Source organism: Jeotgalicoccus nanhaiensis (genome assembly GCF_015235105.1).
GTDB classification, from domain to species: domain Bacteria; phylum Bacillota; class Bacilli; order Staphylococcales; family Salinicoccaceae; genus Jeotgalicoccus; species Jeotgalicoccus nanhaiensis.
This window is the reverse complement of the sequence record NZ_JADGLW010000010.1, coordinates 1-56,955: the sequence shown is the minus strand read 5'-3', so window position 1 is coordinate 56,955 and position 56,955 is coordinate 1. Positions and strand designations below refer to the sequence as shown.

General features: G+C 41.5%; 62 protein-coding genes and 1 pseudogene (1 of these 63 only partly in view). 15 read left to right on the top strand and 48 right to left on the bottom strand.

All coding sequences use genetic code 11. The features are described from left to right. Window positions 1-14, top strand: partial view of a hypothetical protein gene (locus IR135_RS10810; RefSeq protein WP_135099294.1) — the 3' portion only. It extends 271 nt beyond the left edge of the window; only the last 14 of its 285 coding nucleotides appear in the window; its start codon lies beyond the left edge, outside the window; it ends in the stop codon at window positions 12-14. Between the two features lie 120 nt (window positions 15-134). Here IR135_RS10810 and map read toward each other — a convergent pair whose 3' ends face one another. The 3 genes from map to IR135_RS10795 are packed head-to-tail and all read right to left on the bottom strand — an operon-like array spanning window position 135 to window position 2,627. Beyond that, window positions 135-890 (bottom strand): type I methionyl aminopeptidase, encoded by a 756-nt coding sequence (gene map, locus IR135_RS10805; protein ID WP_135099292.1) that lies wholly within the window; start codon window positions 888-890, stop codon window positions 135-137. Window positions 891-939: 49 nt separating this feature from the next. Beyond that, window positions 940-2,013, bottom strand: coding sequence for a DNA polymerase IV (dinB, locus tag IR135_RS10800; protein ID WP_115885483.1), 1,074 nt, complete (start codon window positions 2,011-2,013; stop codon window positions 940-942). A 47-nt stretch (window positions 2,014-2,060) separates the two neighbouring features. Beyond that, on the bottom strand, window positions 2,061-2,627 hold the full coding sequence (locus IR135_RS10795) for a DUF3267 domain-containing protein (RefSeq protein WP_135099290.1): 567 nt from the start codon (window positions 2,625-2,627) through the stop codon (window positions 2,061-2,063). Window positions 2,628-2,700: 73 nt separating this feature from the next. Here IR135_RS10795 and IR135_RS10790 point away from each other — a divergent pair, with 73 nt between their 5' ends. Next, window positions 2,701-3,747: an NAD(P)/FAD-dependent oxidoreductase gene (locus IR135_RS10790; protein ID WP_135099288.1), complete on the top strand. Its 1,047-nt coding sequence runs from the start codon at window positions 2,701-2,703 to the stop codon at window positions 3,745-3,747. Between the two features lie 310 nt (window positions 3,748-4,057). Here IR135_RS10790 and IR135_RS10785 read toward each other — a convergent pair whose 3' ends face one another. From IR135_RS10785 to IR135_RS10755, 7 genes are all read right to left on the bottom strand, one after another. Next, window positions 4,058-4,567 (bottom strand): hypothetical protein, encoded by a 510-nt coding sequence (locus tag IR135_RS10785; protein ID WP_135099286.1) that lies wholly within the window; start codon window positions 4,565-4,567, stop codon window positions 4,058-4,060. Between the two features lie 112 nt (window positions 4,568-4,679). Continuing rightward, window positions 4,680-5,702: a lipoate--protein ligase gene (locus IR135_RS10780; protein ID WP_135099284.1), complete on the bottom strand. Its 1,023-nt coding sequence runs from the start codon at window positions 5,700-5,702 to the stop codon at window positions 4,680-4,682. An 18-nt stretch (window positions 5,703-5,720) separates the two neighbouring features. Beyond that, window positions 5,721-6,587: an SIR2 family NAD-dependent protein deacylase gene (locus tag IR135_RS10775; RefSeq protein WP_135099282.1), complete on the bottom strand. Its 867-nt coding sequence runs from the start codon at window positions 6,585-6,587 to the stop codon at window positions 5,721-5,723. Between the two features lie 16 nt (window positions 6,588-6,603). Then, entirely contained in the window at window positions 6,604-7,371 is a 768-nt protein-coding gene (locus IR135_RS10770) for a protein-ADP-ribose hydrolase (RefSeq protein WP_135099331.1), read from the bottom strand. Between the two features lie 89 nt (window positions 7,372-7,460). Beyond that, window positions 7,461-7,793, bottom strand: coding sequence for a glycine cleavage system protein H (locus IR135_RS10765; protein WP_115885476.1), 333 nt, complete (start codon window positions 7,791-7,793; stop codon window positions 7,461-7,463). Further along, window positions 7,777-8,823: an LLM class flavin-dependent oxidoreductase gene (locus tag IR135_RS10760; RefSeq protein ID WP_194194262.1), complete on the bottom strand. Its 1,047-nt coding sequence runs from the start codon at window positions 8,821-8,823 to the stop codon at window positions 7,777-7,779. Before IR135_RS10760 ends, IR135_RS10765 begins: the two co-directional genes overlap by 17 nt. Window positions 8,824-9,005: 182 nt before the next feature. Further along, window positions 9,006-9,428, bottom strand: coding sequence for a hypothetical protein (locus IR135_RS10755; protein WP_135099280.1), 423 nt, complete (start codon window positions 9,426-9,428; stop codon window positions 9,006-9,008). Window positions 9,429-9,620: 192 nt separating this feature from the next. On the opposite strand from IR135_RS10755, the gene IR135_RS10750 reads away from it, so the two are divergent. Further along, on the top strand, window positions 9,621-10,808 hold the full coding sequence (locus IR135_RS10750; protein ID WP_135099278.1) for an NADH-dependent flavin oxidoreductase: 1,188 nt from the start codon (window positions 9,621-9,623) through the stop codon (window positions 10,806-10,808). A 438-nt stretch (window positions 10,809-11,246) separates the two neighbouring features. Beyond that, window positions 11,247-12,254: an NADP-dependent oxidoreductase gene (locus IR135_RS10745; RefSeq protein ID WP_135099275.1), complete on the top strand. Its 1,008-nt coding sequence runs from the start codon at window positions 11,247-11,249 to the stop codon at window positions 12,252-12,254. Window positions 12,255-12,309: 55 nt separating this feature from the next. On the opposite strand, the gene rlmD (IR135_RS10740) is transcribed toward IR135_RS10745, so the two are convergent. From rlmD (IR135_RS10740) to IR135_RS10725, 4 genes and pseudogenes are all read right to left on the bottom strand, one after another. Continuing rightward, entirely contained in the window at window positions 12,310-13,704 is a 1,395-nt protein-coding gene (gene rlmD, locus IR135_RS10740) for a 23S rRNA (uracil(1939)-C(5))-methyltransferase RlmD (protein ID WP_318272361.1), read from the bottom strand. 88 nt (window positions 13,705-13,792) lie between these two features. Then, window positions 13,793-13,864, bottom strand: a pseudogene (locus tag IR135_RS11790) (hypothetical protein); the annotation flags it as partial. A gap of 235 nt (window positions 13,865-14,099) precedes the next feature. Then, a complete protein-coding gene (locus IR135_RS10730) occupies window positions 14,100-15,128 on the bottom strand; it encodes an NAD(P)/FAD-dependent oxidoreductase (protein ID WP_135099271.1) in 1,029 nt (342 codons plus the stop codon). A 14-nt stretch (window positions 15,129-15,142) separates the two neighbouring features. Next, a complete protein-coding gene (locus tag IR135_RS10725; protein ID WP_135099269.1) occupies window positions 15,143-16,093 on the bottom strand; it encodes an ABC transporter substrate-binding protein in 951 nt (316 codons plus the stop codon). 207 nt (window positions 16,094-16,300) lie between these two features. On the opposite strand from IR135_RS10725, the gene IR135_RS10720 reads away from it, so the two are divergent. Continuing rightward, entirely contained in the window at window positions 16,301-16,507 is a 207-nt protein-coding gene (locus tag IR135_RS10720) for a hypothetical protein (protein ID WP_135099267.1), read from the top strand. 13 nt (window positions 16,508-16,520) lie between these two features. On the opposite strand, the gene IR135_RS10715 is transcribed toward IR135_RS10720, so the two are convergent. Continuing rightward, window positions 16,521-17,741: an iron-containing alcohol dehydrogenase gene (locus tag IR135_RS10715; RefSeq protein ID WP_228063499.1), complete on the bottom strand. Its 1,221-nt coding sequence runs from the start codon at window positions 17,739-17,741 to the stop codon at window positions 16,521-16,523. 198 nt (window positions 17,742-17,939) lie between these two features. Between IR135_RS10715 and IR135_RS10710 the strand changes: the two genes are divergently transcribed. From IR135_RS10710 to IR135_RS10695, 4 genes are read left to right on the top strand one after another with little or no spacing between them, the layout of a single operon-like run. Continuing rightward, window positions 17,940-18,257 carry a PadR family transcriptional regulator gene (locus IR135_RS10710; protein ID WP_135099265.1) on the top strand — a complete coding sequence of 106 codons (318 nt, stop codon included), beginning with the start codon at window positions 17,940-17,942 and terminating at the stop codon, window positions 18,255-18,257. After that, window positions 18,250-18,843, top strand: coding sequence for a DUF2812 domain-containing protein (locus IR135_RS10705; protein WP_228063498.1), 594 nt, complete (start codon window positions 18,250-18,252; stop codon window positions 18,841-18,843). Before IR135_RS10710 ends, IR135_RS10705 begins: the two co-directional genes overlap by 8 nt. A 27-nt stretch (window positions 18,844-18,870) precedes the next feature. Continuing rightward, window positions 18,871-19,746 (top strand): ABC transporter ATP-binding protein, encoded by an 876-nt coding sequence (locus tag IR135_RS10700; protein ID WP_135099261.1) that lies wholly within the window; start codon window positions 18,871-18,873, stop codon window positions 19,744-19,746. Then, on the top strand, window positions 19,733-20,455 hold the full coding sequence (locus IR135_RS10695; protein ID WP_135099259.1) for a hypothetical protein: 723 nt from the start codon (window positions 19,733-19,735) through the stop codon (window positions 20,453-20,455). Before IR135_RS10700 ends, IR135_RS10695 begins: the two co-directional genes overlap by 14 nt. 122 nt (window positions 20,456-20,577) lie before the next feature. Here IR135_RS10695 and IR135_RS10690 read toward each other — a convergent pair whose 3' ends face one another. From IR135_RS10690 to IR135_RS10680, 3 genes are read right to left on the bottom strand one after another with little or no spacing between them, the layout of a single operon-like run. Further along, window positions 20,578-20,877, bottom strand: coding sequence for a TIGR04104 family putative zinc finger protein (locus IR135_RS10690; protein ID WP_167753412.1), 300 nt, complete (start codon window positions 20,875-20,877; stop codon window positions 20,578-20,580). Window positions 20,878-20,891: 14 nt separating this feature from the next. Then, window positions 20,892-21,908, bottom strand: coding sequence for a DUF4097 family beta strand repeat-containing protein (locus IR135_RS10685; RefSeq protein WP_135099255.1), 1,017 nt, complete (start codon window positions 21,906-21,908; stop codon window positions 20,892-20,894). Between the two features lie 37 nt (window positions 21,909-21,945). Beyond that, window positions 21,946-22,647 (bottom strand): GTP pyrophosphokinase, encoded by a 702-nt coding sequence (locus IR135_RS10680; protein ID WP_135099253.1) that lies wholly within the window; start codon window positions 22,645-22,647, stop codon window positions 21,946-21,948. A 132-nt stretch (window positions 22,648-22,779) separates the two neighbouring features. On the opposite strand from IR135_RS10680, the gene IR135_RS10675 reads away from it, so the two are divergent. Continuing rightward, window positions 22,780-23,739, top strand: a complete 960-nt coding sequence (locus tag IR135_RS10675; protein WP_135099251.1) for a threonine ammonia-lyase — start codon at window positions 22,780-22,782, stop codon at window positions 23,737-23,739. A gap of 52 nt (window positions 23,740-23,791) precedes the next feature. Here the strand turns inward: IR135_RS10675 and IR135_RS10670 are convergent, their stop codons facing one another. The 6 genes from IR135_RS10670 to IR135_RS10645 form a co-directional block, all read right to left on the bottom strand. Further along, on the bottom strand, window positions 23,792-25,009 hold the full coding sequence (locus IR135_RS10670; protein ID WP_135099249.1) for a DUF819 domain-containing protein: 1,218 nt from the start codon (window positions 25,007-25,009) through the stop codon (window positions 23,792-23,794). Between the two features lie 133 nt (window positions 25,010-25,142). Further along, complete coding sequence (locus IR135_RS10665) at window positions 25,143-25,970, bottom strand: exodeoxyribonuclease III (protein WP_135099247.1); 828 nt, start codon at window positions 25,968-25,970, stop codon at window positions 25,143-25,145. Window positions 25,971-25,981: 11 nt separating this feature from the next. Beyond that, window positions 25,982-27,349, bottom strand: a complete 1,368-nt coding sequence (rlmD, locus tag IR135_RS10660; protein WP_135099245.1) for a 23S rRNA (uracil(1939)-C(5))-methyltransferase RlmD — start codon at window positions 27,347-27,349, stop codon at window positions 25,982-25,984. A gap of 25 nt (window positions 27,350-27,374) precedes the next feature. Beyond that, window positions 27,375-29,141, bottom strand: coding sequence for a 5'-nucleotidase C-terminal domain-containing protein (locus IR135_RS10655; protein ID WP_135099243.1), 1,767 nt, complete (start codon window positions 29,139-29,141; stop codon window positions 27,375-27,377). Window positions 29,142-29,176: 35 nt separating this feature from the next. After that, entirely contained in the window at window positions 29,177-30,124 is a 948-nt protein-coding gene (locus tag IR135_RS10650) for a diacylglycerol kinase (RefSeq protein ID WP_135099241.1), read from the bottom strand. 23 nt (window positions 30,125-30,147) lie between these two features. Next, window positions 30,148-30,654 carry a GrpB family protein gene (locus tag IR135_RS10645; RefSeq protein ID WP_135099239.1) on the bottom strand — a complete coding sequence of 169 codons (507 nt, stop codon included), beginning with the start codon at window positions 30,652-30,654 and terminating at the stop codon, window positions 30,148-30,150. Between the two features lie 121 nt (window positions 30,655-30,775). Here IR135_RS10645 and IR135_RS10640 point away from each other — a divergent pair, with 121 nt between their 5' ends. After that, window positions 30,776-31,528, top strand: a complete 753-nt coding sequence (locus IR135_RS10640; RefSeq protein ID WP_135099237.1) for a hypothetical protein — start codon at window positions 30,776-30,778, stop codon at window positions 31,526-31,528. Window positions 31,529-31,677: 149 nt separating this feature from the next. Here IR135_RS10640 and gatB read toward each other — a convergent pair whose 3' ends face one another. The 13 genes from gatB to IR135_RS10575 form a co-directional block, all read right to left on the bottom strand. Continuing rightward, window positions 31,678-33,108, bottom strand: a complete 1,431-nt coding sequence (gene gatB / locus IR135_RS10635) for an Asp-tRNA(Asn)/Glu-tRNA(Gln) amidotransferase subunit GatB (protein ID WP_135099235.1) — start codon at window positions 33,106-33,108, stop codon at window positions 31,678-31,680. A gap of 1 nt (window position 33,109) precedes the next feature. Next, on the bottom strand, window positions 33,110-34,588 hold the full coding sequence (gatA, locus tag IR135_RS10630) for an Asp-tRNA(Asn)/Glu-tRNA(Gln) amidotransferase subunit GatA (RefSeq protein ID WP_115885454.1): 1,479 nt from the start codon (window positions 34,586-34,588) through the stop codon (window positions 33,110-33,112). A gap of 15 nt (window positions 34,589-34,603) precedes the next feature. Beyond that, on the bottom strand, window positions 34,604-34,906 hold the full coding sequence (gatC, locus tag IR135_RS10625; protein ID WP_135099233.1) for an Asp-tRNA(Asn)/Glu-tRNA(Gln) amidotransferase subunit GatC: 303 nt from the start codon (window positions 34,904-34,906) through the stop codon (window positions 34,604-34,606). A gap of 71 nt (window positions 34,907-34,977) precedes the next feature. Further along, on the bottom strand, window positions 34,978-36,186 hold the full coding sequence (locus IR135_RS10620; RefSeq protein ID WP_135099227.1) for a CamS family sex pheromone protein: 1,209 nt from the start codon (window positions 36,184-36,186) through the stop codon (window positions 34,978-34,980). A gap of 3 nt (window positions 36,187-36,189) precedes the next feature. Continuing rightward, window positions 36,190-38,160, bottom strand: coding sequence for an NAD-dependent DNA ligase LigA (gene ligA / locus IR135_RS10615; RefSeq protein WP_135099225.1), 1,971 nt, complete (start codon window positions 38,158-38,160; stop codon window positions 36,190-36,192). Between the two features lie 5 nt (window positions 38,161-38,165). After that, window positions 38,166-40,340: a DNA helicase PcrA gene (gene pcrA, locus IR135_RS10610; protein ID WP_115885450.1), complete on the bottom strand. Its 2,175-nt coding sequence runs from the start codon at window positions 40,338-40,340 to the stop codon at window positions 38,166-38,168. An 18-nt stretch (window positions 40,341-40,358) separates the two neighbouring features. Continuing rightward, window positions 40,359-41,024, bottom strand: a complete 666-nt coding sequence (locus IR135_RS10605; RefSeq protein WP_135099223.1) for a heptaprenylglyceryl phosphate synthase — start codon at window positions 41,022-41,024, stop codon at window positions 40,359-40,361. 173 nt (window positions 41,025-41,197) lie between these two features. After that, on the bottom strand, window positions 41,198-41,875 hold the full coding sequence (locus IR135_RS10600) for a M15 family metallopeptidase (protein ID WP_135099221.1): 678 nt from the start codon (window positions 41,873-41,875) through the stop codon (window positions 41,198-41,200). A gap of 1 nt (window position 41,876) precedes the next feature. Beyond that, window positions 41,877-43,172 (bottom strand): adenylosuccinate lyase, encoded by a 1,296-nt coding sequence (gene purB / locus IR135_RS10595; RefSeq protein ID WP_135099220.1) that lies wholly within the window; start codon window positions 43,170-43,172, stop codon window positions 41,877-41,879. Then, window positions 43,169-43,381, bottom strand: coding sequence for an NETI motif-containing protein (locus IR135_RS10590; protein ID WP_135099218.1), 213 nt, complete (start codon window positions 43,379-43,381; stop codon window positions 43,169-43,171). Before IR135_RS10590 ends, purB begins: the two co-directional genes overlap by 4 nt. Then, window positions 43,344-44,000 carry a DUF2179 domain-containing protein gene (locus IR135_RS10585; RefSeq protein WP_115885445.1) on the bottom strand — a complete coding sequence of 219 codons (657 nt, stop codon included), beginning with the start codon at window positions 43,998-44,000 and terminating at the stop codon, window positions 43,344-43,346. The genes IR135_RS10590 and IR135_RS10585 overlap by 38 nt, the downstream gene beginning before the upstream one ends. A 25-nt stretch (window positions 44,001-44,025) precedes the next feature. After that, the gene (gene nadE / locus IR135_RS10580; RefSeq protein ID WP_135099216.1) at window positions 44,026-44,844 is read right to left on the bottom strand and encodes an ammonia-dependent NAD(+) synthetase; all 819 of its coding nucleotides are present in this window, start codon (window positions 44,842-44,844) and stop codon (window positions 44,026-44,028) included. 6 nt (window positions 44,845-44,850) lie between these two features. Next, the gene (locus tag IR135_RS10575) at window positions 44,851-46,302 is read right to left on the bottom strand and encodes a nicotinate phosphoribosyltransferase (RefSeq protein WP_135099214.1); all 1,452 of its coding nucleotides are present in this window, start codon (window positions 46,300-46,302) and stop codon (window positions 44,851-44,853) included. 187 nt (window positions 46,303-46,489) lie between these two features. On the opposite strand from IR135_RS10575, the gene IR135_RS10570 reads away from it, so the two are divergent. Then, entirely contained in the window at window positions 46,490-47,416 is a 927-nt protein-coding gene (locus IR135_RS10570; protein WP_135099212.1) for a manganese-dependent inorganic pyrophosphatase, read from the top strand. A gap of 205 nt (window positions 47,417-47,621) precedes the next feature. Here IR135_RS10570 and IR135_RS10565 read toward each other — a convergent pair whose 3' ends face one another. Beyond that, window positions 47,622-48,596, bottom strand: coding sequence for a nuclease-related domain-containing protein (locus IR135_RS10565; protein WP_135099210.1), 975 nt, complete (start codon window positions 48,594-48,596; stop codon window positions 47,622-47,624). A 236-nt stretch (window positions 48,597-48,832) separates the two neighbouring features. Continuing rightward, a complete protein-coding gene (locus tag IR135_RS10560) occupies window positions 48,833-49,117 on the bottom strand; it encodes an alpha-amylase (RefSeq protein ID WP_135099208.1) in 285 nt (94 codons plus the stop codon). Between the two features lie 116 nt (window positions 49,118-49,233). On the opposite strand from IR135_RS10560, the gene IR135_RS10555 reads away from it, so the two are divergent. Beyond that, the gene (locus IR135_RS10555; protein WP_135099206.1) at window positions 49,234-49,620 is read left to right on the top strand and encodes a YolD-like family protein; all 387 of its coding nucleotides are present in this window, start codon (window positions 49,234-49,236) and stop codon (window positions 49,618-49,620) included. 2 nt (window positions 49,621-49,622) lie between these two features. Here IR135_RS10555 and IR135_RS10550 read toward each other — a convergent pair whose 3' ends face one another. Together IR135_RS10550 and rpmG are read right to left on the bottom strand one after the other, a co-directional pair. Beyond that, entirely contained in the window at window positions 49,623-50,495 is an 873-nt protein-coding gene (locus tag IR135_RS10550) for a bifunctional 5,10-methylenetetrahydrofolate dehydrogenase/5,10-methenyltetrahydrofolate cyclohydrolase (protein WP_135099204.1), read from the bottom strand. A 108-nt stretch (window positions 50,496-50,603) separates the two neighbouring features. After that, on the bottom strand, window positions 50,604-50,753 hold the full coding sequence (gene rpmG / locus IR135_RS10545) for a 50S ribosomal protein L33 (protein WP_035811226.1): 150 nt from the start codon (window positions 50,751-50,753) through the stop codon (window positions 50,604-50,606). Between the two features lie 242 nt (window positions 50,754-50,995). Here rpmG and IR135_RS10540 point away from each other — a divergent pair, with 242 nt between their 5' ends. Beyond that, a complete protein-coding gene (locus IR135_RS10540; protein WP_135099202.1) occupies window positions 50,996-51,931 on the top strand; it encodes a metal ABC transporter solute-binding protein, Zn/Mn family in 936 nt (311 codons plus the stop codon). A gap of 42 nt (window positions 51,932-51,973) precedes the next feature. On the opposite strand, the gene IR135_RS10535 is transcribed toward IR135_RS10540, so the two are convergent. From IR135_RS10535 to IR135_RS10515, 5 genes are all read right to left on the bottom strand, one after another. Continuing rightward, a complete protein-coding gene (locus IR135_RS10535; RefSeq protein WP_162842321.1) occupies window positions 51,974-52,144 on the bottom strand; it encodes a hypothetical protein in 171 nt (56 codons plus the stop codon). A gap of 16 nt (window positions 52,145-52,160) precedes the next feature. Further along, a complete protein-coding gene (locus IR135_RS10530; protein WP_135099200.1) occupies window positions 52,161-52,580 on the bottom strand; it encodes a (deoxy)nucleoside triphosphate pyrophosphohydrolase in 420 nt (139 codons plus the stop codon). Window positions 52,581-52,598: 18 nt separating this feature from the next. Continuing rightward, window positions 52,599-53,705 carry an iron-containing alcohol dehydrogenase gene (locus IR135_RS10525; protein WP_135099198.1) on the bottom strand — a complete coding sequence of 369 codons (1,107 nt, stop codon included), beginning with the start codon at window positions 53,703-53,705 and terminating at the stop codon, window positions 52,599-52,601. A gap of 1 nt (window position 53,706) precedes the next feature. Further along, window positions 53,707-54,033 carry a TIGR04104 family putative zinc finger protein gene (locus tag IR135_RS10520; protein WP_135099196.1) on the bottom strand — a complete coding sequence of 109 codons (327 nt, stop codon included), beginning with the start codon at window positions 54,031-54,033 and terminating at the stop codon, window positions 53,707-53,709. A 66-nt stretch (window positions 54,034-54,099) separates the two neighbouring features. Beyond that, window positions 54,100-54,405 (bottom strand): thiamine-binding protein, encoded by a 306-nt coding sequence (locus tag IR135_RS10515; protein WP_135099194.1) that lies wholly within the window; start codon window positions 54,403-54,405, stop codon window positions 54,100-54,102. Window positions 54,406-54,485: 80 nt separating this feature from the next. On the opposite strand from IR135_RS10515, the gene IR135_RS10510 reads away from it, so the two are divergent. Beyond that, window positions 54,486-54,665, top strand: coding sequence for a hypothetical protein (locus tag IR135_RS10510; protein ID WP_115885431.1), 180 nt, complete (start codon window positions 54,486-54,488; stop codon window positions 54,663-54,665). On the opposite strand, the gene IR135_RS10505 is transcribed toward IR135_RS10510, so the two are convergent. Together IR135_RS10505 and IR135_RS10500 are read right to left on the bottom strand one after the other, a co-directional pair. Then, a complete protein-coding gene (locus IR135_RS10505) occupies window positions 54,662-55,780 on the bottom strand; it encodes a CapA family protein (protein WP_135099192.1) in 1,119 nt (372 codons plus the stop codon). The two genes, IR135_RS10510 and IR135_RS10505, sit on opposite strands and share 4 nt — an antisense overlap. A gap of 55 nt (window positions 55,781-55,835) precedes the next feature. Then, window positions 55,836-56,771, bottom strand: a complete 936-nt coding sequence (locus IR135_RS10500; protein ID WP_135099190.1) for an ABC transporter substrate-binding protein — start codon at window positions 56,769-56,771, stop codon at window positions 55,836-55,838. Between the last annotated feature and the right edge of the window lie 184 nt (window positions 56,772-56,955).

Below are 56,955 nucleotides of genomic sequence, written 5' to 3'. Positions count from 1 at the left end.
TTCTTTATGTTTAATAGTTGATAAATTTTACCTAATCAATGAGCGTCGCTCATTGTTACGCATCACACAAAAAATCCACACGCACACCAAAAACCCTGTACATCCAATGGATGCACAGGGTTTTTCATTTAAAATCAGTCTTCTATTTTAGTCAGCAGTTTCGGGCCGTCGCTCGTTACCATAATTGTGTGTTCTTTTTGTGCAACGTAGCTGCCGTCTTTTGTTTCAAAGGCCCAGTCATTCTTACCGTCTGTCACAATCGTTGCTTTTGAAGAAATAAACGGCTCTACCGCAATAACCATTCCTTCTTTTAAGATTGTTCTGTCCGTCGGATCGTAATAATTCATAATATGCTGCGGCTGGTCGTGCAGACTTTTGCCTACTCCGTGACCTGTTAAATTTTTAATAACAGTCAGTCCGTTCTGGCGTGCTGTGTTAAATACTGCACGGCCAATTTGACTCACTTTTGCACCCGGTTTAATTTTCTTCAGTGCTTCTTCGAATGCCATTTCAGTCACATCGATGACTTTCTGTTTTAACGGATCTTCATTTTCTCCAGCGATAAATGAAATTCCTGTATCTGAATAATAACCGTCTTTTACTGCTGATACGTCGACGTTAACAATGTCTCCGTCTTTAATTTTTCGCGGGCCGGGAATTCCGTGAGCAACTTCTTCGTTGACACTGATACATGTGTACCCGGGGAAGTCATACTCGCTGATCGGCGCACTTTTTGCACCGTATTCTTCAAGCAGTTTTCCTGCATAGTCATCGAGCTCTTTAGTCGACATGCCGACTTCAGCATATTCTACAGTCGCTTTTAAGACACGGCCGCATATTTGCCCGATTTCTTCTAATTTTTCTAATTCTTCCTGTGTTTTTACTATCATTTTTTATACCTTCTTACTTTTAGTCTTATTTAACAGTATAACAAAGTTGCTACATTATAAAATCATATATGGTCATATTTCTGTACAGCCGTTCTTCAATTCCTGAAACGGTCACTCCGATTAAACGTATCGGAACATCCTGCTCTTTCACTTCGTGGTACAGGCTATAGGCATAATGATATATATCTTCACTTTTAAATATAGGATCCATCGTCATCATTTGTCTTGAGTGCGCTTCAAAGCCGCCGGTTTTTATTTTTACCGTCACTACTCTGCCTGCAAGCTGTCTGTCGTCGAGTCTTGTACTCACTTTTTTAGACAGTTCTTCCAGTACAGCTAATATTTCAGCATCGTCGTTTCTATCGTAATTAAATGTTGTTTCTTTGCCGACAGATTTTCTTTCACGCTGCACTGTCAATTCGTTTGTGCCGATTCCACGTGCCTTATTATATAAACTTTCACCGCGTTTCCCAAATTTCAGTATTAAGTCATTTTTAGATAAATCATATAAATCTTTTCCTGTTTTGATTCCCATGCCGAGCATTTTCTCTTCGGTCACTTTGCCAACGCCGGGAAATTTCCCTATGGGGAGTACATGCAGAATCTCGAGCACGTTATTATAATCTATAACGGTGGTTGCCTTCGGTTTATTCATGCCGGAAGCAATTTTAGCAAGGTACTTATTATAAGAAATTCCGCTGCTTGAAGTCAGTCCCGTCTTTTCAAAAATATCGCTTTGAATAGATAATGCAATTTCTCTTGAAGATGTTTCTCTATTGACGAGTTCTGTAATATCTAAATATGCTTCATCCAGACTCAGCGGCTCTATTAATTCTGTATAACTTAAAAATATTTCCCTGATCTGAGCTGAAATCTCTTTATACCGTTCAAAACGCGGATGGACAAATATACCGTCCGGGCACAATTTATGAGCAGTTTTGGTCGGCATGGCTGAATGCACACCGAATTTTCGCGCCTCATAACTTGCTGTCGCGACAACACCTCTATTAAACGAACGCCCGCCGACTATGACAGGCTTCCCTCTCAGTTCAGGATTGTCATGCTGTTCCACTTGGGCATAAAACGCGTCCATATCTATATGAATGATTCGTTTTTCCATCATCTTCACCCAAATTCATTATAGCAAATAACGAACACACGTTCTACCACTTAAATTGTCTGTTTCTCAGTTTCGTACAGGCTCATGCCTACTTCGGTATCGACAGCATAAGACAGATGCTTATGTTTTAAAATTAAATATAGATAGTAGAAATCCCCTGCACAGGCGCCTGTATGAAGAGCAATATAGTATTTATACGCCGGGTTCGGCAGCAGAAACATCATCGTCATCATAACCGCCGTCAGAATTACAAAAGGCATAACGATAATGATAAAAAACTGCCCTCTTGTATACACAGTACCCGGTGAAGTCGCATAAGCCATTCCTGCTTTAAAGCCGAATTTTACTTTTCCTGACGGATTAAAAATTTTAAAAAACAGGCCGTGGATTGCTTCGTGAACAATGATAATAATAAAAAATAGTGCGATAATAAAAAATACTGCACCGGCAATGCCAAATTGTTCTCTGCCGACAAGGGCGCTGCCCGTCGGTTTAATAACGAGTCCTTCAAGTAAATACAACAATATAAAGGTGCCGATCATTGCCAGAATTTGAATCCATGATATGCTTTTTAAGGCAGATTTATTTTCAAAAATATTCAGTTCTAACTTATCCATGTACATGCCTCTCTCTAATTCATCTGTAAATAACATATCATAATTTTAACAGCCATAACACAGGAGTGATTTAATGAATATAACAATTATCGGCGGAGGTCTTGCCGGAGCATCAATCGGCTATCATCTCGTCAAAATGGGAAACAGCGTAAAGATATACGACCGCAAAGATAAAGGCCAGGCTACCTTCGCATCAGCAGGTATTGTCTGTCCCTGGATCAGCCAGCGCCGCAATAAAAAATGGTACCGGCTTGTGACAAAAAGCGCTCATTACTATCCGGATTTTATCAGCACGCTTGAAAAAGAATCCGGTATGTCGACAGGATATAAGAACAGCGGTGCTATATGTCTGTTCAAAGAAAATATTTTTGACAAGGCAACGAAAAGAATCAGCGATAAGGCGGTTGATAATCCGGATGTCGGGCAAGTAAGGCAGCTTACCAAAGAAGAACTGTCTGCTTTGCATCCGGCGCTCACGACTGAGTATCCCGCTCTAATAGTAGAAGGCGGCGGCCAGGTCAGAGGACAAAAACTGCTTGCTGCTATTAAAGAAGCTTTTATCGGACTTGGAGGCAGATGGGAAGAGAAGTCTTATGAAAACAGCATTGATGATGATACTTTTAAAATTTATACAACCGGTGCCTGGGGGAAAGAGCAGAAATATAAACCTGAAATTGCCCATCAGCGTGCAGAGATTATGCATTTTAAATTGTTAAAGCAGCAAGTGCAGCAGTCTCCTGTCGTGATGGCACTCGGACCAACCTATATTGTGCATCTGGAAAATGATAAGTACGTTATCGGAACGACCCATATCGATACTGATTCTTTCGATACTGAACCCTCCGAAGAAAGCTATAACTATTTACGCGATGAATTATATAAATATTTTAAACCGGAAGACGTCGAGATTACTGAAATGGGGGTCGGTTTAAAACCTTACACCCGGGATTTTCTGCCTTTCATCGGCTACGTCGATAATAATACTTTTGTCGTGAACGGTATGGGTTCTACAGGCTTAACTGCAAGTCCTTTTGTCGGCAAGGAAGTCGCGCTTCTTCTGAACGGTATGCCGACTGAACTGGATTTAAATGACTACAGCTATACCGAACCGCAAAATTAAAAAGACTTCCAAAAGGAAGTCTTTTTTTATACGAAGAAATTTATCATTGCATAGATGTAATACAAGAATAAAATCACGTTGAATATTAATACGAAAAGCCACAGTTTTTCTTTTCTATACCTGTAGTTAACAGACCCGAATAGTGTTCCAAGTGATGTCAGAAGTATATTTAAAATCCATACGACGGATGCATCCATAAAGAGAGGCAGCAGTAACACCAGGACTGGAATTGCCACACAAAATATTCTTAACATATACTGCCTCCTCAGCTAAATAATTAATTTCATTATACAAAATTTATAACTATCTGCTACCAGTTGCGGTGCAGAATACGGGCAATATGATAATCTTCCCGTTTATATAATTTAAACATAAAATACATCAGTATCAAGAGACCCGCTTCAATGTCCGAGATGTCATCAACATATATTTTATGGTCGTTCATCGAGCCGATTAAGTTATCTTCACGGTGCATTGTTAATGTGACCTCTTTATCATCTTTAAATACGTAAGGTGTCTCGAGTACAGTGCCGTCCGCTCTGAAATTCATAAAGTTATGAAGTTTACGTTCTTTAAAGGTAAATCGTTTGCCCATATATTCAACTGTATATTTTGCTACATTTAAGTCTTTAAATCTTCTTCTTTGAAGACCGAGCAAAATCTCAGTACCGCTGACATGCTGAAAACCGTAAGTATTCTTCTCATCACAGCCTAATATCGTTGTAGCAAACACATCTCCGACAACGTTATTATGACTATCTAAAATCGTTACACCCTGATGTTGTTCTTCGTCGATAACTTTGGCATATAACTGCTGCACTGAACACCCTCCTGTCACACATACTCCATTTCTATCAGTTTACCATAATTCATAATGAAAAGAGTATCCTCACAAATGAAGATACCCTGAATCAGTACAATTTATTCTTACTTTAACTTAAAATTAAATCCGTCAGTTCCGATGCTTCCAATTTGCCGAAATAATGATTTAGATCAAGTGAGTTCAGTTTTTCATTCAGGTCTTCTCTGACCACCCTTGTTCCTTTCAGAGCTTCTTCGACATCTGCAATGTCACCCTGTCCGAAAAAGTCGCCGAAAATTGAGCATTGATCAATTCTGCCTCCCTCAATTTCGAGAGAAATGTCTACTGTTCCTGCCGATAAACGGCTGTCTCTATTATATGAATAACGCGGAGATTTACCATAATTCCAGTCCCAGTTTTTATACTTTTCTTCAACAAGTTTATCGATTTGATGCCAGTCTTCAGCAGTAAGTTCATAACGTTTTGCATCTTTGACATCATCGATTGACAGGAATTCTTTAATAATTAAATCTTTAAATTCATCTGTCGTCACATTTTTGTATTCAGGCGCCAAATGTTCACGCAGAGTTGTCACTCTGCTCTGTACTGATTTGATTCCTTTAGACTCGATTTTCTTGCGGTTAGGGTTCAGTACAGCAACCATTGCTTCAACGTTAATGTCGAGCAGGAGTGAAAATCCGCCGTACACCCGGCCGTTTGACATTGTCATCGCTCCGCCGGATACTTTTTTGCCGTCTATAACAAGATCATTTCTGCCGCTCTGTTCTACATTTTTTACACCGAGATTATTCAAAGCTTTTATTACAGGTTCATACATCTTTTTGTAATTTCCGTAAACACCTGTGTCTTCCGGCACTAAGAAACAAACGTTAACTGCACCGTCATCTACTAAAATTGCGCCGCCGCCGGTATCTCTTCTGACGAGAAGAATATCATTTTCTTCCAGGTAATCCTGATTTACTTCAGATACAGCATTCTGGAAGCGTCCGATTTCTACTTTCGGGGCACAGTGATAAGGGAATATAATTCCTTCGTCCAAAAAGATATTGTTTTGAACGTAAACCTGCATCGCAAGTGCGTAAGCACCGTCTGTAATATATTCTCCATTGCGGAATGGTTCGATTAAATACATTATAGTCACCCTTACCTCTTAATTTTTATGGGCATTTAAAATCGTCTTTTGAATATCGTCTGTTAAAAAAACTGTCTGTGCTTTAATAGCTTCCGGAATTCTGTAAGATTTCTGATTCATTGTCACGAACAGTGCATCTTCATTTTGACGCGTCTGACGCCAGAATGGATGTTTTATAAATTGAGGCGTTGTATGACCAACACCTATTTCAAGATACATAACTTTACCTTTTTGATGGTCTTTTAAAAATGCATTATAAGTATCGCGCTCTGCATTAAATTTTTCATCTTCCACCATCCCTTTTTCTGCGGTGCGCTTATTCTTCTCAAGCGGTGCACTGCACTTTGGACAGTGCGGAACAAGTTCTGATGGTATTTTCATATCCTGCTGCTCTTCAGCCATTCTCCGTATCAGTTCATCATCCCGGTAGGTTTTATCATGACAGAAACGCGAACATTGCATTAAGGCATATTCACCCTGATAATAAAGTACTTTATCCATGTTATAGCCGGCAGCATAAAAAGCATTATCGGCATTCGTCGTAATGACATGATAAGGTTTTGTCTCAATCATTTTCTTGAGCGCAGTATAAGCTTCGCCTCTCGGCTGATCTAAATAATTTAATACTATAAAACGGCTTTGAAACGCCCAGTATTCTTCCCAGGTCGGAAACTTATACAGACTTGCCTGCAGCATATCAAACCAGTTATATTTTTCGATAAAATCCGGGAAATTATTTTTAAAGCGCTCCCCGATATATGTAAAACCGTCAGCTGCTGACATTCCGGCACCGATACCGACGACTACCGCATCAGCTTCACCGATTAGTCCGGCGAGCAGTTCACTTTCTGTTTTTTTCTCTTTCAGTGTCATCCAAGCGTCCATCCAAATACAACCTCTCTCAAGTCAAAAGATTCTTATAGATTTTTAAATCGTCCTTACTAAATACATTAAATACAACCTTAATTTCAGACCCCGTCTCCTCTAAATATTCTTGTACAGTATTTACTGCAATTTCTGCAGCTTTTTCTTTCGGGTAACCAAAGACCCCGGTAGATATACTGCAGAAGGCAATTGTTTTGATTTCTTTTTGCCTGGCAAGTTCAAGACAGCTTCTGTAACATTTAGCAAGCAGGTCCTGTTTCATCTGAGATACTCTCTCGTCCTGAACTACCGGCCCTACTGTATGAATAACATAGTCAGCAGGCAGATTATAAGCGGACGTGATTTTCGCCCTGCCTACCGCTTCTTTTCTGCCCTGTTTTCTCATTAGTTCCGCACATTCAAGACGTAATTCCGCTCCTGCTTTCGTATGAATAATATTATCGATGCAGTTATGATTAGGAATCAGGCAGCCGAGCATTTCAGTATTGGCTGCATTGACGATTGCTTCAATTCTCAGCGCCGTGATGTCTCCCTGCCATATGTAAAGCTGCTTTTTCACGGGTTTCAGCGATTCAAATTCCGTCACATTTCCAGCATTATATTCTGATAAAAACGCATCCTGCACATCGAGAAATTCCCTGCTGATTTTAACTGCGGGACGTTCGTTGGCAAGTCCCCGGAATACTTCAAAACGTTCGTTAAAACTGTCCGGCACCGACTGTTCAATATTTTTTTCCTGCTGCATATAAGATATTAAAAAATGGAGTCTGTCTGTCTGAGTCATCATATAATTTCACCCAATTCTAAAAAAAGACTTACACCCTATGTAAGCACATATGAATGCAAGCCTTAAAATATATATTCCGCTTTTATTTAAGCATCAGCAAGCGCATTAAATTCAGCTTCGTCAACACCGGTAAGTTTAACAACCCAGCTTTCATCTGCTTTAGCCGAGTTTAACAGTGTAGGCTCGTCTGTTGCCTTCTCATTAACTGCAACAATTTTACCAGCAAGCGGTGATGCCAGGTCAAGAACTGTTTTAGATGCTTCAAGCTCAAGCAGCGAATCGTTTTTAGCTACCTCTTCAGCTTTTGTAAATTCTACAAATCCTACAGTACCGATATCGTCCTGGAGTTCCGGAGTCATGATAAGCGTGTACTCCTCGCCGTTTTTTTCAACCCATAAATAGTTAGCAACCTTTTTCATTGTTATCCTTCTTTCTATTTTTTAAATTGAATTCTGATGATATTAATTCCAGTGCACGCTGTCTGTTTTCAGCACCCGGCATCAGCGGAATCAGCAGAAGTTCGTCGGCGCCGAATGTTTCTGCAAGTGTCTCCAGCTGCTGTTTTACACTCTTTCCATCTCCCACCACCATACGCGAGCGGTTTGCCGACAGCTTTTTCAGTTCTTCTACAGTATAAGTGTATTTCTCTGCAGTTTCAACCGATGGAAAACGTTCAAATTCACTGAAATTCATTTTGCCGAGAAGCCATAGATCTAAAGCCTTTGCGAATCTAGACGCTTGTTCATTTGTCTCTGCAATGACTACAAAAGGTGAGATCATAACATTCGGCTTCTCCATGACCGGAGACGGCACGAAATGTTCCCTGTATACACGCGCTGCTTCTTTACCGACCTCAGTTTTATCTTTTGAAGTATGAGGAAACAGGCCGAACGTATACCCAATACCCTGGCGGGCAGCAAGTTCCGCCGTGCGGACACTCGTGCTGAGCACCCACATTTCCGGATTCGTTTCTCCTTTTGGATTTGCAGCAACCTCATTAAAACGGTGATTCTCATCATCGGTATTCGTAACGTATTTCTTTATATCACTGATGTTTTCTTCATAACGCTGCTTTCGCGGACGCATTTCGTTCATCGATTTGTTAACCGCAGGGGTCCCAAGCGTGTTTCCAACACCAAGGTCTACTCTGCCCGGATATAAACTCTCCATTACCCTGAAATTCTCAGCAACTTTCAGAGGGCTGTAATGCGGAATCATTACCCCTCCGGAGCCGAGCCGGATAGTTGATGTCTGGCCGAGTATGTGCATCATTAACAGCTCAGGGCTGCTGCTCGCAAATGCATTCACATCGTGATGTTCCGCCATCCAGAACCGTTGAAAGCCTAAACTCTCAGCAGCTTGGGCAAGCTTAACAGTTTCTTTCAGTGCAGTTTCCGGCATTTGCCCCTCATCTATAACAGCATAATCCAATACGCTAAATTTAATCATTTGAACAAATCCTTTAAGGCACATTTGTATTCCAAATTATACTTATTATATCGGTGTTAAATTTTATCGTCAATGTAATTGTAATGCTCAACATCCGTGCCTGTTAAACCATTATGTATTCAGCGTTTTCCTAAGTAAAAAGGATGGAACAGCTAATAAAGCCGCTTCATCCTTTTTATCCATCATTTAGAGTACACTTTTAGAAGCAGCTCTCCATTATGCACTTCACTCTTCATGGCGACCAGGTTTTCATCTGAAGTATCGATGACGTATTCTCCGGAAAGGTTATCAGCGTTCCGATAGAATAATTTGATGCGGTCAATGCTGAAAAAATCATGCTCAAGCATAGCAAGCATACTGTTCATATGGTCGAATTCTGCATAATTCTCGCGCTCAAGAAGTGCCTTATTCCGCTCATCCTGGTAATCGGCCAGGGATTTACGGTTAATAACTAATTCAGCCTCATTTTCTTTTAGTTCCAGACGGTTAAAATGTTTCACATCAATTGTGATTCTTTTCTCACCGAGGCCAACAATATCATCGACAAAAGACACGCCGGTAATTTTTATATTTTCAATATCGGAGACATCCAGTAATTGCTTCATTTATTTACCCTCACACTATTTTTTATACTGACATGATTGTATCATAGTAACTGAACGGACTCAGCACGGCTGCTCATAATCAATATCAGGATGATACTGATGCGATTTTCCAACCAGCTGATTGACATTAATTTTATACCTTGCTACTTTGAAAGTAATAAGAAAAGAACGTACATATTAAGGAGAAGCATGATGAATAAAAAATACTCGCCTTTATTTAAACCTTTACTTTTACCGAACGGGATTGAACTGTCAAACCGTTTCGTCCTCTCGCCGATGATTACAAACTCATCGACTGTCGACGGCTATGTTACCGCTGAAGATGAGCTATATCATGCACGAAGAGCAGCATCAGCACCGATTCAAGTAACAGGAGCTGCTTATATCGAACCTTACGGCCAGCTGTTTGAATACGGCTTCAGCGTTAGTGATGACCGGACAGTGCCGGGGTTGAAAAAACTCGCTGCAGCGATGAAAAAAGACGGTGCTAAAGCGATATTGCAGTTAACCCACGCCGGGCGGTTTTCCAATCAGGCTATACTGGATCTTGGAGTGGTTTACGGCCCGAGCTTTATGGAATTAAACACACCAATTAAACACCAGGTGCTGCCGATGACAAAACGTAAAATCGATACAGTTATTCAGCAGTATGCAGATGCTGCAAGACGGGCAATCGATGCCGGATTTGACGGTGTGGAAGTATCAGCAGCCCAGCGTCTGTTAATCCAGACATTTTTCTCTAAATTTTCGAATGAACGTGAGGACGAGTACGGCGCAGCTTCACTCGAAAACCGTTCCCGTTTCGGCCTCGAAGTGATTAAAGCAGTCAGTGACGTAATTAAAGAACATGCGCCTGCAGATTTTATCTTCGGTTTCAGAGGCACGCCTGAGGAAACCCGCGGCGATGACGTCGGCTACAGCGTAGATGAATTTTTACAGTTCGTCGATTGGGCCCGGGAAATTACAGATATCCATTACCTCGCTATCGCAAGCTGGGGACGCAATATTTATCAGAATGAAGTCCGTGCAGCCGGTCCGCACCAGGGTGAACCTGTTAATAAAGTCGTTTACGAACATGTAAAAGGAGAAATTCCGATGATGGCAACAGGCGGTGTAAATTCACCGGACAAAGCACTGGAAGCATTGGAATATGCAGACATGGTCGGTGCCTCCAGCCCGTTCATTACAGAGCCGGATTTTGTCACGAAACTGCGCGACGGCCGTGAAGATGAAATAGATCTGCAATTTACTATTGATGACTTGGATGATTTGAAAATACCGAAAGCAGCATTTAAAGATATTGTCCGCATGATGGATTACGGTGAAGGACTGCCAAAAGAAACGCGGGATGAACTGCGCAGGCTGGCAGATGAAGACTAGTGTATTCTGTGCTTGAGAGACGTTGTTGATTTAACAAAGTCCATGCAGACTAGGCTACGTACTTTGTTGATTTGATAAAGTTCATGCAAATCAGTCTATGGACGTTGTTGATTTGACAGAGTACATGCAAATCAGGCTATGGACGTTGTTAATTTGACAGAGTACATGCAAATCAGGCTATGGACGTTGTTAATTTGACAGAGTACATGCAAATCAGGCTATGAACGTTGTTGATTTGACAAAGTTCATGCAAATCAGGCTATGAACGTTGTTGATTTAACAAAGTACATGCAGATGGTTTCACGAACTCTGTATCTTCCACAAAGTCCATGGGTTTTTATCCTTTTAAATAAAATTCTCTATACAGTAATTTAGCCCATCCTTTTCCGGGTATTATATTTAAGTATGTTCTTAAACAATATTTTGAGGAGGATTATTTTGAAAAATGAACAGATAGTTTTAGCAAAACGCCCGGAAGGAATGCCTGGTGACGATATTTTCAGATTCGAAGATATTGATATTAACACGCCCGGAGACAATGAACTTTTAATTGAAAGTGTTTATATTTCAGTCGATCCTTATATGCGCGGCCGCATGAATGATACGAAATCCTATGCGAAACCTTTTGATATAGATGAACCACTAAATGGTCACGTGCTCGGCAGAGTTGTAGAGTCGAATGCTGACGGTTTCAAGGAAAATGATGTCGTAACAGGTCATCTGTCATGGAAAAAGTATAATACGGTATCAGCTGACAGTGTAAGTAAAGTAGCGTCAACGGAAGTTCCGCTTCATTTATATTTAAGCACACTCGGTATGACCGGCCACACTGCTTACGGCGGCTTATTAAATATCGGTAAACCGCAGGCAGGGGAAACTGTCGTTGTCTCTGCTGCTTCCGGTGCGGTCGGTTCTGTCGTCGGCCAGATTGCTAAAATTAAAGGTGCAAAAGTTGTCGGCATCGCCGGGGGCCGGGAAAAGGTCACTTATCTTACTGAAGAATTAGGTTTTGATGCCGGTGTCGATTATAAAGCAGATGATTTTAAAGAGCAGTTTGCAGCTGCAGTGCCCGATGGTGTTGATGTATATTTTGAAAACGTCGGCGGCACTGTTTCAGACGAAGTGTTTAAACACTTGAACCGTTTTGCACGAATTCCTGTCTGCGGAGCGATTTCTTCTTACAACAGTAAAGAAGATAACGGTCCCCGCGTCCAACAGCAGCTGATTAAATCTCAAGCCCTGATGCAGGGATTTCTCGTCGCTCAATTCGAAGATGAAGCTGAAGAAGCAAGTAAGCAGCTTGCCCAGTGGGTTCAGGAAGGTAAAATTAAATCCGAAGTATCGATTGCCGAAGGATTCGATAAAATTCCGGAAGCCTTCAGAAACCTCTTTACCGGAGACAACTTCGGAAAACAGATTGTTAAAGTATCGGATTCATTAGATTAATATACTAAAAAGCCGTTTGAAGATTTTTATCATTCTTCAAACGGCTTCTTTATCTTTAAATGGTTTTAACCAATAGGCTCACTACTTCAACATGCACCGTGTGCGGGAATAAATCCACAGGCTGCACAGTTTTTAATTCATAGCCGAATTCTCTCAGCCATGTAATATCTTCTGCAAATGTTTCCGGGTTGCAAGAAACATAGACTACTCTGTCTGTTCCAAGCCTTGCAATACGGCGCATTACTTTGCCGCCTGCACCTGAACGAGGCGGATCCAGCATCAGGAGATCAGGAATCCCCCACGTTTCGAGTATTTCATCCATGCCCCGGCGCGCATCTTTCGCAAGGAAGTAAGTATTATCAATACCGTTATCTGCGGCATTGCGTTTCGCCGATTCAATAGATGATTCAACAATCTCAATACCTGCAAGTTCTTTTACTCTTTTAGCAAACGGCAGCGAGAATGTCCCAACACCGCAGAACAGATCAATCATACGTTCATGGTCTTTCGCATCTGCCATTTCAAGTGCCAGTTCAACCAGTTTTTCCGCCTGAGTCGGATTCGTCTGGAAGAAGGTATCGAACCAGGTGCGGTATTTATATCCGTACATCACGTCATGGATATAATCCCTGCCAAAAAGTAAATGCGTATCTTCAGATTGTGTACGGTCCGCAATGTCTGTATTGACCATCCACATTAAACTTTTAAGATTAGCAAATTTCGCCGTCAGTTCTTCAACGAGTTCATCGATTAAAGGTTTTAGTTCACCATCCGGCTTATCAGTCGCAAATACCGCTAACATCATTTCTTCAGTTTCCTGAGAGCGTCTGACCATTAAGTGTCGGAGCAGACCGCTGTGGTCTTCTTTATCATACCCTGGAAGCTCGTGTTTTCCCGCCCATTTAGACACAAGCAGCATTGCTTCAACCATTTCATTGTTAGCAATTAAACATGTATTAAGATCGATAATTTTACGGAAATTGCCAAGTTCGTGCATGCCGAGCTCACCATTTTTACCGAATGTAAACTCCATTTTATTGCGGTATTCAAAAGGATGTTCTTCCATTCCTATCGCATCTTTCACCACAGAAGCGTCAAAATTATTCTTCTCCAGTTCCCGCTTAACTAAGTCGGTTTTCTCTTTCAGCTGAGCTTCGTAGCTCCAATGCTGCCATACGCAGCCGCCGCATAATTCAAAATGCGGACACGGGGGTGTCACCCGATCAGGGTGCGCTGTGACTATTTCTTTCGGTAGTACATTTGCGCGTTTTCGGGTCGGATTTGGCACATCAACTGTGACTGTTTCCCCTCTCAGTGTCTGCGGCACAGCAAGGTTCAGCTTACGGGGTTTATGGCCGCCGTGATCACGCAAGGCATATCCCCGGCCAGACCCCTTTTTATCCAAATCATCTATAGTTATTGTAAATGTTTCAATATGTTCATTGTTAATTTTAGCCACTTTTATCTCCTCACACATCTCTTCATTTATATAATTTTACTTATAGACACGAATTGTTGCAAGCAAAATTGATAAAAGTCTAAACCGCTGGCTGGGGTACATATGAACCCCTATCATGCCAACCCCAGCACCCGCGGATCCACATGAAACCCGATCATACCAGCCCCAGAGTCCGCGGATACACATGAGTCACGATCATGCCAACCCCAGCACTCGCGGATACACATGAAACCCGATCATGCCAACCCCAGCACTCGCGGGTACACACTAGCCCCAATCATACCAACCCCAGCACCCGCGGGTACACACGAAACCCGATCATACCAACCCCCGAAGCAAAAACGGCCTGAAAATCTCAAAATACAGATTCTCAAGCCGTCTAAACTTTAATACATTATTTTTTTGTTTTTATTTTTAAAACGCTGGTTGTGAGACGACACCATCGCAAACTGATCAGCTTTCGGATCGATGTAAGTTTTCGCATTGTTAACAGCATTGACAGCATCTGCATAAGCTCCCGCAATCAAGTTTACTTTGCCCATGTATCTGATGCAGTCTCCGGCAGCAAAGATTCCCTCGACATTAGTCAGCCCCGTCGGTTCTGCTTTAACAAAAAAGTCATTTTCAAGATTAAGACCAAGATTATTTTCTCTGAACAGGAGATTTTCCTGATCGTAGCCGTGATTCACAATCAGCTCATCATAGGCATCGCTGGTAGTTTCACCAGTGTGATTATTAGTAATCTCGACATATTCCATCAAATCTCCGCCGCTGATTCCAGTGACTTCAGACTTTGTCATGACTTTCACACCATTTTTCTGCAGCCGGCTGACATCCGCCTCATGTGCTGTCAAATCATCGCCCCGGTAGATAATATGAATTTCACGCGCTATCGGCGACAGATCATTTGCCCAGTCTACTGCTGAATAGCTGCCGCCGGTAATGAGTATTTTTTTATCGGTAAACCGTTTAATATCGGGTACTGCGTAGTGAAGATTTTTATTCTCAAACAGATGGGCATTCTCAAGATTAAGTTTGACAGGCTTAATCATGCCTCCGCCGCCGATTGTAATAATCACACTTTTGGAGTAATGCTTATCTCCTTCAGACGTCTCAACCGTAAAGTACTCATCATTGTCTTTGTGAATATTAGTCACTATCGTATTCAATACCACTTCCGGTTCAAACGTTAACCCTTGCGCAATCGATTTCTCTATCAATTTCCCAGCTGCCAGCGGCTCAGTTCCGCCGATATCCCAAATCATTTTTTGAGGATAAAGATGCACCTTGCCGCCGAGTTTATCCTGCCCGTCAATTATTTTAGTCTTCATTTCACGAAGGCCCGCATAAAATGCACTGAACAGGCCAGCAGGTCCGCCGCCGATTACTGTGACATCATATATATTGTCCGTCATTAAAAATACACTCCTTAGTTAGAACCTAATGCTTCCTCGACGTCCTGAACGATTAAACTGTTTGCAATATAGCCGCTGTACAGCCAGCTGTCTTCCCGAGTATATTCATAAACATTTCCGTTTTCTACAGCCGGAATATTTTTAAATACATCATCTGAAAATGCTGTTTCACTGTCTCCTTCACTATTGCCGATAAAGAAAATATGATCAGCTTCCATTTCAGCCAGGCTTTCAAGCGAGGCTTCAATCCACGGCGTTTCATTACCCTCTGAAAGTTCTTCGACCAGGGCAGGTGCACTTAAACCTAAATCGTTATATAATACTTCACCGCTCGACTTATCTTTATTTGAGATAAAGTAAGAATCACCAGTCCACCAGATTGCGGCTGCAGTTTCACCGCCGATTTCGCTTTCCAGATCAGCTGCTGTTTCCTCACTGAGTGTATCGTATTCAGCCACTTTCTCTGCGGCTAAATCTTCTTTGCCGAACACTTCAGAAACACGTGTCAGACGGTCTCTCCAATCATCGTAATTGCCGCTTTCAACGATGAATGTCGGCGCAATTTTAGAGTAGCTTTCGTATTTCTCACCTTCTGCAAGGTCCGCTGAACTGAGCAGTATTAAATCTGGTTCTTCCTGGATAACTGTTTCAAACGGTAAATCGAAAGGCATTAAAGGCAATCCATCAAGACCTTCAGACTGAAGGTATTCCTGAACGCTGTCTTCACCTATTGTCCATTGTACTGCCGGTGTTTCTTCCAGTGTAAGTAAATCATCTTCAAGATACGTTCCTATAATACGTTCCGGATTTTCAGGAATTGCCACTTCATTTCCTGCATCGTCTGTAAGTACCTGCTCTTCAGCTGCACTCTCTTCAGATGCCTGCTCACTTGTATTACTTTCATCATTTGAACAGCCTGCAGCAAAAATTGATATTCCGAGCATTAAAACCGCTAATTTTTTCATCTATTTTCTCCGTTCGAATTTTTATAAGATATTGACACTGATAATCATTATCAATAAAATTTTATGCTTTATGACACACAAAGTCAACTGTTCTTAATAAAAAATATACATTACGATTCTGTAGTAATATTCACTTATCGTTTCGTTTTTCACTATCGTGGTATATAAATAAAAAGAGAAAATTTTTGCCGTTAAGGGGATGATAGTATGACTGCATACAGACATCGCGATTTTAATTCCGTTAACCGGTTCATGGCTATAGGCGCCGCAATCGGTATTATCCTCGGAATTATTACAGGTTTAATTTTCGGATACACTGCTTTTTGGATTGCTGCCGGAATCGCACTCGGCATCAGCGGCGGCGCTGCAATTGAAGCATCGATACACACGCCGCCCCGTAAAAAAGAAGGATAGCTCCCTGGAGGAACTATCCTTCTTTTGATTCTGCAGTCATTAATTTTTTATACATTTGACTAAAATCAGCTTTACTGAACATGACCGGTACAGGGTAGAGAGGATTTGCTTCTTTATAAGCTGCTGCAGACAATTTCTTTAAATCTTCGGTTTTCAATTCCGGGAAAGATGTCCCGATATTCATTTTCTCATTTAAATCTTTAATACTCGCTATAAATTTCTCTGCTTTAACCGCGTCACTGTCCTCTGTCCCGGTCACTTTTGCAATATCACCAAGGTGTGCGAGCTTGCCGTGAACCGCTTCGCCGTACTCTTCTAATATGTACGGGAGAATCACAGCTACAGTCCGGCCGTGCTGGACATTATATTCAGCACCTAAGGCATGCGCCATGGCATGAACATTTCCCACATAAGCCCGGGTAAATGCCTTGCCTGCAAAATAAGAAGCCCGCTGCATATTCGTCCGCAGCTGAATATCCTGACCATTTTTATACGACGGGTATAAGTTGTCATAGATCAGCTCAACTGCTTCCTCGCTCAGCATTTTCGTCTGCTTCGTATTGCTCCGGTTAAGATAAGCTTCGACAGCATGTGCTAAAGCATCCATGCCTGAATATGCCGTCATATCCTGCGGCAGTCCGAGGAGCAGCTCCGGGTCTAATACCGCCGCATCCGGCATCAGTTTTGTATCTATAATTGCATATTTCTCCCTGGTTTCACTGTCGGTAATCACTGCGGCGATGGTTGCTTCGCTGCCGGTGCCCGCCGTTGTCGGAACCGCAACGAGGTAAGGCAGTTTACTTCTCACTTTTAAGACGCCTTTAAATCGTTTAAAATCCGTCGTATTTTTAGCTGCAGCGATACCGGTGCCTTTGGCACAGTCAATTGCCGAACCACCTCCAAATCCGATTACAGCTTCACAATTCTGCTCGTTAAAAACCTTTAATGCTTCTTCTATATTTTTCGTTGTCGGGTTCGCTTTTGTACCTTTATAGATAAAATAAATAATATTTTCTTCGCTCAGACTGTCGAGCATTTTATCGAGCAGACCTGCTTTAACAATGCCTTCATCAGTTACAATCAGTACTTTTTTTATAGACTCTTCCGTTAATTTAGGTGCCAGTTTTTCAATACACCCTACGCAGTTGATTACTGCCGGCGGCTGCCAGTTCAATAAAGGTGCAGTATTTTTCATTATCCATTGATATGCCCGGCTGTACATTTTAAATAACATAGATATCTTTCCTTCCACACGTTCAAAATAATCCGTTGCATATATTCTATATATCTTTTCCTAAATTTAAGTGAGAGTAAAATGATAAAAAGATTAAATTATTAGCTGATTTTCATAAATAATATACAGTTGACTTTTATACAGTCAGACTATATATTTGAACTATACAGTTAGACGATATAGTTAGAGGTGAATAATATGAGACCGAAGCTTTTACCTTTGTCAGAAACAATGCATCTGATAATGCTGGCCTTAAGAAAGCCGCTGCACGGCTACGCGATTATGCAGCTCGTAAACGAAATGTCGGACGGAGAAGTTAATATTGCTGCGGGCACGCTTTACGGGGCCCTGGATAATCTGAAAAAACATCACTATATAGAACTGATTTCTAATCCTGGAGAACGCAGGAAAGTTTATCAGGTTACAGAACTAGGAGAAGAAATACTCGCAATCGAAAATATGCGTTTAAAGAAATTTATTTCCCTTTATGAAAATGGAGATGGTCCAAATGAATAAGTGCAAATTTTTTCTTGACCCGTTGAAGGCAGAACAGTGGATTAACGAAATGCAAAATAAAGGTTATCGTTTAACAGATATTTCAATGGATTTCATTTATAAGTTCGAAGAAACTTCTGAAGATTATATTACCCGAGTAGATTATCAGGAGATGATGAGCATACCGAAATACGAAGAATACCTCAGTATTCATGAAGAATTCGGTTGGGAACATATTAGAGGCGGACGTTTCGGCGCGATGACACAAGTCTGGTCAAAAAAACCGGACGGCAACGATGAATTGTTTTCGGATCGCGAGTCAAAAATTAATTATTATAAAAGGTATATGAAAATGACAGGCGGGCTGGCAATTCTCTTTTTATTCTACTCGATGCTTTTTCTGCCGGACAGACCCGGAATGATATTTTTAACTCCCGGTTTATGGGATTTAGAAGGCATGGAATTCTGGAGAGCATTTCTGTTTGAACTGCCCTTCGCTCTGATGAGAATTCTGCCGGCAGTACTCTTCCCGGTAACGGTGATTATACTTTTCATTGCTTATTACAGAATGGACAAAGCCAAAAAAGAACTTGAACAAGAAAATTAACAATTTCGTATCAAGGAGGATGTTTAAATGAAGTTAAGCAACATTTCCAAGAAATACCGCAGTAATACTGTGCTCGATAATATTAACTTTACCCTCGACTCCAGCGTCACAGGTTTAATCGGTAAAAACGGCGCCGGTAAAACGACGATGATGAAAATTATGTGCAGCGTTATTCAGAACTATTCCGGCACAGTCGCTAAAGACAATAATGCCGAGATTGGTTACTTAATCGAAGAACCGAAGTACTATAAAAACAAATCAGGTAAATACAACATCGAATATTTCACAAAAATATACACGGGTAATTACGATAAAGAATTTATTAATTCGCTGCTCGCACAGTTAGGTATGACAAAATATGTAAATAAAAAGATGAAAACATATTCGATGGGAATGAAGCAGAAACTCGGTCTTGTTATTGCGCTTGCACGAAAACCGGAATATTTAATTCTCGATGAACCGACAAACGGCATGGATCCCGACGGCTCAATCGAAGTGCTCAGTATTATCCGGAAACTGGCTCAGGATTACGGTATGAAAGTGCTGATTTCGAGTCACAAACTTGAAGACATTGAAGCAGTCAGTGATGACATTGTATTTATCGACCAGGGAAAACTCAGCAATAAAGAAAATGTTGAGAGATTGAGTACAACTGTGACCATGTCGTTTGTTTTTGATGAAGATGATATTGAGTATGCTCTTGGCGTGATTAAAAAGTTTGATGAATCAGCAAAACAGACGGAAAATATTATATCTACCACTTCTGTACACTTACTTCAGGATATGTTAAAAGCTTTAAGTGTCGAAAGTGTTTACCCTGCAGATATTAACAAACACCAGGGATCGGTTAAAGATTACTACTTCAATCAGATGAAAGGCGGCGGTCAGAATGAGAATCAGTAAACTTGTCTTCTATGATTTTAAAAATATAATGACGAGCTGGATTACTTATTTCTCACTCGTCCTATGTATTCTTCCGGCATTTGGAATCGCTTATTCAGTCGCAAATTTAAACGGTCCATTTGAAGTCATTCAGCTGACATACTTCTTTGCGTTTTTCGGTACACTGCTTGTTGTAATTAACGCGATGTTGCCATTCACAAAAGATATCAGCCAGAATACAATCACTCTTATGATGAATACAAAAACAAACCGAATGAAATATTATATTGCCAAAGTCATCACTATTGGTATTGTCGGATTAATTTTCGGCATTGCCGGCAGCTTATCAACTTATTTTTTGGCAGCCTATGCTGGGCTTGAAATGCCAGGAGAATTGATGTGGCAAATCATTTTGCATTTTGTACTTTATACTCTATTTTACGGCACTTTATTTTTAACAATCAGTACATTTTACAGTAATGTGCTTGCTTTATTTATCATTGTCCTGCTGTCAATCATGCTCTTCCCTTCCCTCTTAGACGGAATCTTGATGTGGGACGGTTTATCTGAATGGGTGAATACATTTATTAGAGAATACCTGCCCCTCTACTTCCTTCCGGAAGTCACCGGTTCTCATAATTGGTTGTCCGCACACTATGTATCTTCAGCGGCCGGGATTATACTGATTGCAGTAATCGGATTGATAAAAATTCAAAAAAGAGACTATTAATATAAAAAAATCCGGGGAAGTAAATTCCGCGGATCTTTTTCGTGTATCTGTTCTGCTTTTGATAATTTCATAAATATAACAGCCGCTTATATCTATAACGGCTCGTTACATATACCTTCTTTTCAGATTATATATTCCTTTTTTCCGCTTAATTTTACCAGTGTGATATTCAATATAACTACTGTAATTATTCCGAGCACAATCAGTGTTATATGAAGCGGTAAAGGTAGACCGAAAGGAAGCGGCAGCAGCATGGTTACAGGAATAATCATGTTTACGAGGCCTGTCTGTTTTTGCGCTTTTAAACTAAGAAATTGTTCTGCCCTGCAGTAAGGACACTTTACAGAACCCGACAGGCTTTTAAATACTCCAGCCTTATCTTTAAACGTCCATTCCGTCTGACATTTCGTACAGCGCGCCAAATTAATCTCCCCTTTTAAGATAATGTTATTTTAACAGATCCCATTTCGCTCATATATTCCGCTCTGTAAAGCTGCTTTTCTATTTTTTTATCTGCCAATGCATTTTTTACTTTACCGACATTTGCCCGCGCCACTATTTTTGTATATTTCGGTTGTTTGCGATAATTTACACTGACTGATCCCATCTTGCTGAGCGCTTTTAGATCGCTGTCCGGTGTCAAGTTATTCAATGCTATTTTCCCGAGTTCCGTAAGTAAATCGTACCTTTCCGATTTTACTCCTGCAACGGTCAATTTACCCATTTCTGTATTCATGTACAGATTGCTGAAGTCACTCGATTCTATTTTCAAGGCGCCCATCTCCGACTGAAATTCTCCGTAGTTCCCCGTCAGACCTGCAGCTTCTACTGCGCCTTCCTTTGTTTTTATTTTAAACTCCTCTGCTTCGATATCACTAATAGTTACTTTGCCGATCTGATTATTCACTGTCAGCATATCGAGAGTTTCCGGCCAGGTAATTATTAATTCATCTTTTTTCAGCTGTTTTCTTTTTTTCATAAAATCAATAATTGTATTAAATTTCACTTCGCCTGCTGAGCCTGTATGATATATTGTCAGCTGATTATTGTCAGTTTCATATTCCAGTTTCCCTTTATGGGTATAGCTTAAAAATTTAATACTGAGCTTCTTTCCTTTTTCAATTTTGATATCGGCGCTCTCTCCGCTGATTGCCAGCTGATTGATGCTGAAGTTTTTCAAGTCTGAGGCAAAACTTCCTGTGACAGGCTGCAAACCGGTTTTTCGAGTCTCCTGTTCAGGTTCCGCTTCTTCTTCAGCAATTTCTTCTGCGATAAATTTCTCAGCTACCTTACGGGGTTCTCCTAGTATTTTTAAAAGATATTCTTCAGTATCCCCGAGCTCTATCGCTTTTTGTATCTGCATTTCAAAATCTTTTACAAGCTCCTCACGCCGATTATCCGGCAATGCATCAAGTTCTTTTTCCAGTTCTGTTATAAACTCGTTTAGCGACATTTAATTCCCCTGCTTTTCAAATTTACCGTATCGGTTATTAATCTTTAATATCATTATGCATGTCCTGCATCTTGTTCTCAACATTTGATATTTCAAATGCACATTCCTTGAGAAGTGTCATATACTCTTCAGTATCTTTTTTAGTGTTTTTATAACGCATTTTATGTTCGAAACTTGCCCACATGTCCATGCCGATTGTACGGATTTGAATTTCCACCGGTGTGTGTTCTACACTTTCCGATAAAAACACAGGCACAGAAATAACAATATGCAGACTGCGGTAACCATTTTCTTTCGGTTTCTCGATGTAATCTTTGCGTTTTAATAATTTAATATCTTCCTGTTTCAACAGCAGCTTTTCCAGTACGTAAATATCTTCTATGTAATTGCAGATTACGCGCATACCCGCGATGTCGAATATATTATCCTTGGCACTTTCAACTGTCACAGGCAGACTTTTACGCTCCAGTTTGGACAGTAAACTGCGTGTTCCTTTAACTCTCCGTTCCATATGATGAATGGGATTATGTTTATGAATGACCTGGAATTCATCGTCCAGTATTTTAAGTTTAGTTGATATTTCTTCCAAAGCTGAAGAGTATATATGATTTAATTCTACGAAATTCAGCATTTCATCAAAATATTCAAGTGAATTGAAATTTTGATTCGTCTGAAATTTCTTAGTCATTGCTTCTTTTAACTCTTCTAAATCCATCGATGGTTTACGGTCCACGTACATATAAACACTCCTAAAACTTTATCTACTAGTATCATTATAAGTGGAGTCAGATAATATTACCAAACATCATATATTTATATTTTCTTCTAATAGAGTTATTATTAAGATAATCAAACAAAGGGAGATGTACATATGACTTTATCATTATCAGATATCAAAGCAGCGCGTGAACGAATTGCGCCTTATGTTATTAAAACTCCGCTTCTCAGACTTCGTAATCTTGAAGAAATCCTCGGCTGTGAAGTGTATGTAAAACTAGAGAATATGCAGCGCACAAACGCTTTTAAGCTTCGCGGTGTAATGAATACAATACTTCAGCTGACAGATGAAGAACTGGAACGCGGTGTAGTTACCTCATCTTCAGGAAATCATGGTCACGCGGTTTCTTACGCTTCAAAATTATTGGGCATTAAAGCAACAGTCGCTGTTCCAGATACTGCCCCGCCATTCAAACTTGAAAAAATTAAAGAGCATGGTGCTGAAATTATTCCGACAACTGTAGAAGAACGCTTTAAGTTACAGGAAAAATTGGTAGAAGAACACGGCTATACGCTGATTCCTCCTTTTAATGACTACCGTGTAATGGCGGGTCAAGGCACTGTCGGTCTTGAGATTTTAGAACAACTCCCGGATATAAATCACATATTCGTTCCGACAAGCGGCGGCGGTTTAGTCGGCGGTATCGCAACAGCTGTCAAAGAATCAGCTGATAATGTTAAAGTACACGGCGTCGAACCTGCCAATCTGCCTAAATTCGCTGCAAGTTTAGAAAATAATGAGATTACACAGGTAGAGAATAAAGGTACAATCGCAGACGGCCTGGTCAGTATTATTCCAGGTGAGAAGAACTTCCCTATCGTGCAAAAATACGTGGATACATTCTATACAGTCAGTGAAGAAGCTATGAAAAAAGGACAGAAATTGCTGCTGATGGAAGCAAAAATACTTGCGGAAATCTCTTCTTCGATCGGGATTGGCGGCGTTCTTAACGGAGAGATTGAAGTAAAACCTGAAGATAAAATCTGTTTTGTGATTACCGGCGGCAACCTTGGTTTTGATCAGCTCAGCTCCATTAGAGATACTGAGTATTAAATATAAAAGCAGATCCTCTCTGGTATGCTCCGGAGAGATTCTGCTTTTATTATTACATTAATGATGTGAACCACAAGCCAAGTGTAGTGCCTATATAGTTGCCGATAATATAACCCAATGTCCCGATGATTAAAATCGGTCCGACGAGTTTTGTCCAGCCGCGTGAAATGGCCATCGCTGCTGCTGTTGTCGGTCCGCCGATGTTGGCATTAGATGCGAGAATGATTTCTTCCAGATTAAACTTGAACAGACGTCCGAAACCAAATGAAATCAGCATGTTTATCAATACAATAATTGCAGCAAATACTAATATTAACGGTGCATTTTGCACAATTAACGGAATCGATGCCGGCACACCGATAACTACGAAAAAGATATAGATAAAGAAAGTTCCAAATTCCTGAGAACCTCTGATGCTCTCGAAATATTTAGGGAAAATGGCGACAAGCAGCAAGGTTAAAGTTGTCAGCATCAAGTAGTCATCACCGATGATACCGCGAAGGATACTTAGAAATACATTGCTGTTTTCAGGTATCAGATCAGCAAAGAAACCTGCCAGACTGAATGACACAGCGACAATTGCAAATGCTGTACCGATTGCTTTTGCGACATCTTTTAATGATATTTCTTTACGTTCCCAGTAGCTGGAAGCCTGGTTGTCACCGGTACCATTTTTCTCCATCTCATCCATATGCGGCGTACCGAACTTGTTTCTGAAGAAAGACACAGTCGGTATCAGAATAAGTACAAAAAAGTAAATTGCCATCAGCAGATTATCCGCTACCACTGTTGATGACACAGTGTCCTGCGGCACATCAAAACGTGTAGCCATGGCAGCGAAGTTTACCCCGCCGCCCGTATAGGATGCACTCAGCATTGCACCGATGTAGTTCAGCTGCGGAATAACTTCTCTAAGTATGAAGAAAGCAGCAATTGTTCCGGAAATTGTTCCTACAGTACTGATTAAAAATATAATCAGCAGCCGTTTACTCTCCTGCCATACTTTTACGATATTCGACTGAAATAAAAGCAGCGGAATCGCAAGCGGCACTACATAAGTCCATACTGTATCATAGACCGGTGAATCCAGCGGTATGACTCCTGTATTACTGAGCAGCATCGCACCGACCAATGCAATAATTGCTCCCGATAATTTCGACGCCCAGCTGTACTTCTGCTCTAAAATAATAGCAATAGCTGCCCAGCCTATTAAAATTGCCCACAGCACCCAATAATTCTCTGGATGTATGAGACTCGTCACCTCTTCCATTTAAATCCCCCTTATGTAAAGTTACTCTTATTCTACTCCAGGTGAATTTCAATTAACAGATAATTATAGATATATTATTAAGATAAAAAACTGTACATCAGCTTTTTCCAAAGCAAATGTACAGTTTTTCCGATTATATTTCTATTTCAAGCAGCACAGGAGTGTGATCTTGTCTTGTGCCGGAATCAATCATTTCTGATTTAATGACTTTTTCGGCAATACGGTTACTTACCAGCCAGTAATCAATTCTCCAGCCTGAATTATTGATTTTGCTCGTTTTTGCACGCTGAGCCCACCATGAGTAAATACCTGTCACATCACCGTGGATATGACGGAAAGTATCGGTAAATCCTCTGTTTAAAAGATTGGTGAATCCCTGACGTTCTTCATCCGTAAAACCTGCAGAACGGCGGTTGCCTTTTGGATTTGCCAAATCAATTTCCCTGTGAGCAACGTTGAAATCACCAGTTGCAAATACCGGTTTGTTTTTATCCAGTGCTTCTAAATAATCTGCATATTTTTGATCCCATACCTGACGTTCATCAAGTCGTTTCAAGGCGCTGCCCGCATTCGGAGTATACACCTGGGTAATGTAAAAATCATCGAATTCCAGTGTCATCATGCGTCCTTCAGCATCCATTGGCTTCGGTGCCCCGATTACAGGATATGATACTTCCGGACTCAGCTCTGATTTATACAAAAACATCGTTCCAGCGTAACCTTTACGCGCCGGTTCTACGGAACTCCGCCAGATAACTTCATAAGCCGGAAATACTTCTTTTAAAATTTCAGCATGTTTTTTAGTCGGTCCTGCTGCCGATAATTTAGTTTCCTGAATCGCAATGACATCGGGATTATGTTCCTGAAGTGACTTTAATACATTACGTGATAATAACGCTCTCGCAGAATCACTGGTCAAAGCGGCGTTTAATGAATCGATATTCCATGAAATAAACTTCAAAATACTTCCTCCTAATTGATAACATCCTGTTGTTTTTCGAGCACAGTAACTGCCTCAATATGTTTAGTTTGAGGAAAAAGATCAACCGGTGTAACTTCCGCTGCTTTAAAGCCGTGTCTCTCCAGGTACTTCATGTCTCTCTGCAGTGTGCTCGGATTACATGAGATGTATACAATCTTCTTCGGTGCAACTTCTATCAGTGCATCAAGGAACTCTGTATGACATCCTTTTCTCGGCGGATCGACGAAGACAACATCAGCGCTAACGCCCTCTTTAACGAGTCTCGGCATTACTTCTTCTGCTTTCCCTAAATAGTAGTCTGCATTATCGATGCCATTCAGTTTCGCATTTTCTTTAGCATCTTCAACTGCACTTTCAACAACTTCAATTCCGATAATTTTGCTGACACGGTCCGATGCTGTAAGACCGATTGAACCGATGCCTGAATACGTATCAATAATTGTTTCATCACCGCTTAGATCGGCCATGTCGAGCCCGATCTGATAGAGCTTTTCTGTCTGTTCATGGTTTACCTGATAAAATGAACGATCGCGTATTTTAAATGATTTTCCAAGCAGCGTATCTGTAATGTAATCATGACCAAGCAGAACGATTGAACGCTGGCCGAAAATCACGTTTGTTTTTTCATCGTTAATATTCTGCACGATACTTTTCACATTCGGAAATGATTCTTTTAATGCTTTTACAATCGATAAAAATTCATTTCTCTTGCCGTTCGTAATAAAGACTACCTGCACTTCGCTATCATCGCTGTTTGAACGGATTACGATATGACGCAGCAGCCCCTGATGTGATTTCTCGTCGTAAATCGATGTATTCTCTTCAATCAGTTTATCTTTTATAAACAGCATAATGTCATTATGAATATCTTTTTGAATATAACAGTGTTCAATATCAACGATGTCGTGTGAACGCGGTTTATAGAAGCCCATAATTACCTGACCGTCAATTTTCTGAACGGGAATTTGTGATTTATTGCGGTAGTATAACGGATCTCCCGTTACCGTATCGTTAATATGAAGGTTCAGTCTTGCCTGCTGATTAATGTTCTGGGCAACGACCTGACGCTTAAATGATGCCTGTTCGGCATCGTTCATTACTTGTATCTGGCAGCCCCCGCATTGGAAGTAATATTCACAGGGCGGCGTCTGACGGTTCGGTGAGGCTTCAAGAATGTTTAAAACTTTGCCGAAAGCATATTTGCTGTTTACCTTGACTGCTTTAAATTCTACCGATTCACCTTTTAAAACATCCGGCAAAAATACCGGATAGCCGTCGACTTTAACTATCCCCATGCCTTCATGTGTATAGTCCTCTACGACTGCTTCATAATTATTATTTTTAGTTATTGCTTTCATGTTAAAACCTCTTATATCATTAATTTTAAAGCTTTACGCTGAATATACTGAAACCGTCGCCGCAGTCTTTTAAATGTTCTACCGGCAGCCCGTCTGTATATTCCGCCGCCGCTGTTGCCGTCGTGAATTTATATGTTCCATGCGGAATAATCGTCATCGGATTATGATATTCAAAAGTCTCTCCGCTTTTTACATACTCTGTCACGATATCCCGTACTGAAATATCCGATTCATATAATATCTCAGCATCTCGTAAAAATGGCACATATGCCACCTTATAATTATTTGCCGGCACGATAAATTCATCTGTATCTTTGATCCGCTTACCTTTGTACGACATTTTAATCACACGTTCCGAATCATTAAGACGGTGTGCTGAACTGACATAGCGTGCCGGTTTTGTTATATCAAAAGTATAATCCAAATCAAAAAATGTATCGAAATTGTAGCCCGGGAAACCGTAGCGTGAGTTATTCGGCTGCAGTATTTCATCGCCTTCATAATCATTAAACGAGGAAGCAGCCCATTCGAGCCACTCTTTCAGTACTTTACCCGTAATTTTAATAATCAGCAGCGTATTTGCATGCTTGTAAATATCGATACTGTCTGCGATGGTCATTTCTCCGGCAGGAATAGCAGTATAATCCTGAGGCCCGTCACGCCCTACTTTTACTGCGGAGTTAAAACCGATAATCGGTATATTGCTTTCTTTCAACGCCGCCCGCTCTTTTGCAAACCATACTGTTGCTTCCGAGACAAACTGCACACCGCGTGATGGTATTACTCTTGTAAAGTAAGTAGTCAGCGGATAATCTGTTTTGCCGATTGGTATATTTAAATAAGCCAGCACCTGTTCATGTTTTTTTTGGTAGTCTGCCAATTCATCATCTTTTAAAACGATGTCTTCTGCGCTGATTAAACTGCTGTCTGCCTGCCTGACCTTCCAGACACCCGAGTCGTACTCCAAATCGAAATTGAGCACACCGAGATGACTTGCAGATACGCCCGGCTGAACCATTGGCATCTTATTGAATGTTCCTGTATCAATATCAAGACGGTCATCTGAAATCAGCAGATCGCCGCTTGGAAACACATCGTGAGTGTGACCGAAAACAATACCATCTATATCTTCCATCATAGCCATTAAGACGGCCTGGTTCTCACCAAGCGGTGTTAAATCGTCATCTGCCTCACTCATACCTGTATGAGATAATAATATAATAATATCAGCGCCGCCATCTTTCAATTGCGCTGTTGTTTCTCTGACCGCTTCAGTCATAGGCTCTGCTTTTACTCTGCCTTCCAGATGGAATTTATCCCATTTTAAAATTTGGGTCGGCACAACACTTAAAAATCCAACTTTAAGAAGGCCGTCAGCGGTTTTTATTTCTTTAATATAACAGGCTCTTATTATTGATTCTAAAGGATCATCCAGAAAATCCACGTTTGAATTCACTATCGGTACAGTAACTTGATTATAAAATTCATTTAAAAAAGGCAGACCAAAATTAAATTCATGGTTGCCTAATCCGATAACATCGTACATCTCATTAATAATACCCGGAACAAGAGCCCTGCTGCTGTTTACACTGTCATATTCACTCCAGACATCCCCCTGAAGCAAATCGCCGTTGTCGGCCGTAATAACAGCTTCGCTGCCGTTCATCGCTTTATATTTATCTATATAAGTCTTGAATTTTAATAATGCATTTTCTTTCGGTTCATTATCAAAATAATTGTACGGATAAATTGCGCCGTGCACATCCGTTGTTGCAAAGACCGTCAGCTTCAAAATATTCACCCCAAAATTTGATATGTACTCAGAACTTACTCGTTTTCTTGATTCAAAAGCTTATAATCATTATCTTCACTGTACAGCTCATTGTAAAACTCATCGGGCACTCTTATTTTTAAAAATTCTTTTAAATTTTTAAAATGGGCAGGAAGCACACCGCCAAATTCACCATCCAGATTCAGCTGTACTTCGTCAAATGAAGTAATTTTCACATCCCGGGCTTTATAATAATGTACTTTAGGATGTTTTAAATGCTCTCCCCGTGTTGCGAGTGACAGTATATGACCAAATTCCGCAAGATTGACATGCTCGAGAATCAGGAGAGTAAAATAACCGTCATTTAATTTTGCATTCGGCACCAGTCTCTCAAAGCCACCGATGGAGTTTGTCAGACCGAGCAGAAATATCATCACTTCGCCTTCGAACAATTCATCATCATATTCAATACGTAAATTAATACTGCGCATCTGGGGAATTAGTTCAATACCCTTGACGTAATACGCCAGAGAACCGATAACTGCTTTCAGTTTGCTCGGTGCTTCATAGGATACTTCCGTAATTTTTCCGCCGCCTGCAATATTCATAAAATATTTGCCGTTCATACTGCCAAGATCCACTTTGCCTGTTCTGCCATTTAAAATAATGCTGACTGCTTCATCAATATCATTGGAAATTTTTAGAGCCCGGGTAAAATCATTGACTGTTCCCATTGGAATTATGCCGAGTTCCGGACGTTTATCGTATTCTGCGAGACCATTAATAACTTCATTAATCGTACCGTCCCCTCCGGAAGCGACGATTAAATCAAAACCCTGTTCACATGCAAAACGCGCAGCATAAGTTGCATCGTTTGGTCCTGTAGTTGCATGAGTACTCGTAATATAGCCCGCCTCTTCGAAACGCTTCAGCACCGCAGGCAGTTTGTCTTGAAAACTTTCTTTGCCGGCAGTGGGATTGTAAATTATTCTCGCTGTTTTCATAAATATCTCCTCTACATATGAAATTATACGCTCGTCAAATGATCTCTTTCTTCCTTAATCATTTGAAAGAGACGATATTTACGTTCATCGTATTCGGCTTCAGTCACTTCATTTTTAAGAAGTGATTTTTTTAATTTTTTATAATGAGTGAAGTACTCGCCTTTCATCAGCATATGCTCTGTGCATATTAATATATCGTTTTTCTTATAGCTTGCACTGCTCATAAAAATCATATTTATATTCTGTCCGTCGACGACTTTTCTCATCACCATATCATCTTTGAAGTAATTAGAGAATTGAGTGACATGAACATATCCTTCAGCAATTAAAATATCTGCAAGATTCCGCACGTCATCATATGATTTAACGATAAAAAGAATATCCATATCGCAGTTATGAGGAATTTGAGTGAACTTTGATGAACCGATATGATGAACTTCAATAATAATGGATTTGAAAAAGTTTAAAATTTCAAAAGCCTGTGCTATATATTTATCTTTAATATTTATATTTAACTTATTTATACTCATACAATCATCCTAAAATAATGTCTTACTTCCGCAATTCATGTATAATAATATTTAAAAGTATTATGTTGCCAACATTATATCATATGTAATGCTTTCAGATATTATTATTTGAGGAGATACCATGAAAAAAGCTTTAGTGATTATACTATTTTTATTGTTTGCTGCCGGAATATATTTCAACTTCATGCATACCGGGTCAATCTCTACGGATGAATCCACTGAAGACACTGCCGGTAATACAGAAGATGACGAAAACGGACAGCAGGAATCAGACAGCACATCACAGGAAGACAGCAGCGAAGAAGAACCGGCTGATAGTACAAATGGTTTAGTATTCAACGAAACAGCTATTCAGGAAAAATATGACGAACGCGTGAGCAGCAATGAGCAGCTTATTATCGATGTACTGCTTCCGGCACACTACAGCGGAGACTTTGCGGAACGTTTAAACCAGCAGTTCGGTTCAAATACAGTTCAGCTTAACCAGATCGATTTGCCGGCCAATACAACTGCGATGAATGAGCTGACAGTTAATGAAAACAGTGATGTCGTTATTATCGATGCACTGCAGATTGCAGATTATAACGATGAAGTCCTGCCGGAAAGAAACTTAAGAAATTTAACTGATGCATATATGGACCTGTATAACACTGGCAAAACAGTGATTATACTTGGGAATCCCAATGCCCATGAACATGAAAACTTACAAGCTGAACTTGAGAACGATGCTGAGTACTTCTTAGAAAATGATTATTTTTATATCGATAATCAGGATGAGATAACAGAAAATCCTTACGATTACGATAACGAACAGATTAATCCTGCACTGGAAGATGAAATGATCAGCAATATTACAAATTATCTGCTGCAATAATTTTAAAAAGGAACCGGAAAAATTCCCGGTTCCTTTTTTATTTTCTTTTATCCCGTCATTGTCGAAGTCACAGTGGCCCGGCGGCATCCAAAAAAATCGCACCTGCCTCCAAAATGGAAGTACAGGTGCGATTTTTAGTTACATATACTTTATCTCTTATTAATTTCTTCAAGAAGGATCTGGTTAACCATTTTAGGGTTAGCCTGTCCTTTTGATTTTTTCATAATCTGTCCGACTAAGAAGCCTATTGCACGGTCTTTACCATTTTTGTAGTCTTCGACTGACTGGTCGTTGGCATCGAGTACTTCTGTTACCATATCTGTCAGCACTGCAGGGTCTGAGATCTGTTCCATGCCAAGATCTTTCGCTACCTGTTTCGCTGTGCCGCCTTTTTCAATCAGCACGGAGAATACTTTCTTCGCCTGCTTGCTTGAAATTGTACCGTCTTCGATAATATTAATCATACCTGTTAAGTTTTCGGCAGTTAATCCTGTATCATCGAGTTCAGTGTTATTTTTGTTGAGATACTCATTAACGTTACCCATTAGCCAGTTTGAAGCCAGTTTAGGGTCTGCTTTATGAGTTTCAACCATGTCACTGAAGAAGTCGGACATTTCTTTTCTCATCGTCAGAATTTCAGCGTCGTATACAGGCAGATCATATTCATTAATGTACTTCTCGCGAAGTTCATCCGGCAATGTCGGAATGCTTGCACGTACGCGTTCTTTCCATTCATCGTCGATATGCAGATGCATTAAATCAGGTTCCGGGAAGTAACGGTAATCATCCGCGCCCTCTTTAACACGCATCAGCACTGTTTCACCTGTTTTTTCATCGTAGCGTCGTGTTTCCTGTTCGATTACACCGCCTGATAACAGCAGCTGCTCTTGGCGTTTCACTTCATGCTCAAGACCTTTTCTGACAAAGTTAAATGAGTTTAAGTTTTTAAGTTCAGTTTTTGTACCGAATTCTTTTTGGCCGACAGGTCTGATTGAAATATTAGCATCACATCTCAGTGATCCTTCTTCCATCTTCACATCGGACACGCCTGTGTACTGGATAATCGATTTGATTTTCTCAAGATATTTATACGCCTCTTCAGGTGTTCTGATATCCGGTTCTGAAACGATTTCCACTAAAGCTGTTCCCTGACGGTTTAAATCGACTAATGAATAGTCTTCTTTGTGAGTTGATTTACCGGCATCTTCTTCAAGGTGAAGACGTGTAATACCGATTGTTTTCTTCTCACCGTCGATTTCGATATCCAGTGAACCGTGTTCTCCGATTGGTTTATCGAATTGTGAAATCTGATATGCTTTCGGATTATCCGGATAATAATAGTTCTTTCTGTCGAACTTAGTATCTTCGGCAATCTGCATGTTTAATGCCATCGCAGCTTTCATACCGTACTCTACTGCGGTTTCATTCAATACAGGCAGTGTGCCCGGGTAGCCGAGTTCCACTACAGAAAGATTCGTATTCGGTTCATGGCCGTAATGCAGAGGGGCATTAGAAAATATTTTTGAATTTGTTTTTAATTCAACGTGAACTTCAAGTCCGATAACTGTTTCAAAATGCATATTACTCCGCCCCCATCGTTAGATTTTTAAGTTCTTCATGCAGGTTGTATACTGTTTCAAACTGATACGCTGCATTATAAATTTTGCGTTCTTCGAAGTGGTTGCCGATCAGCTGCATGCCGATAGGTCTGTTGTCTTCTGTAACTCCGCATGGAATGCTTAAAGAAGGCACTCCTACAAGGTTCGCAGGAATTGTTAAGATATCATTTTTATATTCTTTCGTACCTTCGATTTTAACTTCATCATATTTATGTGCAGGTGTTGTCGTTGTCGGTCCGATAATTAAATCGTAATCCGCTAAAATTCTCTGTACATCATCAGATACTAAACGGCGGAGTTTTTGCGCTTTTAAGTAATAATCATCGTAGTGACCTGCACTTAATACGTATGTTCCAAGTAAGATACGGCGTTTCACTTCATCACCGAATCCTTCTCCGCGTGATTTTTTATATAGTTCTTCCAGTGTATTCGCATTTTCTGAACGGTAACCGAAACGGATTCCGTCGAAACGCGCAAGGTTTGCACTTGCTTCACTTGAAGCGATTAAGTAATAAGAACTTACCACGTACTGAAGATTTGGCATTTCCACTTCTTCAACAATCGCTCCTAAAGATTCAAAACGTTCTTTAGCTTTTAATACTGCTTCAGTTACAGATTCATCGACATCGTCGCCGAGGAATTCTTTAGGCAGTGCCAGTTTCATGCCTTTGATATCTTTTTCGATACCGCTTAAGAAATCAGCATCCTGGTTTCTGGCACTTGTCATATCATTGCTGCTGTCCTCGCCTGAAATCAGTTCAAGCACTTTAGCGTTGTCACGTACTGTACGTGTCATCGGTCCAATCTGATCAAGAGACGATGCGAATGCGACAAGGCCAAAACGTGATACTCTGCCGTAAGTCGGTTTCATACCGACGATACCGCAGAAAGACGCGGGCTGTCTGACTGAACCGCCCGTGTCAGTACCGAGCGCATAAGGAACGAATCCTGCTGCTACTGCTGCAGCCGAACCGCCTGATGAACCGCCTGGTGAGCATTCTAAGTTCCAAGGGTTTTTAGTCGTCTGGAAGTAAGATGTCTCCGACGTTGATCCCATTGCAAATTCATCCATGTTCAGTTTACCCATCAGGATAGAATTTTCATTTTTAAGCTTAGTCATTACTGTAGCATCATAAATCGGTTTAAAGTTATGCAGCATGCGGCTTGCGCATGTGGTTAAAATATCTTTGGTAACGATATTATCTTTAATTCCAGCAGGAATACCAAACAACGCGCCCTCCATCTTATCTTCTTCCTGAAGACGGTCGAGTTCCGCTGCCGTTTCCAATGCCTGTTCTTTAGTTAAAGTAATAAACGACTTGATTGTGCCGTCGTATTTTTCGATTCTGTCAAAAAGAGCACCTACTACTTCAGAAGGTTTGATCTCTTTACTGTGAATTTTACTGTATAGTTCTTCTACTGTTAATTCATTTATATTCACGATTATTAACCCTCCTTAAATCATTCTAGGTACTTTGAATTGTCCTTCTTCTGTAAATTCTGTGTTGCTGAGCGCGTCTTCCTGTGAAACAGGTTCCCCCGCTTTATCTTTACGCAATGAGTCTGAAGTCTCCTGCTGCAGCTGCATTGCATGTGTCATCGGTTCTACATCCGATAAATCCAAGTCATTCAAGCGCTCCGAGTGCGCAACAATACTTTTAATTTTTGTCGATAAATTTTTAAGTTCTTCTTCATCTTTAATTTCTATCTTAGATAACTCAGCCACACGCTGAATTTTCTTTAAATCTAATTCTTCCATGAATGACCCTCCTTCTATAAATACAACATTTAAAGTTTACCAAAAACCGGGGCACTTTTCCATGTGCTTACTTATTCAAATATATAAAGATTCGCTTCACTGTCGCCTTTACGTGTGATCACACTGTAAACCTGCGCTTTATCTTTAATTTCCACTTCGATATCCGTACCTGGGAAATGTTCGTTCACGAGGTCTCTAACGAACTGAGACATCCCAATCATTTCACCGCGGCTGTTATATTCAATCGGTATTTCGACTGTCAGCGTATCGAGGGTGCCATCTCTGAATTTCCCTCTGCCGACAGAAGTGGTAAAGCTCTCAAAATAAGACGATAAATCCCTGTTGAAGTTTTGGTATTCGCTGTTCGCCTCTTCAGAAATTTCCGCAGCTTCGCTCGACGGCAGTAGTAAGTTCTGTACATCGATATCTGTAAATGACTCAATCGTATTTTCACCCGGTGCTACAACAGCCTCTGATACAAAGTTCCCGGGCACAATATCCGTATCACCCGACTGAATGAAAATTGCAAAGACAATTTCTTTATCGGCGTACTGATCATTGGCACGGATGCGCGTTAAAATTTCCGCTGCCATTTCCTCGCCTTTTTCTTCTACCGTCTCAAGATCCAATGCACGTTCCTGTGTCTGTCCGTACTCTTCTGTCTGATAATAATGAATACTGTTCATGGCGAGACCGATAGTGATGCCGTCAAATGAAAGATTGCCTTCATCATCCTCTGTCATGTAATTTTGTTCGAGTATATGGGACAGATAAAGCGGCGCTTCTTCCGCGATAACTTCCGGATCTGTTTCGCCGTTGGTCGAAGGATTCAGTCCGAGATTGCTGAAGGCATTCGTACTGAGCAATTCTTCATCATCCATATTCTCCAGCTCTTCATTCGTGTATTGACGGCTTAAATAGCCTCTGATCATTTCTTCTGAAATAATCTGTCCTTCGCGGAATATATATTCATTTGTAGGAAACACATTCTGGCTGATTGAAAAAAGTCCTTTTTCAAATTCTTCAACATTATATGAAGATACTAAATTGGCACTCGACAGCCCGCGGGCCGGCGACAGTTCATACGGTACAACAGAACGGTAAAATTCTTCGCTGCTTGAAGTAAGCGTGTCATCCTGCTCCTCAATCTGCACGTTCGACACCTCATTGTCGAGCGCTGAATCACCCATCTGCTCGGTGATTTCTGCTTCATTGGCACCATCGCAGGCTGCAAGGAGCAGCAAGGCTGCACCTGTGAGTAATATCGATTTAAACTTCATAACTCATTGCCCCAATTTCTCAATAAATTCTCTTTCATTCCATACGGTAACACCAAGTTCATTCGCTTTTTCAAGCTTGCTGCCGGCGTCTTCCCCCGCCACAACTACATCTGTATTTTTAGACACACTGCCCGTTACTTTGCCCCCGTAAGATTCAATACTTCCTTTGGCTTCACCCCGGGTCATTTCAACCAGCTTGCCGGTTAACACAAATGTCATCCCGTCAAACACGGTTCCGGACAGCTCTTCTTTTTCCTCTGTAAGATTAAGTCCCGCTATCTTAAGCTTATTTACAAGCTCGATAAAATCTTCATTCTGTGTATATGTCACGATTGAATCCGCGATTTTATCGCCGATTTCCGGTATTTCAATCAGCTGTTCTTTCGTCGCTTTTAATACTTCGTCCATCGAACCGTATTCTTCTGCAATCAGTCTTGAAGCTTTTGAGCCGAGAAAACGCACGCCGAGACCAAACAGCAGCTTGCTCAGCGGCGCTGTTTTCGATGCTTCAATTGCGTTCAGCAGATTGGTTACTTTTTTATCTCCCATGCGTTCCAAATCGATTAAATCATCATACTGAAGCTTGTACAAATCAGAAACATCTGTAATTAATCCCGCATCAAACAGCTGGCGCACTACTTTCTCGCCGAGCCCGTCAATATTCATGGCGCCGCGGGAAACGAAGTGGATGATACCTTCTGTGAGCTGTGCCGGGCACGCCGGATTAATACAGCGAATTGCTACTTCATCTTCCAAATGCACTGTGTCGTGACCGCATGACGGGCAAGTTGTCGGTGCTTCGTACACTGCCTGATCCGTGCGTTCTTCTTTTAAAGATTTAACCACTTCCGGAATAATATCCCCTGCTTTTCGAATAACAACCTTGTCACCGATGCGGATATCCCGTTCTTCTATCAGTTCATGGTTATGCAGTGATGCACGTCCGACTGTCGTACCTGCTACTTTTACCGGTTCCAGTATCGCTGTCGGTGTAATAACACCGGTACGTCCCACTGTCAGCTCAATATCGAGTATTTCCGTCACCACTTCCTCCGCCGGAAATTTATACGCAATTGCCCAGCGTGGTGATTTCACTGTATAGCCAAGCTCTTCCTGAGTAGAGAGATTATTTACTTTAATGACGATACCGTCTATCTCATAAGCGAGTTCCGAGCGGTGCGTCGTCCAGTAATCGACATACTCAATGACTTTATCAATACTTGTCATCAGTCTGCGCTCTTTATTCGTTTTAAAACCCAGTTCATCGAGTTTGTCGAGAGCGCCGCTTTGGCTTTCGGCATCGAGTGCTTCCGGAGATGTAACACTATATAAGAAAACCGATAAATTACGTGCTGCCGCAAGCTTCGGATCCAGCTGTCTCAAAGAGCCTGCCGCTGCATTTCGCGGGTTCTGGAATTCCTGCTTTCCTTCTTCAGCTCTCTTTTCGTTCAGATTTATAAATGAGCGTTTCGGCATATAGGCCTCGCCGCGCACTTCAAAAGTTAAATCCGAATCCACAGTCAGCGGGATTGCATGAATTGTCCGCAGATTTTCTGTAATATTTTCTCCGACCGTTCCGTCGCCGCGGGTGGCGCCGCGGGTGAAGCGTCCTTCTTCATAAGTCAGCGACACTGCGAGCCCGTCGATTTTAAGTTCACACATATATGTAACCTCGCCGGCGTTATTTCTGACACGCTGGTCAAATGCTCTTAAGTCTTCCTCATTAAAGGCATTTCCGAGACTCAGCATCGGCGAGCTGTGTTCAACCTTTTCAAAACCGCTCAGTATTTCACCGCCGACTCTGACTGTCGGCGATGTGTCTGTTTTGTATTCCGGATACTTTCCTTCCAGTTCGATCAGTTCATGGAGCAGCTTGTCGTACTCCGAATCCGGAATCGACGGATTGTCTTCGACATGGTATTCGTAATTATAGCGCGTGAGCAGCTTTTGTAATTCGCGAATTCTTTCTTTCATTTATATCAGTCCTTTTTTTCAAGCGGTGCATAGTTGGCAAGCAATCTTTTCGGTCCTGCAGTTTTAAAGACAATATCGAGTTCCGTATTGTCCCCTTCTCCTTTAACCTGGGAAACAATACCTTCTCCGAAGGCTTTGTGGGAAACCTTATCACCAACATTAAAATTAGTGCCTGTATTTGTGTTTATAATACGCGAGCGTTTTTTCGGTCCGCGTGAAAAAGATGAACCTTCGCTGCTGCTGCCTGGCATACTGTTTGAAAAGACGCTTGACGATTCCAGCAGTTCTTCCGGTATTTCACTCAGGAAGCGGCTCATCATATTACTCTCGGTCTTACCGTAAAGCATGCGCGATTCCGCACGCGACAAGATTAAATGCTCCATTGCGCGCGTCAGGGCCACGTACATCAATCGTCTTTCCTCTTCCAGTTCCTGATCATCGAACTGCACGCGGCGCGATGGGAAGATGCCTTCTTCGAGACCGACGATAAAGATCACTTTAAACTCAAGTCCTTTTGAGGCATGCATTGTCATCATTGTTACACCGGCGGTATCATCCATGCCGTCCTGATCGGATACAAGGGCCATATCACTCAGGAAGTTAAATAAATTATCATCCGCAACAGGATTGTCATTATCGAATTCTTTTGTTACTGTCTTGAATTCCTCGAGGTTTTCAAGCCGGCTTCTGGCCTCCAGTGTTTTATCGGAACTCAGCATATCATGGTAGCCTGTATCAGCCAGCACTTCATCAACGAGTTCCGTCATTGTCAGATACTTCGATTTTTCTTTTAAATTATCCAGCACCTGAAGGAGTGACATCAATTTCCCTACAGTTTTCGCCGGAATACCCAGGAAGTCCGCATCGCGGATGGCATCGTATATGCTTGAATTTAATTGTTCTGCATGGGCCCGAAGCTTATCGATTGTCTTCGTGCCGATTCCTCTTTTTGGAACGTTGATAATACGCTGGAAGCTTATATCGTCAAAAGGATTCTGAATGACTTTTAAGTAGCTCATCAGGTCTTTAATTTCCATTCTGCTGTAGAACTTCGTTCCGCCGACCATTTTATACGGAATACTCGATTTGACAAAAGCATCCTCAACCGCACGCGACTGGGCATTCGCACGGTACAGTACAGCCATCTCGCCGTAAGAATACTTTTCAGAAAGCTCTTGCACTTTCTGGACGACCCGCTGCCCTTCCTCACGTTCACTGAACGATACATTCACATCAATTTTTACGCCGTCACCTTTATTGCTTCGCAGGTTTTTCGGTTTGCGCTCTGTGTTGTTATCGATCACGGCGTTCGCCGCATCCAGTATCGTTTTCGTCGAACGATAGTTTTCTTCCAATTTGATAACTTTTGCTTCCGGATAATCTTCTTCAAAATTTAATATATTCTGGATGTCCGCGCCGCGGAATTTATAAATCGACTGGTCCGAGTCGCCGACGACGCAGATGTTCCGGTATTTAGCAGCCAGCATCTGGACAAGCTGATACTGAGCGTGGTTTGTATCCTGATACTCGTCCACGTGAACATACTGAAAACGTGTCTGATAATAATTCAGCACGTTCGGCTCCTTGTGAAACAGTTCAATTGTGAGCATAATTAAATCATCAAAATCGAGAGAACTGTTACGGTAAAGAATTTCCTGATAATCTTTGTAAATCTCACTGTAAAGCTCATCCTGAAAACCGCCTGCTTCTGAAATAGCCTGTTCCGGTTTGATGAGCTGATTTTTATAGTTTGAAATAACTGAGAGAATGCTTCTCGGATTATGCTGCTTTGTATCCAGGTTGCGCGTTTTTAAAATATCTCTGACGACCGACTGCTGATCGAGCGGATCCAGAATAGAAAAACTCGTGTCATAGCCGAGATAGCTGATATCACGCCTTAATATCCGTACACACATTGCGTGGAATGTAGAAATCCACATCTTTGATGCATCTTCTTCAATTAATTTATCGACACGTTCGCGCATTTCTTTAGCGGCTTTGTTCGTAAATGTAATTGCCAGTATATTGTAGGAAGGCACCTGCTTTTCATCGAGCAGATAAGCAACCCGGTGAGTCAGCACGCGCGTTTTACCGCTTCCCGCACCTGCCATAATTAAGAGCGGGCCTTCCGTCGTTTTAATTGCTTCCAGTTGTTCTTTATTCATCGTAGATAAATCCATTATAAAAACTCCAGTTTATTAAATGATAGTTTCTAATGCTTGCCGAGCATCGTCGTAAATAATATTGCCGACAACCATTATATCGCTGACGCTGTCCATCTCTGTCGCCGTATCTTTTGAGACGATGCCGCCGCCGTAAACGATGCTTGCGTTTTCCGCTGCTTCATACGCTTCTTTAACCAGCTCCCGGTCGCCGAAGACGCCGCTGTACTCTATATATATGTAATCCATTTTGTATAACTTATCGAGCATATGAATCATCGCGATAAATTCTTCGTCATTCACAGTATGGCAGTTTGCATGTTTAAACGCTTTGCAGTCCTCGTTCATTATAATATAAGGCAGGAGTGAAATACTGTCGTAATCGATAAAGTCATGATACTCCATCAGTGCACGCACCAGCATGCCGTGTGTAAAAGTGACATCATCCGTATTAATTACCGTCGGCACAAAATAATGATCAAAACCCGGAACAGCAGCATCGGGATGAGGGATTTCAAGTGCTGCAGGAACGTTATAGTTTCTTATGCGCCTGAGCAGCTCTGAAACATTTTTTTCAGTGACGTTATCAGTACCGCTGACCAGCAGCAGATCCGTGCCGGAGTTCACAATTTTTTCGAGTGTGCTGCCGCTGATTTCTTTAGCCGGATCCAGTTTAAATATATGCTTTGCATGTCGCGTCATAAGACCATATCCTTTATAAAATTCATAAGATGATTATATCATTTTTAACCTCCAAAAAACATTAAAGGAGGAGGATGGAAGTATAAGCTTTAAAAGATAATTTTAAAGTGAATATAAAGAAACCCGTACGCCGGCTCTCCCTCGGAAAGCTTGCATACGGGCTGATATGTTATTTAAACCAGATCGAAGTATTCTTCAAGTGTCAGGCCGCTTTCATATATAGCGGGCGCTTTATCTCCGACATACCTTAAGTGCCACGGCTCGTACATATAACCGGTAATATCTTCTTTGCCTTTCATGTAACGGATAATAAAGCCGTATTCATGTGCCACATCTTTCAGCCACTGAAATTCGGGCGTATATTCAAAAGACGTCTGGAGCAGCACTGCACTGTCATAAGAACCGACATCGATAGCAAGTCCTGTCTGGTGCTCGGAATGTCCCGGTTCTGCGCTGTACTGGTCTGCTGCTTCTTTGCCGTCCCGCGCCACATAGCTGTTATACAATTCTGCCTGGTAGTCGTAGCTTCTAAAACCGCTTACCAGTTCAAAATAAAGTCCTTCTGCCTCGGCATCTTCAAACATTTGCGTGTAAGCCTCAATTACTTCAGGCTGCATTTCAGGATTGTAATCCTCAGGCAGCGGTATTTCCTTGTTTACTATTAACACGCCGTCTGCGTAAGTCACACCGTCGACGACTTCAATGTTAACCGGAATGTCCAGATTGGTGAAGGTCAGCGGTTCATAGGCTTTCGTATATCCCGCCGCTTCGATTTCCTCCGGTGCGCCGCTGCTGCATGCTGTCAGCAAAAATGCCATGAGTACTGTGATTAATAATCTTGATACTTTCATCTTATTCCAAACCTGCACGTTTAAATATAGTATCGACACGGCTCAGATGGTGGTTTTCATTAAAGCACTCATCCAGCTCTTCTGCCGTCAGCACTTCCTGAATACGCTCATCTTTTCCAGCAAGCTCTCTCAGAGGTACTTTAGTTTCCCATGATTCCATGGCTTTCGGCTGAACTAAGTCGTAAGCTTCTTCGCGTGACAGTCCCTTGTCAATTAACGTCAGCATAATCTGCTGAGAGTATACAAGACCGAAAGTTTTGTCGATGTTGGCCTTCATATTTTCAGGGAACACCGTCAGGTTTTTCATAATTCTGCCAAAGCGGTTCAGCATGTAATTCAATGCAATCGTTACGTCCGGCAGCATAATTCTTTCTGCAGATGAATGCGAAATATCACGTTCATGCCACAGAGGTACATTTTCGTAGGCAGTTGAAATATAGCCGCGGATGACGCGGGCAATTCCCGTCACATTTTCACTGCCAATCGGGTTGCGTTTATGAGGCATGGCACTTGACCCTTTTTGGCCTTTCGCAAATGCTTCTTCCACCTCGCGTGTTTCTGTTTTCTGCAAGTGTCTCACTTCTACAGCAAACTTCTCAACTGATGTTGCAATCAGTGCCAGCACCGCTATGTAGTGAGCATGACGATCGCGCTGCAGCGTCTGAGTCGATACCGGTGCAGGCGTCAGGCCGAGGTGTTTACAAACGTATCCTTCAACTTCCGGCGGAATGTTGGCAAAGGTGCCGACCGCGCCGCTCATTTTACCGACTTCAATTTCTTCGCGGACATCTTTAAAACGTTTCAGATTCCGCACCATTTCCTGATGCCACAGAGCCATCTTAATACCGAAAGATGTCGGTTCTGCATGCACGCCGTGCGTGCGTCCCATCATGAGTGTATGTTTATGTTCGCGCGCCTTATCAGCTAATATCTCGATAAAGTTATTTAAATCCTGCTCAATAATTTCGTTTGCCTGTTTCAATATGTAGCTCTGGGCAGTGTCGACAACGTCAGTAGACGTCAGACCGTAGTGAACCCATTTCTTTTCTTCTCCTAAAGTTTCCGAAATCTGGCGGGTAAACGCCACAACATCGTGACGCGTTTCCGCTTCGATTTCTTTAATGCGGTCCACATCAATACGGGCATTGGGACGGATGTTTTTAACTTCATCCTTTGGAATGACACCGAGCTCCGCCCATGCTTCTGATGCAAGAATTTCAACTTCCAGCCACGCATCAAATCTGTTTTTTTCTGTCCAAATCTTCGTCATTTCTTCTCTTGAATATCTGCTTATCATTTTGGCTCATCCTCATTCATTAATTTGCCTTCAAACATAATCTCCTGATGCGAGACGGTAATCTCGCCGTTTTCTTCTTTGAAAACGGGCTGTTCGAATCTTCTTACCGGCTGGTAGCCTTCGGCTTTCATCGCCGCCAGCACATCCGTAAGCGACCCGTCTTTTTCTACTTTAAATTTCTTTTTTTTCGGTTTTTTGTGCTGTGTCATGAACCTCACCCTGCTCCTGTGCTTCATATACTTCTTCAAGTACTTCTTCAACATTTTCCGGCTGGTAATTGCTCATCTTGCGTCTGCTGAGCCCTTTTGTCCAGAAGCCGCCGTGAATATTTTTCGGTTCGTGCGAAATGATAAACGCCCTGTCATCGAGCTCTATAATTGTTTCGATCAGTTTCCGTTCATATTTTCTCGGAGTTAAAATCTGCATTACCGTACGCTGGCCGTCACGCCCGTACTGATGACTGTGCGTTACTCCGTAGCCTAAATTGCGCAGGTCGTTCGGCAGATCGATGTCTTTTTTCGCCGCAGTCACATTAACTACAGTGTAGCCGAGCGCCAGCTTTTCTTCGATTTTCGTGCCGACCAGTATCCCGACACCAAATCCGAGCGCGTAAGCGACAATATTCTGAGGACGATCCAGGTTGTCGAGCACCAGCCCGAGGCCGATGACGTAAACAAATGTTTCCAAAATACTGAAGGCAGCCGCGACGAAGCGGTAACCTTTCAAGGTCATTATGGTCCGCATCGTTAAAAATGTAACGTAGATAATATTAATTACGAATATAACTAATATCATCAGCATGGGATTATCTGAAATTGCCTGAAGCATAATTTAATCTATCCTTCTTTCTTTTTTAAACTGGTAAATTATAGCGATTATAAGGTAAATCGCGTTTGTGCTGTGACTGGTAATATAAGGTTTTAATTCTGTCATATGCTTCATCAGGCACTGTTTTTCCTTCTAAGAAATCATCGATATGATCATAGGTCACGCCTAGTGCTTCTTCATCGCTTAAGAGCGGTTTATCATCTTCGAGATCTGCTGTCGGAATTTTTTCGTACAGATGAGCTGCTGCGCCAAGATATTTCAGAATGTCGCGTCCCTGGCGTTTGTTGAGGCCGGTCAGCGGCGCAAGATCAGCTGCGCCGTCGCCGTGTTTCGTGTAAAATCCTGTCAGTGCCTCCGCCGCATGATCAGTTCCGAGCACCACACCGCCGGTATGGGCTGCGATAGCGTACTGCACTTTCATGCGCTCACGGGCCTTCTCGTTTCCTTCCACAAAATCGCTCAATTCGTAGCCGCTGTCGGCCAGCGCCTTAACACCTGCATCAACAGCTTCTTTAATATTGACTGTTGTTTCAACACTCGGGCTGATAAATTCCATCGCATCGCGCGCATCATCTTCATCGCGCTGTTCACCGTAAGGCAGGCGCACTCCGTAAAATTTAATACTGTGCCCATCTTCGTTCAACTCATCAGTCGCCAGCTGTGCAATTTTGCCGAGCAGGGTAGAATCCTGACCGCCTGATATACCGAGTACAAAACTTTTTATAAAACTGTATTTTTTAACGTAGTCTTTTAAAAAATTAATTATTTCGCGGGTTTCCGCTGCCGGGTCGATCTCCGGTTTAACGTGCAGTTCCTCTATTATGTGCTGCTGCAGTTTATCCATAGCAAATCACTCCAATATATTATTTGAAAGTTCTTCTATGAGATTATTTTTGACATTCCATAATTCAGCCGATAAATCCACCGGATATTCCTGCGGGTTTAAGAAACGTTTCGTTTCTTCCCAAATTGTATCGAGGCTCTGCCGGCAGTTTTCCTGCATTTCATCGACAGACGGAGAAGTGTAAACAACCTTGCCGTCGATAAAAATATCCTGAAGCAGTTCAACAGGCTCAAACGATTTAACCAATTTCCGTTTCATCGTATGCACCGGGTGGAACATTAACAGCGGCTCCTCAGGATTAAGGACTTCATCGTGAAGTGCAATATAATCTCCTTCTGACATTCCTGTTTCCTTATTGATGATACGGTAAACTTTCTTCTTGCCGGGTGTCGTCGTTTTTTCGACATTGCCGGAAATTTTTATCCGGTTCTGCCACTCGCCCGCTTCATCCTGAATCGCTGCAAGTTTGTAGACCGCGCCGAGTGCCGGATTATCATAAGCTGTAATCAGTTTTGTACCGATTCCCCAGCCGTCGACTCTCGCACCCTGTGACATTAAGGATAAAATTGTCACTTCGTCGAGGTCGTTCGAAACGATGATCTGCACATCTGTATAGCCCGCATCGTCGAGCATCTTGCGAGCCTGTTTCGTTAAATATGCAATATCGCCGGAGTCAATTCTGATTCCTTTAAAGTTAATTCTGCTGCCGAACTCATCTGCCACTTTAATAGCAGTCGGTATGCCTGATTTCAGTGTGTCGAAGGTGTCTACTAAAAATACACAATCAGTATGTGTTTCTGCATATGCTTTAAAGGCATCGTAATCATTTCCGTATGCCTGCACCATTGCGTGAGCATGTGTCCCGCTCGGTTTCAAGCCGAATAATTTCGCTGCCCGGACATTACTCGTTCCATCAAACCCGCCGATAACAGCGGCGCGTGCTCCCCATAAAGCGGCATCGAATTCGTGAGCGCGGCGCGTGCCGAATTCCATTAAATTGTCGTCCGGTACAAGCTGTCTGATCCGGCTTGCTTTTGTTGCAATCAGCGTCTGAAAGTTAACGATATTAAGCAGCGCTGTTTCAATCAGCTGAGCTTCAACAAGTGTCGCTTCAACCTGCACGAGAGGTTCATTATTAAATACAGTCTCCCCTTCAGCCATTGAGCGGAGCGTTCCCGTGAAACGTACTGTTTTTAAATAATTTAAAAATTCATCACTGTAACCGAGCGTACTTAAATATTCGATGTCGCTGTCTGAAAAGTGCAAGTGCTGCAGATAATCGATAATATGTGTTAAGCCGGCAAATACCGCATAGCCGTTTTCAAAAGGCATCTTTCGGAAATACACGTCGAAAATTGTCTGACGTTCATGTATACCCTGTTCAAAATACGTTTTTGCCATGTTGATCTGATATAAATCCGTGTGCAGCATGAAGCTGTCATCCTGATACTGATACATACATCCATCTCCTGTGCATTTAACAATTATATTTGCTTTAATTTTATCATATAAACTTATTGTATGAGCGCTTTGAATGCACTATTATATACTGACTTTAAAAACTAAGATATAGATAGATAAAAGCAGTAATGTTAAAATGTAATCATATATATTTTTAATACAAAGAAAAAGGAGACAGACAGTAATGACACAAAAAATATTCGGTCACCAAAATCCTGATACAGATACAATCACATCAGCACTTGTAGCTGCTGACATTGAAACTCAGCTCGGCAACGATGCAGCACCGTACCGCTTGGGTGAAATAAGCAGTGAAACTGCATACGCACTAGAACACTTCGGTGTGGAAGCGCCTGCTTTATTAAATGAAGTCGGTGCAGGCGAAGAAGTTATTTTAGTCGACCACAATGAAAAACAGCAGTCCGCCCCCGGCATTGAAAACGCAACGGTGACAAAAGTATACGACCACCACAGAATCGCAAACTTTGAAACAGAAGGCCCGCTTTACTACCGAGCTGAGCCGGTCGGCTGTACAGCGACAATTCTGAACAAAGTTTACAAAGAAAATAGCTTAACAATCTCGAAAGAATCAGCAGGCTTAATGCTGTCTGCAATTATTTCGGATACGCTTCTGTTCAAATCACCGACAACGACAGAAGAAGACATCGACGCAGCATCTGAACTTAAAGACATTGCGGGCGTTGATTTGGAAGAATACGGCCTTGAAATGCTGAAAGCCGGTGCATCAACTTCCGATAAAACAGCCCGTCAGTTAATTACAGGCGATGCGAAAACATTCGACATCGGTGAAAAGAGTGTGCGAATTGCGCAGGTTAACGTCGTTGACGTAGACGAAGTATTCTCACGCCGCGAAGAACTCGAAATCGCCATTAACGAAGAAATCGAACGCGATGGCTACGACCTGTTCACGCTCATCGTGACAGACATTTTGAACTCCAACTCAAAAGTACTTGCCTTAGGCCCTGAATTCTCTTCGGTCGAACGCGCATTTGATGTTGCACTGGATCAAAATACAGCAGTCCTGGAAGGCGTTGTCTCACGCAAAAAACAAGTCGTGCCTAACATTACAAAAGCATTATCTGATTTATAATAATAAATGGATGAATGAAACCCGCCCTGGTGGCGGGTTTTTTGTATATTTGGGGAGGGGTGGTGCTAGTAAACGTCGTCGTCTCTTCAAACGACAACATCCAGACTCGGGTAAACGTCGTCGTCTCCTCAAACGACAACATCCAGACTCGGGTAAACGTCGTCGTCCCTTCAAACGACAACACTTAGACACTACAATATAAAAATCATTCTCTATAATTCTTATATTTCGAAGTATAGTCAAGGTATTTCATTGCCTCGTTAAAATCGTGATATTTAAAAGTATACTCTGTACTTTTTCCTTTCCTGTTTTTATAGCAATACTTCGCAAATGCTCTCCTAACGACTTCTGGATGTAAATCATCACCAATTAATGTCATCAATCTTTTTTTCGTCATACTTTCTCCATAAAACAAATATTTATAATCACTCATTACACGGAGCATATGAGTTTCATTCGACTCTTTTGCGCCGCAGCTTCCACACTGACGATGGTAACGAGCTTTCAAAAGATTAAATTCTCCACATTTTCCGCAGTACAGCCCTTTACGTAGTCTGTCTATATCAGTCTGCGTTTTAAAATACATATTTTCACCGATGCTGTTCTCGATTAGCTTTACAATTGCTTCTGCCCTTGCACCAATATTTCCATACCGGAAACTGCGGAAATATTTTTTCAAGTTGGAACGCACCACAATTTTCCCCCATACCTTATCGTCATCCGTTGTCATTCTGAAGTCATCATTCGGAAAAACAACTTTTCCGCTTACATCAAATGCCGGTCCTCTGCCTTCACTAAGTTTCAACAGTCTATTTACCGCTCGGGTTACCTGCGTAATTCCGTCATCCGATAATCGACGTGAACCGTTGAACCACTGTCCCTTCTCATACCGGTAGTCACCAGAATAATTTTTAATTTCATTCACAACTGCACCGCTGTCACCGACTATAATACTGTCGTACTGTGTTAGGGAGTTCTCTATTTTCAGATAAACATCTCTAAAAATATATACCTGTTCATGTCCAATAGAGTTAAATATTTCATCATATAAAGTTTCTCCTTCATAACCCCGTTCAGCCATTTTCATCTTAATCTTTTCCTCCGCCCCCAAAGCCATCCTCCTGTTCAATGTCCGGTAATGCAAAAGAACCGGCGGTGTGTTTCTGCTGTTTAAATACATATAATTTCCTCCTTTTAAAAAAAGATCCTTCTACCCTATATATAGGCGAAAAAGCCGTTTTTCTTTTAAAAAAGTTACTTAAACACAAAAATAGCAAAACTGGTTTACTTTTTACACAAACATGCCTACTTTTGACATTTTATCCCAACGAAAAAAACCTCTTAAACTGAAGTCTCCCAAACATTTTCGACAACAAAAAAACCGGAACCTTCCCGGCCCCGGTGTCTCCCACAAATCTATTCAAATATTCTCATCAGCACACTCGTTTTGCCTTCCTTCAGATACTCTTTAGAACATTCATCTCTGATGTCATATTCCAGTTCATGCAGCGCGTTGCCGAATGACATTTCATCTATCCAGTTTGTCAGATCGGCCTGATCGTAACACGATGGAGCGACAATTTCCTTATTCGTATGATCGACAATAACGCGTGTTGTGCCGCTTGTTTTATCTGCTAACGGGAGCAGCAGTACAGCAAGTACAATTACTGTAATAATCCCCCATACTATTTTCTTTCTCATCTGGTTTCCTCACTTACTTTTTATATCCTCTTTAACTTACCATAAATCTGCAGCTTGAAAAATCGAACGTATGTTCGTATAATAAAAACTAAGAGTCAGGAAAGAAGGGATTTGTTATGAAGTTCCGCAGCTATCCTTCTGAAAATTCACAAGGTGATATACCCGAGGGGCGCGGTATGGTTAAGTGGGCGCCGTTTGCAACTATGCCCGAACAGTTTGAAAATGTCGGCAGACTGATGGACAGCCAGTCGAAAATCAAACGTCCTGTATTGTCGGATGACCGGCTGGATGAGATTGAACACATTCTGAAATATGCAGTGAAAGAAAGGCTGCCGGTAAGAGTCGACTACTATTACGACGGAGGCCGCTTCAGTATTTCTCTTCATATTATAAAAATAGACCAATGGAGCATGATGCTCATTGGTCAAATTTACGATACTGAAGACTTCATTTTCGTGCCGTTTATCGATATATTGGATATATTTATATTACCCGCGGGCTAATCTTATTTTTCTAAGAATAATACCGGCTCTTTCTGATGTTCTGTTGCTTTCACAAGATGATATGCGAGGACTGTCGTTGTAATGGCACCAATTCCCCCCGGTACCGGTGTAATGAATGAGGCTTTGTCTTTTACAGCTTCATAGTTTACATCTCCGACCATCTTGCCATCTTCTGTAAAGTTAATACCGACATCGATAACGATGGCGCCGTCTTTAACGTGCTCCTCATCAATCAGGTTAATTGCACCGGCCGCGCTGACAATCACATCAGCATTTTTACATTTTTCAACAAGATTGTCAGTGTAAAGGTTGCAGGTTGTTACCGTTGCTTCCCTGTTCATCATTAATAATGATAAAGGTTTTCCGACCACTGCGCTTGCACCAACAACTGTAACGTTCTTGCCTTTTAAATCAACTTCATAATAATCGAGCATATTCATAACTGCTGCTGGTGTACACGGTTCCAGGCGATCCGGATCGTTTGTCAGTACTTTGCCGAGATTTGATGCTTTCATACCGTCGATATCTTTAAACGAGTTCATAATTTCAGCAACGCGTTTCATAGGAATATGTTTTGGCAGCGGCTGCAGCAGCAGAATACCGTGAATTGCGTAGTCTTCATTTATTTCTCTGAATTTAGTTAAAAATACTTTTGTCGAAACATCTTCCGGAAAATGGTACTGGGCTGTTTCCATCCCAAGTTTCTCAAAACGTTTTACCGCAGCATTCTCATAGGAAATTGAATCTGATAAGTCTCCGATTCTGACAAATGCAACTTTAGGTTTAATACCGTGTTCTTCAGAAACTTCCAGTGCCTGTTTAATTTCCTCAGATAAGTGTGCTGCTACTTTTTTTCCGTCCATAATTACTGTCATTAAAAGCACTCCCCTTACTTTTTCTGGTTAATTACCCATCGATAATTGTACCATATTTAAAACAAATATAAAAAAAAGCTATCATCCAAAGATGATAGCTATAAGAAATTATTTAGTTTCACGGTGAAGTGTGTACTTGTTCAATCTAGGGCAGAATTTCATCATTTCGATACGCTCTGGATTGTTTCTTTTGTTTTTCTTAGTGCTGTAGTTGCGGTCTCCGCATTCTGTACAAGCTAATGTAACGATTACTCTCATTTCTGTCGCCTCCTTCATTAAGTTAAATCGATATTAAATGATAATATACTCGAATCAACTGGCCAGTTGATCATCCACGCACATAGATGATTGGTATATACTTTTGTAAATCACCTTATCTATTTTACTAGCAGACCGGAAAAATTTCAAGTCTTTCTTATTCTAAAATATACAGTTGCATATCTTCTTATATTCCTATATAATTTTAAATCGTAATGATTACGATAAAAAGAGGTTTTCCTATGAAGAAATTATTTCCTGCTTTACTTTTATTATTAATACTTGCCGCCTGCAGCAATGACCAGACGAATGAAGAAGATGGCGAATTAACTATATATACAACAGTATTTCCGCTGACGAGCTTCGTCGAGCAGATTGCAGGCGACACCGTAAACGTAAAATCCATCTACCCGCCGGGCGCCGATATGCATTCATATGAACCGACACAAAAAGATATGATGTCCTATTCCGATGGCGATTTATTTATAACAACATCAAATGATCTCGATCCGGTCGCAGCGAGTATCGCAGAAACGATCAGCGGCGATACCGAAATCATTGAGGCAGCAGCTGATATTGACACAGAAGCTTTCCTTGAAAGCCACCATGAGCATGAACACGATCATGAAGAAGACTCGCATGACCACAGTCATGGCAGTCTGGACCCTCACCTCTGGCTCAGTCCGAAACTCGCAGCAGAAATGGCGGAAGCTGTAAAGATTGCCTTGGCTGAACATAATCCTGAATCCGCAGATATGTATGAGGAGAACTTTGAAGTTCTGAAAAATGATATCGAAGAAATAGATCAGGAACTGACAGCAATTACAGAAAACCCTGTTAATACAGACGTTTATATTTCGCATGAATCAATCGGCTATCTCGCCCATCAGTACGGTTTTCATCAGGTCGGTATCAGTGGTCTTAATAATCAAGAGCCGTCACAGCAGGAACTTGCTGAAATTATTGAGAACATCAAAGCTGAGAATATCCCCTATATCCTTTACGAACCGAACGTGGTATCGAGCGTCACAGATGTCATCCGCAGTGAGACAAATACAGAACCGCTCTATTTTAACAATTTAGAGTCACTGACATCTGAAGACCCTTCCGATGCGACATACCAGTCGATGATGAAAAAAAATATCGAAACACTCGATAAAGCACTCAACAGCAAATAAAAAATCTCCTGAGAAACTCTTCTCAGGAGATTTTTTTAACATTTACTCTTTGCCGCGGTATAAATCGTGTTTAATATTCTCTGTAAACTCGCGGATTTCGTCTACATCTTTTTTAAGTATAAATGCCAGTACAACTGCTGCCACAGCAGTTAACGCAAATAAGATTACAAAAGCTTTAAATAACACGCCTAATAAACTCTTAATAAGTTCCATAGCAATCCCCCCTTAATTAACACTTTCCTACTCTATTCCCACTTTTTTGTTTTATAATCTCAATTGCAGGAATATCTGCAGGCGCCCAGTCCAGCTTTTCAATTTCCAAAGGATTTACCCATTTCATCTGAACATGTTCCAGCAGACGGATTTTCCCTGCAAGTATTTTGGCATAGTATGTCGTCAGTTCGACAATGCCAAAATCGTATTCATATACTGTCGTCGTAATCTTTTCCCCAATACTGATATCGAGTGTCATTTCTTCGACCAGTTCGCGTTTTAATGCATCTGCCGGTGTTTCCCCGTCCTCGATTTTCCCGCCGGGAAATTCCCATTTAAAAGCTAAGTTTTTTCCTTCAGGCCGCTGTGCACATAAGATAGAGTTATTTTCATCTTCTATTACTGCACCAACAACTCTTATATATTTTTTCGTCATAATAAAACCTCCGGATGCTTACTTTCTTTCGAGCATCTTAATAATTTCATCTTCAGATAATTGAGCCAGATTATTTTTATAGTTCCCTGCTGCCATCGTCTGGCGGGCAATTTCCGGAATATGTTTACGGTCGATACCAAGTTCTTCAAACGTCATGCGAAGACCCAGGCGTTCCTTCAATGCATTTAATTCATCGGATAATTCTTCAGTATTTTTAAAGCCCAGCTGAATGCTTATTTTATCAATTCTGGAATCGGCTTTTGCATTGTGCAGAATCCACTGATCGAGGCTGAAAGCGCACGCTTCAGCATGCGGAATGCCGAACTCCGAAGTTAAATAGTAGCTCATCGCATGGGAACCGCTCGTTGCAGTCTGGCTGAAACCAATACCCGCAGTAGTGCTCGCAAGCGCCATATTGGACCGTGCTTCGGCATTTGCTCCCTCGCGCCAGGCGGTCTCGAGATTATCAAAGGCAAGTCTCAGCGCAGTAACTGCGAGTCCGTCGGAAATCGGATTATTGTTTACCGCACCGATTGAATCGAGCGCATGGCAGATAACATCAATACCTGAAATTGCCGTGACAGACGGCGGACACGTATATGTAAGCTCCGGGTCTACGAGCGCAACTTTAGGATACAGCACTTTGCCGCTGATAGATGTCTTGATACCTTTTTCTTTATCGCTGATTACGCTGAACGGTGTCACTTCTGACGCTGAACCGCTCGTTGACGGCAGTGCAATCACCGGCAGTGCCTCAGTGATATTTCTATCCTGGATAATTGTTCTTGCATCCACGTTTTTAACAATTGCTGCAGCTGCTGCTTTCACGGCGTCCATCGTTGAACCTCCGCCTGCTGCAATCAGCGCTTCAGCACCGTGTTCGTTAGCAGCATTGATAATATCATCTACGTTGCCGACCGTCGGATTTTCTTCGATATCGGAAATGACCGCTTTAATTTGACCCGGCAGGAGTGATTCGAGCAATTCAGCAATACCGTTTTTCACCTGCGAGTTTGATGCAGCTACAACGTACGACTGGTAGCTGTATTTCTCTAATACTGTATCTATTGTCTGCAGCACACCGGCACCGAAGTGCACCTCTGCAGGATTATTAAAAGTAAACATTTTATTTCCCCCTTGGTTTATCTTTTACATTGTACTCATATCGTTTAAAACGCACGGTCAGCGGCTGGAATAAGAGTAAATAGAGCAGAAACATTATAAAACTGATTAACAGAGACGGCACAATCGGCCAGCCCATAATCGGAATTAAGATAAAGATAAACAGCGCCACACTGAGTATCGCGATATAATCGTATATAATTGATAATGTAGACGGCTCAAGATATTCTTTGCACTTTGGACATTTAATGCGTGTCCGTGGTTTCAGGGCATAGCCGAGCAGTTTTTCCTTGTATGTCCATTGGTGTTTACAATACGGACACTCTCCCATGACATCACCTTACTTTATGTTTTCTTAGCGTAATTATAACAAAAAAGAAGAGCGCGTTCGCTCTTCTTATTCATCATCTTCAAATTCATAGTAATCTTTTAAAATATCTTTAATGCTGTTTTCTTCTTTAGACTGCACGAGTTTTATATTAGTTGTAACGTGGTCGCAGCCCTCGTTTGATAAATGAGCATTTATCTTTTTAACTAAGTTAAACAGTTCGTCGATGCTGCCTTCAACTGTCGTTTCCTGCGGCCCAACAAAATGCGTTAAACCGCTGCTTTCAATCAGTTCGATTGCACTTGTCGTATGCGAATACAGTTTAGCATCGCCCGGATGATACGGCAAAACCTGAATACTCATCAAATAGTTCATTTAAATCTCTCCTCAAAATCTTTTCTGTTACCATTATGATACTATACATTATAGAAAACAAACATTTAGAGGTGACCGTTATGTTTAAAATAAGCAAAGGTTTAAATATTATTTTAATTGTCATAGCACTCGGTATGATTTATTACTTTGCACAGGATTTTCTTAGTCCTTCATGGAACATTCCCTTAGTTATCCTGCTGCTGGTACTCGGTGCCGCATCGATTATTTCCATTATTAAAAAGGAAGAACCCGATGATTAATCCAGGTACGGTACAATGTCGACCTGGTCACTGTATGATGTCATATGCTCTTCCACATCACCGTACACATCATCCATCCCCATATCCGCCAGCGGATGAAGATAAAAATCTTCATACTCATTGCTGTCGACATAAGTCGGCATAAAGCGCACCGCGCCAACATCAGTTTCGCCGCCCGACTGTTCAACGCTCACTTCCAAAATTCCGCCGAGCCGTGTATTTAATGACTGCTGGGCACTGAAGAAATTCGACATTGAATATGCAATAACTGCTTCTGATCCGTCTTCTCTTTCATAATGTTCAATAGGCTGCAACGTGTGCGGGTGCGATCCGACAATAATATCAGCACCTGCATCTGCCATCGTGCGGTATTCAGGCACATGCTCTTCGCGCGGGAATTCATCGTATTCCACACCCTGATGGTAGCTGACAATCAGCACATCCACCTTCTCTCTTAATGCTTCAATATCCGATAGAATTCTCGGCATATCGATAATATTTACTAAATACTCCTGACCTTCCGGTACAGGAATGCCGTTTGTTCCATATGTATAGGCCAAGAAGCCGACATCTATGCCGTTTACATTAAAAATCCTGTCGCGGTTCATATCTTCTTCACTGATGTTTGCACCGACATAATCAATGCCGCGTTCAGTTAAGTTTTCAGCTGTAGCGAGTACTCCGTCAGTGCTGCGGTCAAGCGTATGGTTATTAGCAAAGTTTACAATATCCGCATCAAAGTAACTCAGCAGGTCCGCAACTTCTTCCGGCGCGTTAAACGTCGGGTAGCCGCTTAAACCGAGTTCTTCACCGCCGATAGGTGTCTCCTGATTCATAAACACCAGATCCTGCTGCTGCAGATAAGGCGCAACGCTCTCAACACGGGATGTAAAATCGTAGCCGTCCTGTGTCTCGACATCTTCATATAAATAGTCGTGAATCAAAATATCTCCCGTCGCAGCAAAAGTAAAAGAACTGTCCAGATACTGACTCAGATTCTCAAAAAGCGCTTCTTTATTTATGCTGTTAAATTCTTTAGTGCGGGCTTCCAGCGGCTCTTCATCAGAACCTCCAAATATGTTCAAAAATAATAATACCGATAAAATTTTTTTCATATTATTCCCTCCGTAAAGTATTTCCTGTTTTCGGTCAAATTAAAAATCTTCAAAACTAATCCGTTTCGGCCTCATTTACTTTATCAACAATATACTCTGTCTGCTTTCTGACAGATATTAAATCATTTGTAATATAATCATCACGGTTTAATAAAATAACGTGCGCTGCCGGAATGCCGAGCGCTTCAGAAAACTGCTGCTGCAGTGCTTCATCTGCTGTATTTTCCACGTTCACAAATATATAATCCGTTTCAAATGCATTGAAATTTTCCGGCTGTTTTACATCGAATAAATTTTCCTGCAAGTCGTTTTTCGCTGACTCATCCATTTGAAAACCGAGCACATCGTAAACAGCTTCTGTACCGTAGCTCATGTATTCATTATATAGAAGATAGCCGTCTTCATGTTCTACAGCCACAAGTGCCTGTTTATCATCGGCCTGTTCATTCAATTCACGTTTCAGCACCGTTGTCTCAGCTTCCCACTCATCACCAATTTTGTTCGCTTCGTCTTCTTTATTTAAAATGACCCCTAAATAATACAGCTGCGTCAAATATGCACGCGGACTGAAAGGACTCATAATCCCCGACGAATAAGTAATCCTGATCGACGGAGCGATTTTCTGATATTCCTCAAAGTATTCATCCGGCGAGTATGTAACAATTAAATCCGGTTTAATTTCTTTAAGGGACTCCAAATCTCCAGGTTCAAGATAAGTCACTTCTGTGCCGAAGGCATCTTCTACAGTGCCGTTATTTTCCAAGCCTTCATTGATACCGCTTACATCAAAACCTAAAAGAGCGGCATTGCCGGGATCAATTGTACGGAACAGCACAATGCTTTCAGGGTTTGCCGGAATATCAATTTCATTCGTATCCTCGGTTGTAATCCGTCTTGTTTCTCCATCTTCTGATATATCAATTTCTCTAAAACTTGAACAGCCTGTCAGCAGCAGCACTGCTGTCAAAAGCATCATAATTTTTATTTTCATCTCGTCACCTTCACTATTGATACCGTCATTATACACATAAAAAAAGCCGGGGGATACTGACGTGCTCCCCTTAAGTTGTACTTACTATTCAACTTAAGGGGAGTTTTTGTATGAAAAATAATAAACATAGTTTTGAATTTAAGTTAACAGTCGTAACAGATTATTTAAATGGCGAAGGTGGATT

What these genes read in the sequence shown, in the direction of transcription:
- map (WP_135099292.1), bottom strand. Translation starts at nt 890, where the DNA reads ATGATAGTAAAAACACAGGAAGAATTAGAAAAATTAGAAGAAATCGGG.
- dinB (WP_115885483.1), bottom strand. Translation starts at nt 2,013, where the DNA reads ATGATGGAAAAACGAATCATTCATATAGATATGGACGCGTTTTATGCC.
- IR135_RS10795 (WP_135099290.1), bottom strand. Translation starts at nt 2,627, where the DNA reads ATGGATAAGTTAGAACTGAATATTTTTGAAAATAAATCTGCCTTAAAA.
- IR135_RS10790 (WP_135099288.1), top strand. Translation starts at nt 2,701, where the DNA reads ATGAATATAACAATTATCGGCGGAGGTCTTGCCGGAGCATCAATCGGC.
- IR135_RS10780 (WP_135099284.1), bottom strand. Translation starts at nt 5,702, where the DNA reads ATGTATTTAATCGAACCATTCCGCAATGGAGAATATATTACAGACGGT.
- IR135_RS10775 (WP_135099282.1), bottom strand. Translation starts at nt 6,587, where the DNA reads ATGGACGCTTGGATGACACTGAAAGAGAAAAAAACAGAAAGTGAACTG.
- IR135_RS10770 (WP_135099331.1), bottom strand. Translation starts at nt 7,371, where the DNA reads ATGACTCAGACAGACAGACTCCATTTTTTAATATCTTATATGCAGCAG.
- IR135_RS10765 (WP_115885476.1), bottom strand. Translation starts at nt 7,793, where the DNA reads ATGAAAAAGGTTGCTAACTATTTATGGGTTGAAAAAAACGGCGAGGAG.
- IR135_RS10760 (WP_194194262.1), bottom strand. Translation starts at nt 8,823, where the DNA reads ATGATTAAATTTAGCGTATTGGATTATGCTGTTATAGATGAGGGGCAA.
- IR135_RS10755 (WP_135099280.1), bottom strand. Translation starts at nt 9,428, where the DNA reads ATGAAGCAATTACTGGATGTCTCCGATATTGAAAATATAAAAATTACC.
- IR135_RS10750 (WP_135099278.1), top strand. Translation starts at nt 9,621, where the DNA reads ATGAATAAAAAATACTCGCCTTTATTTAAACCTTTACTTTTACCGAAC.
- IR135_RS10730 (WP_135099271.1), bottom strand. Translation starts at nt 15,128, where the DNA reads ATGACGGACAATATATATGATGTCACAGTAATCGGCGGCGGACCTGCT.
- IR135_RS10725 (WP_135099269.1), bottom strand. Translation starts at nt 16,093, where the DNA reads ATGAAAAAATTAGCGGTTTTAATGCTCGGAATATCAATTTTTGCTGCA.
- IR135_RS10720 (WP_135099267.1), top strand. Translation starts at nt 16,301, where the DNA reads ATGACTGCATACAGACATCGCGATTTTAATTCCGTTAACCGGTTCATG.
- IR135_RS10715 (WP_228063499.1), bottom strand. Translation starts at nt 17,741, where the DNA reads ATGTTATTTAAAATGTACAGCCGGGCATATCAATGGATAATGAAAAAT.
- IR135_RS10710 (WP_135099265.1), top strand. Translation starts at nt 17,940, where the DNA reads ATGAGACCGAAGCTTTTACCTTTGTCAGAAACAATGCATCTGATAATG.
- IR135_RS10705 (WP_228063498.1), top strand. Translation starts at nt 18,250, where the DNA reads ATGAATAAGTGCAAATTTTTTCTTGACCCGTTGAAGGCAGAACAGTGG.
- IR135_RS10700 (WP_135099261.1), top strand. Translation starts at nt 18,871, where the DNA reads ATGAAGTTAAGCAACATTTCCAAGAAATACCGCAGTAATACTGTGCTC.
- IR135_RS10695 (WP_135099259.1), top strand. Translation starts at nt 19,733, where the DNA reads ATGAGAATCAGTAAACTTGTCTTCTATGATTTTAAAAATATAATGACG.
- IR135_RS10685 (WP_135099255.1), bottom strand. Translation starts at nt 21,908, where the DNA reads ATGTCGCTAAACGAGTTTATAACAGAACTGGAAAAAGAACTTGATGCA.
- IR135_RS10680 (WP_135099253.1), bottom strand. Translation starts at nt 22,647, where the DNA reads ATGTACGTGGACCGTAAACCATCGATGGATTTAGAAGAGTTAAAAGAA.
- IR135_RS10675 (WP_135099251.1), top strand. Translation starts at nt 22,780, where the DNA reads ATGACTTTATCATTATCAGATATCAAAGCAGCGCGTGAACGAATTGCG.
- IR135_RS10670 (WP_135099249.1), bottom strand. Translation starts at nt 25,009, where the DNA reads ATGGAAGAGGTGACGAGTCTCATACATCCAGAGAATTATTGGGTGCTG.
- rlmD (WP_135099245.1), bottom strand. Translation starts at nt 27,349, where the DNA reads ATGAAAGCAATAACTAAAAATAATAATTATGAAGCAGTCGTAGAGGAC.
- IR135_RS10650 (WP_135099241.1), bottom strand. Translation starts at nt 30,124, where the DNA reads ATGAAAACAGCGAGAATAATTTACAATCCCACTGCCGGCAAAGAAAGT.
- IR135_RS10645 (WP_135099239.1), bottom strand. Translation starts at nt 30,654, where the DNA reads ATGAGTATAAATAAGTTAAATATAAATATTAAAGATAAATATATAGCA.
- IR135_RS10640 (WP_135099237.1), top strand. Translation starts at nt 30,776, where the DNA reads ATGAAAAAAGCTTTAGTGATTATACTATTTTTATTGTTTGCTGCCGGA.
- gatB (WP_135099235.1), bottom strand. Translation starts at nt 33,108, where the DNA reads ATGCATTTTGAAACAGTTATCGGACTTGAAGTTCACGTTGAATTAAAA.
- gatC (WP_135099233.1), bottom strand. Translation starts at nt 34,906, where the DNA reads ATGGAAGAATTAGATTTAAAGAAAATTCAGCGTGTGGCTGAGTTATCT.
- IR135_RS10620 (WP_135099227.1), bottom strand. Translation starts at nt 36,186, where the DNA reads ATGAAGTTTAAATCGATATTACTCACAGGTGCAGCCTTGCTGCTCCTT.
- ligA (WP_135099225.1), bottom strand. Translation starts at nt 38,160, where the DNA reads ATGAAAGAAAGAATTCGCGAATTACAAAAGCTGCTCACGCGCTATAAT.
- pcrA (WP_115885450.1), bottom strand. Translation starts at nt 40,340, where the DNA reads ATGGATTTATCTACGATGAATAAAGAACAACTGGAAGCAATTAAAACG.
- IR135_RS10605 (WP_135099223.1), bottom strand. Translation starts at nt 41,024, where the DNA reads ATGACGCGACATGCAAAGCATATATTTAAACTGGATCCGGCTAAAGAA.
- IR135_RS10600 (WP_135099221.1), bottom strand. Translation starts at nt 41,875, where the DNA reads ATGAAAGTATCAAGATTATTAATCACAGTACTCATGGCATTTTTGCTG.
- purB (WP_135099220.1), bottom strand. Translation starts at nt 43,172, where the DNA reads ATGATAAGCAGATATTCAAGAGAAGAAATGACGAAGATTTGGACAGAA.
- IR135_RS10590 (WP_135099218.1), bottom strand. Translation starts at nt 43,381, where the DNA reads ATGACACAGCACAAAAAACCGAAAAAAAAGAAATTTAAAGTAGAAAAA.
- IR135_RS10585 (WP_115885445.1), bottom strand. Translation starts at nt 44,000, where the DNA reads ATGCTTCAGGCAATTTCAGATAATCCCATGCTGATGATATTAGTTATA.
- nadE (WP_135099216.1), bottom strand. Translation starts at nt 44,844, where the DNA reads ATGGATAAACTGCAGCAGCACATAATAGAGGAACTGCACGTTAAACCG.
- IR135_RS10575 (WP_135099214.1), bottom strand. Translation starts at nt 46,302, where the DNA reads ATGTATCAGTATCAGGATGACAGCTTCATGCTGCACACGGATTTATAT.
- IR135_RS10570 (WP_135099212.1), top strand. Translation starts at nt 46,490, where the DNA reads ATGACACAAAAAATATTCGGTCACCAAAATCCTGATACAGATACAATC.
- IR135_RS10565 (WP_135099210.1), bottom strand. Translation starts at nt 48,596, where the DNA reads ATGTATTTAAACAGCAGAAACACACCGCCGGTTCTTTTGCATTACCGG.
- IR135_RS10560 (WP_135099208.1), bottom strand. Translation starts at nt 49,117, where the DNA reads ATGAGAAAGAAAATAGTATGGGGGATTATTACAGTAATTGTACTTGCT.
- IR135_RS10555 (WP_135099206.1), top strand. Translation starts at nt 49,234, where the DNA reads ATGAAGTTCCGCAGCTATCCTTCTGAAAATTCACAAGGTGATATACCC.
- IR135_RS10550 (WP_135099204.1), bottom strand. Translation starts at nt 50,495, where the DNA reads ATGACAGTAATTATGGACGGAAAAAAAGTAGCAGCACACTTATCTGAG.
- rpmG (WP_035811226.1), bottom strand. Translation starts at nt 50,753, where the DNA reads ATGAGAGTAATCGTTACATTAGCTTGTACAGAATGCGGAGACCGCAAC.
- IR135_RS10540 (WP_135099202.1), top strand. Translation starts at nt 50,996, where the DNA reads ATGAAGAAATTATTTCCTGCTTTACTTTTATTATTAATACTTGCCGCC.
- IR135_RS10535 (WP_162842321.1), bottom strand. Translation starts at nt 52,144, where the DNA reads ATGGAACTTATTAAGAGTTTATTAGGCGTGTTATTTAAAGCTTTTGTA.
- IR135_RS10530 (WP_135099200.1), bottom strand. Translation starts at nt 52,580, where the DNA reads ATGACGAAAAAATATATAAGAGTTGTTGGTGCAGTAATAGAAGATGAA.
- IR135_RS10525 (WP_135099198.1), bottom strand. Translation starts at nt 53,705, where the DNA reads ATGTTTACTTTTAATAATCCTGCAGAGGTGCACTTCGGTGCCGGTGTG.
- IR135_RS10520 (WP_135099196.1), bottom strand. Translation starts at nt 54,033, where the DNA reads ATGGGAGAGTGTCCGTATTGTAAACACCAATGGACATACAAGGAAAAA.
- IR135_RS10515 (WP_135099194.1), bottom strand. Translation starts at nt 54,405, where the DNA reads ATGAACTATTTGATGAGTATTCAGGTTTTGCCGTATCATCCGGGCGAT.
- IR135_RS10510 (WP_115885431.1), top strand. Translation starts at nt 54,486, where the DNA reads ATGTTTAAAATAAGCAAAGGTTTAAATATTATTTTAATTGTCATAGCA.
- IR135_RS10505 (WP_135099192.1), bottom strand. Translation starts at nt 55,780, where the DNA reads ATGAAAAAAATTTTATCGGTATTATTATTTTTGAACATATTTGGAGGT.
- IR135_RS10500 (WP_135099190.1), bottom strand. Translation starts at nt 56,771, where the DNA reads ATGAAAATAAAAATTATGATGCTTTTGACAGCAGTGCTGCTGCTGACA.